This is a genomic window from Ancylobacter polymorphus (assembly GCF_030813495.1).
GTDB classification, from domain to species: Bacteria; Pseudomonadota; Alphaproteobacteria; order Rhizobiales; family Xanthobacteraceae; genus Ancylobacter; species Ancylobacter polymorphus.
This window is the reverse complement of sequence record NZ_JAUSUI010000005.1, coordinates 339,440-396,250: the sequence shown is the minus strand read 5'-3', so window position 1 is coordinate 396,250 and position 56,811 is coordinate 339,440. Positions and strand designations below refer to the sequence as shown.

The 56,811-nt window shown below is 68.4% G+C and carries 51 protein-coding genes (2 of these 51 only partly in view); 15 read left to right on the top strand and 36 right to left on the bottom strand.

Translation table 11 applies throughout. The annotated features are described in order from the left end of the window. The 4 genes from J2S75_RS13745 to J2S75_RS13730 form a co-directional block, all read left to right on the top strand. Positions 1–180, top strand: partial view of a formylmethanofuran dehydrogenase gene (locus J2S75_RS13745; RefSeq protein WP_307020436.1) — the final stretch only. 1,056 nt of this gene lie to the left of the window's left edge; 180 of the gene's 1,236 nt are visible here — the last part of the coding sequence; the start codon falls outside the window, past its left edge; its stop codon occupies positions 178–180. Then, entirely contained in the window at positions 181–1,848 is a 1,668-nt protein-coding gene (locus J2S75_RS13740; protein ID WP_307020435.1) for a formylmethanofuran dehydrogenase subunit A, read from the top strand. A 184-nt stretch (positions 1,849–2,032) separates the two neighbouring features. Beyond that, entirely contained in the window at positions 2,033–2,947 is a 915-nt protein-coding gene (fhcD, locus tag J2S75_RS13735; RefSeq protein ID WP_307020434.1) for a formylmethanofuran--tetrahydromethanopterin N-formyltransferase, read from the top strand. Next, on the top strand, positions 2,944–3,744 hold the full coding sequence (locus tag J2S75_RS13730; protein ID WP_307020433.1) for a formylmethanofuran dehydrogenase subunit C: 801 nt from the start codon (positions 2,944–2,946) through the stop codon (positions 3,742–3,744). The genes fhcD and J2S75_RS13730 overlap by 4 nt, the downstream gene beginning before the upstream one ends. A 112-nt stretch (positions 3,745–3,856) precedes the next feature. Here the strand turns inward: J2S75_RS13730 and mgtE are convergent, their stop codons facing one another. The 10 genes from mgtE to J2S75_RS13680 form a co-directional block, all read right to left on the bottom strand. After that, positions 3,857–5,236 carry a magnesium transporter gene (mgtE, locus tag J2S75_RS13725; protein ID WP_307020432.1) on the bottom strand — a complete coding sequence of 460 codons (1,380 nt, stop codon included), beginning with the start codon at positions 5,234–5,236 and terminating at the stop codon, positions 3,857–3,859. 381 nt (positions 5,237–5,617) lie between these two features. After that, positions 5,618–6,340 (bottom strand): (5-formylfuran-3-yl)methyl phosphate synthase, encoded by a 723-nt coding sequence (locus J2S75_RS13720; protein ID WP_307020431.1) that lies wholly within the window; start codon positions 6,338–6,340, stop codon positions 5,618–5,620. After that, complete coding sequence (locus tag J2S75_RS13715; RefSeq protein ID WP_307020430.1) at positions 6,337–6,903, bottom strand: DUF447 domain-containing protein; 567 nt, start codon at positions 6,901–6,903, stop codon at positions 6,337–6,339. Before J2S75_RS13715 ends, J2S75_RS13720 begins: the two co-directional genes overlap by 4 nt. Beyond that, a complete protein-coding gene (locus tag J2S75_RS13710) occupies positions 6,900–8,363 on the bottom strand; it encodes a DUF6513 domain-containing protein (RefSeq protein ID WP_307020429.1) in 1,464 nt (487 codons plus the stop codon). Before J2S75_RS13710 ends, J2S75_RS13715 begins: the two co-directional genes overlap by 4 nt. Before the next feature lies 1 nt (position 8,364). Continuing rightward, positions 8,365–8,922 (bottom strand): flavoprotein, encoded by a 558-nt coding sequence (locus tag J2S75_RS13705; RefSeq protein WP_307020428.1) that lies wholly within the window; start codon positions 8,920–8,922, stop codon positions 8,365–8,367. Further along, positions 8,919–9,527 (bottom strand): amino acid kinase family protein, encoded by a 609-nt coding sequence (locus J2S75_RS13700; protein ID WP_307020427.1) that lies wholly within the window; start codon positions 9,525–9,527, stop codon positions 8,919–8,921. Before J2S75_RS13700 ends, J2S75_RS13705 begins: the two co-directional genes overlap by 4 nt. 278 nt (positions 9,528–9,805) lie before the next feature. Then, on the bottom strand, positions 9,806–10,609 hold the full coding sequence (locus J2S75_RS13695; RefSeq protein ID WP_307020426.1) for a TrmH family RNA methyltransferase: 804 nt from the start codon (positions 10,607–10,609) through the stop codon (positions 9,806–9,808). A 167-nt stretch (positions 10,610–10,776) separates the two neighbouring features. Next, positions 10,777–12,591, bottom strand: coding sequence for an ABC-F family ATP-binding cassette domain-containing protein (locus J2S75_RS13690; protein ID WP_307020425.1), 1,815 nt, complete (start codon positions 12,589–12,591; stop codon positions 10,777–10,779). Positions 12,592–12,636: 45 nt separating this feature from the next. Next, positions 12,637–12,942 carry a type II toxin-antitoxin system RelE/ParE family toxin gene (locus tag J2S75_RS13685; RefSeq protein ID WP_307020424.1) on the bottom strand — a complete coding sequence of 102 codons (306 nt, stop codon included), beginning with the start codon at positions 12,940–12,942 and terminating at the stop codon, positions 12,637–12,639. Next, a complete protein-coding gene (locus J2S75_RS13680; RefSeq protein WP_307020423.1) occupies positions 12,932–13,216 on the bottom strand; it encodes a type II toxin-antitoxin system ParD family antitoxin in 285 nt (94 codons plus the stop codon). Before J2S75_RS13680 ends, J2S75_RS13685 begins: the two co-directional genes overlap by 11 nt. Positions 13,217–13,270: 54 nt before the next feature. On the opposite strand from J2S75_RS13680, the gene J2S75_RS13675 reads away from it, so the two are divergent. The 4 genes from J2S75_RS13675 to J2S75_RS13660 all read left to right on the top strand — a co-directional run bounded on the left by J2S75_RS13675 (position 13,271) and on the right by J2S75_RS13660 (position 17,443). Then, the gene (locus tag J2S75_RS13675; protein ID WP_307020422.1) at positions 13,271–14,707 is read left to right on the top strand and encodes an FAD-binding oxidoreductase; all 1,437 of its coding nucleotides are present in this window, start codon (positions 13,271–13,273) and stop codon (positions 14,705–14,707) included. Positions 14,708–14,909: 202 nt separating this feature from the next. Continuing rightward, the gene (exbB, locus tag J2S75_RS13670) at positions 14,910–16,013 is read left to right on the top strand and encodes a tonB-system energizer ExbB (RefSeq protein ID WP_307020421.1); all 1,104 of its coding nucleotides are present in this window, start codon (positions 14,910–14,912) and stop codon (positions 16,011–16,013) included. Positions 16,014–16,019: 6 nt separating this feature from the next. Further along, complete coding sequence (exbD, locus tag J2S75_RS13665; protein WP_307020420.1) at positions 16,020–16,574, top strand: TonB system transport protein ExbD; 555 nt, start codon at positions 16,020–16,022, stop codon at positions 16,572–16,574. Further along, on the top strand, positions 16,571–17,443 hold the full coding sequence (locus J2S75_RS13660; protein ID WP_307020419.1) for an energy transducer TonB family protein: 873 nt from the start codon (positions 16,571–16,573) through the stop codon (positions 17,441–17,443). The genes exbD and J2S75_RS13660 overlap by 4 nt, the downstream gene beginning before the upstream one ends. On the opposite strand, the gene J2S75_RS13655 is transcribed toward J2S75_RS13660, so the two are convergent. The 6 genes from J2S75_RS13655 to J2S75_RS13630 all read right to left on the bottom strand — a co-directional run bounded on the left by J2S75_RS13655 (position 17,436) and on the right by J2S75_RS13630 (position 23,881). Further along, a complete protein-coding gene (locus J2S75_RS13655; protein ID WP_307020418.1) occupies positions 17,436–18,461 on the bottom strand; it encodes a dipeptide ABC transporter ATP-binding protein in 1,026 nt (341 codons plus the stop codon). The genes J2S75_RS13660 and J2S75_RS13655 overlap by 8 nt on opposite strands. After that, positions 18,458–19,450: an ABC transporter ATP-binding protein gene (locus tag J2S75_RS13650; RefSeq protein WP_307020417.1), complete on the bottom strand. Its 993-nt coding sequence runs from the start codon at positions 19,448–19,450 to the stop codon at positions 18,458–18,460. Before J2S75_RS13650 ends, J2S75_RS13655 begins: the two co-directional genes overlap by 4 nt. A 49-nt stretch (positions 19,451–19,499) precedes the next feature. Continuing rightward, positions 19,500–19,982 (bottom strand): hypothetical protein, encoded by a 483-nt coding sequence (locus J2S75_RS13645; protein WP_307020416.1) that lies wholly within the window; start codon positions 19,980–19,982, stop codon positions 19,500–19,502. 134 nt (positions 19,983–20,116) lie between these two features. Further along, positions 20,117–21,097, bottom strand: a complete 981-nt coding sequence (locus J2S75_RS13640) for an ABC transporter permease subunit (RefSeq protein ID WP_307020415.1) — start codon at positions 21,095–21,097, stop codon at positions 20,117–20,119. Further along, the gene (locus tag J2S75_RS13635) at positions 21,090–22,100 is read right to left on the bottom strand and encodes an ABC transporter permease subunit (RefSeq protein ID WP_307020414.1); all 1,011 of its coding nucleotides are present in this window, start codon (positions 22,098–22,100) and stop codon (positions 21,090–21,092) included. The genes J2S75_RS13640 and J2S75_RS13635 overlap by 8 nt, the downstream gene beginning before the upstream one ends. A 182-nt stretch (positions 22,101–22,282) precedes the next feature. Continuing rightward, positions 22,283–23,881 (bottom strand): ABC transporter substrate-binding protein, encoded by a 1,599-nt coding sequence (locus J2S75_RS13630; protein ID WP_307020413.1) that lies wholly within the window; start codon positions 23,879–23,881, stop codon positions 22,283–22,285. A 260-nt stretch (positions 23,882–24,141) separates the two neighbouring features. Here J2S75_RS13630 and J2S75_RS13625 point away from each other — a divergent pair, with 260 nt between their 5' ends. Continuing rightward, complete coding sequence (locus J2S75_RS13625) at positions 24,142–25,341, top strand: acyl-CoA dehydrogenase (protein ID WP_307020412.1); 1,200 nt, start codon at positions 24,142–24,144, stop codon at positions 25,339–25,341. Positions 25,342–25,505: 164 nt separating this feature from the next. On the opposite strand, the gene J2S75_RS13620 is transcribed toward J2S75_RS13625, so the two are convergent. The 8 genes from J2S75_RS13620 to J2S75_RS13585 form a co-directional block, all read right to left on the bottom strand. After that, positions 25,506–25,955 carry an RrF2 family transcriptional regulator gene (locus tag J2S75_RS13620; protein WP_307020411.1) on the bottom strand — a complete coding sequence of 150 codons (450 nt, stop codon included), beginning with the start codon at positions 25,953–25,955 and terminating at the stop codon, positions 25,506–25,508. Positions 25,956–26,075: 120 nt separating this feature from the next. Further along, positions 26,076–26,234, bottom strand: coding sequence for a hypothetical protein (locus J2S75_RS13615; protein WP_244377736.1), 159 nt, complete (start codon positions 26,232–26,234; stop codon positions 26,076–26,078). A 54-nt stretch (positions 26,235–26,288) separates the two neighbouring features. Further along, positions 26,289–27,635: an ATP-dependent DNA helicase gene (locus tag J2S75_RS13610; protein WP_307020410.1), complete on the bottom strand. Its 1,347-nt coding sequence runs from the start codon at positions 27,633–27,635 to the stop codon at positions 26,289–26,291. A gap of 65 nt (positions 27,636–27,700) precedes the next feature. Continuing rightward, on the bottom strand, positions 27,701–28,543 hold the full coding sequence (locus J2S75_RS13605; RefSeq protein WP_307020409.1) for an EamA family transporter: 843 nt from the start codon (positions 28,541–28,543) through the stop codon (positions 27,701–27,703). 449 nt (positions 28,544–28,992) lie between these two features. Beyond that, positions 28,993–29,829: an EamA family transporter gene (locus tag J2S75_RS13600; protein WP_307020408.1), complete on the bottom strand. Its 837-nt coding sequence runs from the start codon at positions 29,827–29,829 to the stop codon at positions 28,993–28,995. Positions 29,830–29,892: 63 nt separating this feature from the next. Further along, positions 29,893–31,353, bottom strand: coding sequence for an NAD-dependent succinate-semialdehyde dehydrogenase (locus tag J2S75_RS13595; protein WP_307020407.1), 1,461 nt, complete (start codon positions 31,351–31,353; stop codon positions 29,893–29,895). Positions 31,354–31,619: 266 nt separating this feature from the next. Beyond that, complete coding sequence (locus tag J2S75_RS13590; RefSeq protein WP_307020406.1) at positions 31,620–34,577, bottom strand: DNA translocase FtsK; 2,958 nt, start codon at positions 34,575–34,577, stop codon at positions 31,620–31,622. 179 nt (positions 34,578–34,756) lie between these two features. Further along, entirely contained in the window at positions 34,757–35,077 is a 321-nt protein-coding gene (locus J2S75_RS13585; RefSeq protein ID WP_244377726.1) for a GNAT family N-acetyltransferase, read from the bottom strand. A gap of 177 nt (positions 35,078–35,254) precedes the next feature. Here J2S75_RS13585 and J2S75_RS13580 point away from each other — a divergent pair, with 177 nt between their 5' ends. Then, positions 35,255–35,869: a nitroreductase family protein gene (locus tag J2S75_RS13580; protein WP_307020405.1), complete on the top strand. Its 615-nt coding sequence runs from the start codon at positions 35,255–35,257 to the stop codon at positions 35,867–35,869. 77 nt (positions 35,870–35,946) lie between these two features. Here J2S75_RS13580 and J2S75_RS13575 read toward each other — a convergent pair whose 3' ends face one another. The 3 genes from J2S75_RS13575 to J2S75_RS13565 all read right to left on the bottom strand — a co-directional run bounded on the left by J2S75_RS13575 (position 35,947) and on the right by J2S75_RS13565 (position 40,282). Beyond that, the gene (locus tag J2S75_RS13575) at positions 35,947–38,133 is read right to left on the bottom strand and encodes a malate synthase G (RefSeq protein WP_307020404.1); all 2,187 of its coding nucleotides are present in this window, start codon (positions 38,131–38,133) and stop codon (positions 35,947–35,949) included. A 420-nt stretch (positions 38,134–38,553) separates the two neighbouring features. After that, the gene (aceA, locus tag J2S75_RS13570; protein WP_307020403.1) at positions 38,554–39,852 is read right to left on the bottom strand and encodes an isocitrate lyase; all 1,299 of its coding nucleotides are present in this window, start codon (positions 39,850–39,852) and stop codon (positions 38,554–38,556) included. 178 nt (positions 39,853–40,030) lie between these two features. Next, on the bottom strand, positions 40,031–40,282 hold the full coding sequence (locus tag J2S75_RS13565) for a hypothetical protein (RefSeq protein ID WP_244377719.1): 252 nt from the start codon (positions 40,280–40,282) through the stop codon (positions 40,031–40,033). A gap of 142 nt (positions 40,283–40,424) precedes the next feature. Between J2S75_RS13565 and J2S75_RS13560 the strand changes: the two genes are divergently transcribed. Further along, a complete protein-coding gene (locus J2S75_RS13560; protein ID WP_307020402.1) occupies positions 40,425–41,846 on the top strand; it encodes a helix-turn-helix domain-containing protein in 1,422 nt (473 codons plus the stop codon). 2 nt (positions 41,847–41,848) lie between these two features. Here J2S75_RS13560 and J2S75_RS13555 read toward each other — a convergent pair whose 3' ends face one another. Next, positions 41,849–43,612 (bottom strand): chloride channel protein, encoded by a 1,764-nt coding sequence (locus J2S75_RS13555; protein ID WP_307020401.1) that lies wholly within the window; start codon positions 43,610–43,612, stop codon positions 41,849–41,851. Between the two features lie 194 nt (positions 43,613–43,806). Between J2S75_RS13555 and yghU the strand changes: the two genes are divergently transcribed. Further along, on the top strand, positions 43,807–44,673 hold the full coding sequence (gene yghU, locus J2S75_RS13550; RefSeq protein WP_307020400.1) for a glutathione-dependent disulfide-bond oxidoreductase: 867 nt from the start codon (positions 43,807–43,809) through the stop codon (positions 44,671–44,673). Between the two features lie 63 nt (positions 44,674–44,736). On the opposite strand, the gene J2S75_RS13545 is transcribed toward yghU, so the two are convergent. Continuing rightward, entirely contained in the window at positions 44,737–46,164 is a 1,428-nt protein-coding gene (locus J2S75_RS13545; RefSeq protein WP_307020399.1) for an MmgE/PrpD family protein, read from the bottom strand. Between the two features lie 26 nt (positions 46,165–46,190). After that, a complete protein-coding gene (locus J2S75_RS13540) occupies positions 46,191–47,276 on the bottom strand; it encodes a tartrate dehydrogenase (RefSeq protein ID WP_244377709.1) in 1,086 nt (361 codons plus the stop codon). Positions 47,277–47,585: 309 nt separating this feature from the next. Here J2S75_RS13540 and J2S75_RS13535 point away from each other — a divergent pair, with 309 nt between their 5' ends. Next, positions 47,586–48,323, top strand: coding sequence for an FCD domain-containing protein (locus J2S75_RS13535; RefSeq protein WP_307020398.1), 738 nt, complete (start codon positions 47,586–47,588; stop codon positions 48,321–48,323). Positions 48,324–48,327: 4 nt separating this feature from the next. Continuing rightward, positions 48,328–49,356, top strand: a complete 1,029-nt coding sequence (locus tag J2S75_RS13530; RefSeq protein WP_307020397.1) for a PdxA family dehydrogenase — start codon at positions 48,328–48,330, stop codon at positions 49,354–49,356. Positions 49,357–49,554: 198 nt separating this feature from the next. Here J2S75_RS13530 and J2S75_RS13525 read toward each other — a convergent pair whose 3' ends face one another. The 6 genes from J2S75_RS13525 to J2S75_RS13500 are packed head-to-tail and all read right to left on the bottom strand — an operon-like array spanning position 49,555 to position 55,752. Next, positions 49,555–50,256 carry an FCD domain-containing protein gene (locus tag J2S75_RS13525; protein ID WP_244377703.1) on the bottom strand — a complete coding sequence of 234 codons (702 nt, stop codon included), beginning with the start codon at positions 50,254–50,256 and terminating at the stop codon, positions 49,555–49,557. Between the two features lie 42 nt (positions 50,257–50,298). Beyond that, positions 50,299–51,405, bottom strand: a complete 1,107-nt coding sequence (locus J2S75_RS13520; RefSeq protein ID WP_307020396.1) for a tartrate dehydrogenase — start codon at positions 51,403–51,405, stop codon at positions 50,299–50,301. Beyond that, positions 51,392–52,489, bottom strand: a complete 1,098-nt coding sequence (locus J2S75_RS13515) for an isocitrate/isopropylmalate dehydrogenase family protein (protein ID WP_307020395.1) — start codon at positions 52,487–52,489, stop codon at positions 51,392–51,394. The genes J2S75_RS13520 and J2S75_RS13515 overlap by 14 nt, the downstream gene beginning before the upstream one ends. Positions 52,490–52,494: 5 nt before the next feature. Further along, a complete protein-coding gene (locus J2S75_RS13510) occupies positions 52,495–53,862 on the bottom strand; it encodes an MmgE/PrpD family protein (protein ID WP_307020394.1) in 1,368 nt (455 codons plus the stop codon). Positions 53,863–53,873: 11 nt separating this feature from the next. Then, complete coding sequence (locus J2S75_RS13505; protein WP_307020393.1) at positions 53,874–54,668, bottom strand: SDR family oxidoreductase; 795 nt, start codon at positions 54,666–54,668, stop codon at positions 53,874–53,876. After that, on the bottom strand, positions 54,652–55,752 hold the full coding sequence (locus J2S75_RS13500; protein ID WP_307020392.1) for an AbrB family transcriptional regulator: 1,101 nt from the start codon (positions 55,750–55,752) through the stop codon (positions 54,652–54,654). The genes J2S75_RS13505 and J2S75_RS13500 overlap by 17 nt, the downstream gene beginning before the upstream one ends. A 482-nt stretch (positions 55,753–56,234) precedes the next feature. On the opposite strand from J2S75_RS13500, the gene J2S75_RS13495 reads away from it, so the two are divergent. Next, positions 56,235–56,811, top strand: the 5' portion of a protein-coding gene (locus J2S75_RS13495) for a tripartite tricarboxylate transporter substrate binding protein (protein WP_307020391.1). Its footprint extends 416 nt past the window's final position; the window shows 577 of its 993 coding nt (coding positions 1–577); its start codon is at positions 56,235–56,237; the stop codon falls past the right edge of the window.

Here is a 56,811-nt window from a genome sequence, read left to right as displayed (position 1 = left end):
CATCCCGAGACAGTATTCGACAAAGAACCGGATGTTCTGATCCCCGTGGGCACTCCCGGCGTCGACCACGCCGGCACGGTGTTCCGCATGGATTCCATCGTAAGCCTGCCGCTCGGCGCCTTGCGCGTCGCGACGCTTCCCAGCGTCGCCGAGGCTGTGCGTCGCATAGCGGAGGGGTAAATGAGACTGCGGCTGAAGGGCGGGCGTGTGCTCGACCCGGCCAATGGCGAAAACGGCGTCGCCAGCGGCGCCGTGCGCGATATTGAGATCGAAGACGGGCGCATCGTCGCCGCCACCGATCTCAAGGCCGATGCGGAATACGACCTTGGCGGCGCCGTCGTCATGGCCGGCGGCATCGATCTGCACAGCCATATCGCCGGCGGCAAGATGAACCTCGCCCGCCTGCTGATGCAGGAAGACCGGCGGGCCTTCCCGGAAATGCCCGGCAATTTCTGCGGCTGCGGCGGTGGCCGCGCGGTGCCCACCGCCCACGCCACCGGCTGCCGCTACGCCGAGCTCGGCTACACCACCGTGTTCGAGCCGGCCATGGTCGGCGCCAATGCGCGCGGTGCGCATCTGGAAATGGCCGACATCCCCAATCTCGACACCGGCGCCTATCTGGTGCTGGGCAATGACGATTATTTCCAGCGCCTGCTGGCCGCCGGGGCCGGGCAAGAGCAGGTGAACGCCTATGTCGGCTGGATGATCGAGGCGACGCAGGCCTTCGCCATCAAGATCGTCAATCCCGGCGGCATCAACGCTTTCAAGTTCAACGCCCGCAAGATGGACCTCGACGAGGCCAACCCGCATTACGGGGTGACGCCGCGCAAGGTGCTGACCACGCTGATCCAAGCGGTGACGGAACTCGGCATTCCGCACCCGATCCATCTGCATGGCTGCAATCTCGGCGTGCCCGGCAATGACGATACGACACTCGCCACCATGCTGGCCACCGAGGGGCGGCGGCTGCATCTGACGCATCTGCAGTTCCATTCCTACGGCACGGAAGGCGACCGGCGCTTCTCCTCCTCGGCGGCGCGCATCGCGGAAATGGTCAACGCCAACTCGAACATCTCCGTCGATGTCGGGCAGGTGATGTTCGGCCAGACCATCACCGCCTCCGCCGACTACATGTCGCAATACCGCAATCGCGGTCTCGCCAGCCCGAAGAAATCCATCGGCATGGATATCGAGCTGGACGCCGCCTGCGGCGTGGTGCCGTTCGAATACAAGGACAAGTCCTTCGTCAACGCGCTGCAATGGGCGATCGGGCTGGAACTGTTCCTGCTGGTGGAAGACCCCTGGCGGATCTTCCTCACCACCGACCATCCCAATGGCGGGCCGTTCACCACCTATCCCCACCTCATCCGCCTGCTGATGGACCGCGATTTCCGCAACGCCCAGCTGGCGACGCTGAACAAGGCGGCGCAGGCGCACACGCTGCTGGGGCAGATCACCCGCGAATATACGCTGGAGGAGATCGCCATCCTCACCCGCGCCGCGCCGGCCCGCATTCTCGGGCTGACCGACAAGGGCCATCTCGGCCCCGGCGCGGTGGCGGACATTGCCGTGCACACCGAGGACGCCGACCGCGAGGCGATGTTCTCGACCACGCGCATGGTGTTCAAGAATGGCCGGCTGATCGTGAAGGACGGCGTGGTGGTGGAACTGGCGCAGGGCACCACCCATGTCGCCCGCCCGGAATTCGACCGTTCGGTCGAGAAGGACATGCAACGCTGGTTCGACGAGGCGGTGGGGCTGAAGGCCCGGCATTTCCGCATCAGCGACGGCGAATTGCGGGGCGGCGCCGGCCCGACCATCCTGAAATGCGAAGGGGGTGCGTCGTGAGAGCGATCGACGGACTTCTCACCTCTCCCCGTGGGGGAGCGGTCGGCGCGGAGCGCCGGGTGAGGGGGCTGTCGCGCTCCCGCCCTGCCTGCCCCAGCCCCTCACCCCACCCCTCTCCCCGACGGGGAGAGGGAGCAGGGCAGAAGCATCGTCGCGTGCTGTCGACGTTACGGGAGGGCGCCCGATGATCCTCAATGGCGTCGAGATCCGCGACACCTTCGCGGAAGCCTTTCCGATGGTGGGCACGCGGCTCATCGTCACCGCCGACACGCCGGAATGGGCGCTGATCGCCGGGCGCACCACCACGGGCTTCGCCACCTCCGTCATTGGCTGCGGCTGCGAGGCGGGGATCGAGCGCACGCTTTTGCCCGAGGAGACGCCGGACGGGCGGCCGGGCGTTTCCCTGCTGATCTTCGCGATGGATTTCGGCTCACTGAAAAAGGTGGTGCCGCTGCGGCTCGGCCAATGCGTGCTGACCTGCCCGACGACGGCCTGCTATGCCGGCATCGAGGGCGGCAAGCGCGTGCCGCTGGCGAAAACCATCCGCTATTTCGGCGACGGGCACCAGATTTCCAAGAAGATCGGCGATAAGCGCTTCTGGCGCGTGCCGGTGATGGAAGGCGAGTTCGTTTGCGACGAAGACACCGGCTCGGTGGAAGGCGTCGGCGGCGGCAATTTCCTCATCCTCGCCCGCTCGCGCGGCGAGGCGCTCAAGGCCGCCGAGGCGGCGGTGGCGGCCATGGTGCAGGTGCCGGGCATCATCCTGCCCTTCCCCGGCGGGGTGGTGCGCTCCGGCTCCAAGGTCGGCTCGAAATATAAGGGCCTGTTCGCCTCCTCCAACGACGCCTATTGCCCGACCCTGCGCGGCACGGTGCCGAGCCAGCTTCCCGCTGAGGTCGGCTCGGTGCTGGAGATCGTCATTGACGGGGTGAGCTTCGAAGCGGTGGCGGAAGCGACAAGGGTGGGCATCACCGCCGTCTGCGCGCTCGGCGCGGAAGCGGGGGTGGTGGCGATCGACGCCGGCAATTATGGCGGCAATCTCGGGCCGTTCCATTTCAAGCTGCGCGAGATCATGCAGGGCGCGGGAGAGACGGCATGAGCGGGGTTTCTCTCAAGCCGCGCGCGCCCTTCGAGGCCCGCGTCGACCTCTCGGGCCTCACGCCGGAAGTCACCTGCCCGCTGCCGCTGCGCGAACTGGAGCACCTTGAGGTGCCCTGTGGCGGGCGCAGCGTGAAGCTGGCGGAGCTGTTCTTCATCGAAGGCGCGCCCGACGGCGTGCTGCTGATCGAGATCGGCGATGTCAGGCTCGACGGCGTCGGCGCCGGCATGACCAAGGGCGAGCTGATCGTCGACGGGCTGGTCGGCGCCTTTGCCGGGCGGGGCATGAGCGGCGGCATGCTACGGATTGGCGGCGATGCCGGGGATTTCCTCGGCAGCGAGATGTCCGGCGGGCGGATCGAACTGGCGGGGAATGCGGGTTCGCATGCCGGCGCGGCGGGATCGGGTTCGCGGCGCGGGCTTTCCGGCGGGGTGCTGGCAATCGGCGGCGATGCCGGCCCGCGCGCGGCCGAGCGCCAGCGCGGCGGGCTCATCACCATCGCCGGCGCGGCCGGGGAGGGGCTGGCGACCGACATGATCGCCGGCACGGTGAGTGTCGGCGGCGCCATCGGCCCGTTGATGGGGCGCGGCATGAAGCGCGGCACCGTCTTCGTCGACGCCGTGCCGGAACTGCCGGCCGGCTTCGTCGATACCGGCACGCATGAACTCGTGGCGCTGCGCCTCATCGCCCGGCGCGTGCCGGAGCTTTCCGCCCGGCTGGAGGGCTGGACCCATGCCCGCCGCATCGTCGGCGACACGCTGATCGGCGGGCAGGGCGAGGTGCTGGCGCGGGGGTGACGGGGCCGTTGGTTGTCATCCCGGACGGCCGAGAGGCCGGTCCGGGATCGTGTTCTGCAAGGTAGGACGATCCCGGCTCTCGCTGCGCTCGGCCGGGATGACGTTGCGTGCCTTACAGCAGCGTGCCCTTGAGGATGACCAGGGCGACGGTGAAATAGATCACCAGCCCCGTCACATCGACGAAGGTGGCGACAAAGGGCGCCGAGGCGCTGGCGGGGTCGAAGCCGGCGCGGCGCAGCACGAAGGGCAGCATCGAGCCGATCAGCGAGCCGAAGGTGACGATGGCGATCAGCGCCGCGCCCACCGTCGCCGCCACCAATATCCAGTGCTCGCCATAATCGTGGAAGCCGGCGAGCTGCCAGACGGTGATGCGGGTGACGCCGAGAGCCGCGAGCATCGAGCCGAGCACGAGGCCGGAGGGCAGCTCGCGCAGGGCAACGCGCCACCAGTCCTTGAGCTTGATCTCGCCCAGCGCCAGAGCGCGGATGATGAGCGAGGTCGCCTGCGAGCCGGAATTGCCGCCGGAGCTCATGATCAGCGGGATGAACAGGGTGAGCACGATGGCGCGCTCCAATTCGTCCTCGAAATGCTGCATGGCGTTGGCGGTGAGCATTTCGCCGAGGAACAGGATGGACAGCCAGCCGCCGCGCTTCTTCAGCATGTCGAAGAAGCCGATCTCCATATAGGGCTCGTCCAGCGCTTCCATGCCGCCGAATTTCTGCGCGTCCTCGGTGCCTTCCTCGATGATGGCGTCGATCATGTCGTCGACGGTGACGATGCCGAGCACATGCTCGTTGGCGTCCACCACCGGCGCGGCGAGCAGGTCGTATTTCGAGATCAGCCGCGCCACGTCCTCGCGGTCCATCAGCGGGTCGACGGTGATCGGGTCGTGCTTGGGGGCGACGGAGAGAATGGGGTCGTCGGGCTCGCCGGTGATGAGGCGGCGCAGCGTCACCGCCTTGAGCAGCTTCTGCGTCTCCGGGTCGAGCACATAGATCGCGTAGATGGTCTCGCGCGTGCGCTCGATCTCGCGCAGATGGTGCAGCGTCTCGCCCACCGTCCAGTTCGCGGGGACGGTGACGAATTCCGTGGTCATCAGCCCGCCGGCGCTGTGCTCGGGCCAGGCCAGCAGCTTGCTCAGCTCGGCCTGCGTCTCATGCGGCAGGCGGGCGAACAGATGCGAGCGGGCGGGCTCGTCCATCCAGCGGAACAGGTCCGCCGCGCGGTCGGCCGACATGTCGGAGACGAGGCGCACCGCCTCCTCGACCGGCAGCGCCTCGATCAGCTCGCTGGTGAGATCGACATCGGGGCCGTCCAGCACCTCCACCTGCTGCTCGCGCGGCAGGCTGGCGAGCAGGGCGGAGGCGGTCCTCGGCTCGTGCTCGTCCAGCGCTTCGGCAATATCGGCGGGGTGCTCCTCGGCGAGCTCCGCCGCGAGGGCTGCGGTATCCACGAGCGTGTCGTCGCGGCGGTCTTCCGTCCGTTCGTCCATTTCGGCTCTCTTTCCGCTGTCGGGCCCTTGGCGGGCGGCGCGGGGAGCCGAAACCGGGTCAGGCCCGATGCCGGATCACAGCGCCGACCGCGGCCGGCCGGACAATCGACTGGTACTGTCGCTGGGCATGGTTAGGGTATTCCGGTGGCGGCGCGGTGACACGCGGCGGGCGGGGGAATGAACCTCGCCGGTGGTAAAGTCAAGGCGGTCGCGTCGCCGTCCCGCGCCCTCACTGAACCGTCATCCCGGACGGTCGGCGAGGACTGATTCGGGATCGCGTGCAGAAAAGGGATCGGCGAGCGATCCCGGCTCTACGCTGCGCTACGGCCGGGATGACGGCCGAGGGACGCGCGCGGCGTGTCCGCGGAAAGAAGGGCCTCGCTAATGGTCGCTCGGTTCGCGCAGGCGGGCATGGACCTGGCCGAGGCGGACGGGGTCGAGCGTGCCGGTGCGCCCGCCCTCGCACAGTGCACCGCGAAAGCCGAGATAATCGGCGCCGACACCCACCAGCGCCGGGATGTCCTCCAGCCGCAGCGAGCCGGCGAGGCCGGTCATCAGCCCGTGCCGGCGCGCCTCGGCGACGAACTGGCCCAGAGTGAGCGGGTCGAGATGCGCGGTCAGCGAACCCGCCTTCTTGTCGGCGGTGTCGATCATCACCCCGGCGAAGCCGGCGCGGCCGAGCGCGGCGAGCACGGCGAAATCCGGCGCTTCGTCGGCGAAAAGCACGCCGATCAGCCGCACCCGGCTGGCGAGCGGGGCCAGCGCCTCGATGCACTCATTGGCATGGGGGGAGACGAACAGGCCGACCTTGACCAGCGGCACGCCGGTGCCGGCCACACGCTCGGCGGCGGCGCGGATGAGGCCGGGCACCATGGGCTGGTCGCCCACCGTGGCGCTGAGCGCCGGGCGCCCGGCCGCGCCGAGCTGCTCGCCCCAGGCGCTCCACAGCATCACGGCGGCGGTGAGCGCCTGCGTGCTCCAGGCCCCCAGCGCGCCAAAGGCCGGCTGCTTGAGATCGACGATATCGGCGCCGCCGGCCCGCGCCAGCTCCATTTCGTGCAGATCGGTGACGCTGGCCAGCAGGCCGGGCGCGGCCGGGCTCACGAGGCGCGCCGGCGGCGATGTTCCGCCACGGCCTCCAGCATCCAGCCCCAGGCTTCCAGCTCGTCCGGCCCGGCGGTTTTCTCCACCGCGATGGCGAGATAGGCCATTTCCTGATCGACCTTCTCGTCCGGCAGCATGTTCAGCCGGCTGACCAGCACGGCGGCTTCCAGCACCGCCGCCTTGGCGCGGTTCATGCCGTCGAAGCGGGTATGGCCTTCGGAATGATAGGTCTTGCAGAAGAATTTCGGCCGCTGCGGATCGTCCTCGGCGCGCTCCACCGTCACCTCGTCATGCGAGAGCGCATCGGCAAGGCGGGGGCAATCGATATAGGTCGCCTTCTTCACATCCACATTCAGCCGGCGGCCGACGACGCAGCTGGCGAAAATGCGCACGTCGTCGGTGAAATTGACCACGGCGATTCGGGTGCTGGCGAGGTTCTCCAGCGTGCGCGAGGGGCGGAAGGGCATGAGCAGATAGCCGCCCTCGATCACCGTCGCGCCCATCGGGGCGATGTGCGGCTCGCCATTGAGCGAGCGGGTGGTGACGATGGCTTCACGGATCACGGCGTCTCTCCGGCTTTCGGCGCGGCCTTGGTGCTGGCTTTGGCCTGCAAGGTCGTGCCGGCCTCCTTGAATGTCAAACGGTGGGCCTCCTCCGGGCTGCCGGCGATCTCGCCCGCCGCGCCCCATTTCAGCCCCTCATCCTGTGCGTAGCGCTTGCCGAGCTTATAGGCGATTTCCGCCCGCGCGGTCTCGACCCCGAGATAGAAGGCATGCGCGCCATCCGCCTCCACGCCGAGATGGGGAAACAGCGCGAAGGGCTCGCTGGCCACATGGTGGCCGTCGCGATTGTAGATATGGATGCCGGCCTCGGTGACATCGATGCGGAAATTGCGGTCGCGCACCTCGCCCGCCAGCCGGGTGATTTCCTCGGGCGAGGCGGCATAGGGCTTGCGGTCCCGCAGCGCCATCAGTCCACCGCCGAAGCCTTGCGGCAGCGCGCCGGCCTGGCGGGCGGCGAAATATTCCCGCCGCGCCCGGTCGAATTCGCGCACCGCCGTGCGGCAATGCGGGCTCACCTGCACCGCCAGCACGGCCTGGATGCGCAGCTCCGAGATCATGCCCATGAGAATGGCGTTGATGCCCGTGGTGTCGGCATCCGTCAGCTCGGTGACATTGCCGATGCCCATGAGGATGGGAATGTCGGGGTAGCGCCGGCGCAGCTCGGCATAGCGCACCACGGAGGCGGTGTAGCCGTAATGGATCGGGTCGAGGATCGGGTCGGCATAGAAGCGCTGGCCCGAGGCGAGGCAGGCGTCCACCGCGCGGCAGAGTGAAGCGAGATCGCCCTGCGTCGCCGGCACGAGAATGGGGACGGCGGGGCCTTCCTTCGCCACGTCGAGCGAGTTCTCGTTCAGGCTGAGCAGATAATCCGCGCCGGCGCGGGTGGCGCGGGTGAGCTCCGCGAGATCGAAGGAATCGACGCTGACCTTCAGCCCCTGTTCGTGCAGGGCGGCGATGGCCTCTTCCAGATGCGGGAAGGGCGTGTCCGGCAGGCAGCCGAGATCGATCACATCGGCGCCCTCGCCCTTGAGGAACAGGGCGCGCTCCACGAGGGCTTCGACCCCGAGCACGGTGGCGTCGACGATCTCGGCGAAGATGGTGACATCGTGCTGCGAGAGGTCCGCCGCCCGGCGCTTCTGGCCGAAATAATCCGGCAAATCGGCCATCTCGTCCGGGCCGCGGGTGAAGGGCACGCCGAAGAAGCGCTCCAGCCGGTCGAGATCGCCACGGAAGCGGCCGGGCATCAGCACGCGGTCCGTGCCCTCGGGCAGTTTCAGCCGGCGCTCGACGATCTCGGCCGTCATCAGCGCCGCCACCTTCACCCCGACATTGACCACCACCGGGGTGAGGCTGGCATCGGCGATCTCGCCGGCGATTTTGGTCAGGCGCGGCTCGGCCAGCGAGCCGGTGACGAGGGCGATCCTTTCCGGCCGGCCGGGCGGGGCGGGGTTCTCCGCCATGTCAGGTGGCGGCCTTTTCCGCGAGGTGGAGGCGCCGCGCGGCGATGGCGGCTTCGAGATCACCGATGGACTCGACCACCACCGTGTCGTCGAATTCCTTCAGCTTGGCGGTGTTCTCCAGATCGATGCGGCGCGGATAGACCGAGACCGGGCCCTTCGGCGCCATGGTGATCATCTCGGGCGCGGTGTCGCAGGCGAAGACGATGGCGTGGACGCGGCACTTGCCGGCCTGGGCGAAGCAATTGGTCACCAGCGTGTCGGAAATGCCGAACACCGCCTTCGCCACCGTGTTGGAGGAGGCGGGGGAGACGATGAGCGTGTGGTACAGGCCCTCATAGAACCGCCCGACCGGGGCGGAACTGGCCGTCGTCTCCTTGAAGATGCGGGTGTCCTTGGGCAGGTCCTGCTTGTACATGCGCAGCACCTCGTCCGCCGCCTTCGAGACGAACAGGTCCACCGCGTCGAGCGCTTTGATCAGGGCGATGGATTCGGTGAAGTAATGGCCGGAGCCGGTGAGCGCCCAGGCCCAGCGCGGATAAAGTCCCTTCGTTGCGCTCATGCGGCAATGTCCTTCCGGGCGGAGGCGGCGGCGAGCGCCGCCGGCAGGGCCACCTCGACCGGGCCGGCGAGGCGGGCGGCAAAGGCGGGAAACAGCGGATCGACCAGCCCCGCCGCGACCCAGTCCGCCGGGCCGCTGCCGATGGGGGCGGGGGCCGACTTCACCAGCGTCAGGCGCGTGGCATTGAGGGCGTGGGCGAGCCAGGCGGCGAGGCTGTCGGAGGTCAGCTCCCAGCTTTCCGGCAGGTCGCGGGCGGCGAGCGCCATCGCGGCGGGCCGCCACAGCGCGGCCCGGCCTTGCGCGTGCGCCTGCGCGATCTCTGCCGGCGTGGCGGCAAGGGCGAGGCCGGGCGCGAGATCGGCGAAAGCGTGGGCGGTCTGCTCCATGGCGAGGATCGCCATGCGGTGGCAGGCGGCATCGGACAGGCCGAGGCGCGGCTGCAGCGCCCGCACGCCATCCGCCAGCGGGCCGCCGCCGGCGACGAGAACGAGCGGCGCGCCCCGGCCGGCCAGCGCCGCCAGCAGCGGCGTCAAGGCGGGGGTGCCGACAAGGCTGCCGCCGAGCTTGACGACGGCAGGGCGGGGAGGGGGGAGAGGGTCCGGCATCGTTCAGCTTCCGTTCGGGCCGTCGGGCCGGCCGCGTCGCTCAGGGGCCAGCCTAAGCGGTTCCGCCGTCCGGCCAAAGGGCACGCCGCGCACCTGCCGCCATACCAGCAAAAGTGCCGCGGCCAAAGCGGGCGGGGCCAAGAAAAAAGGCCCGAGGACATGCCTCGGGCCTTTGGAAGTTGACGATCAATCAGACGGCGTGCCGCCTGTAGAAGTGCAGCTGAGGATGCGCCTCGGCCCCCGAATTGTCGAGCCTTGATTCGTATCTCACGCGTGGTTTACCGGCCACGGGCAAGCGCGTGTAGTGCGATACCGCTCGTTGTCGCGACATTGAGGGAATCGAAGCCGCCGCGCATGGGAATGCGGATCGTGCGGGTGCGGGCGAGGATGGACTCGGGCAATCCCGGCCCTTCCGCGCCGAGCAGCAGCGCGGTGCGGCGGGCGGGCCGCACCTCGTCCAGCGTCGCTGTCCCGGCGGGGCTGAGCGCCAGCAGCTCGAAACCGGCGGCGGCGAGGAGGTCGAGCAGCGCTTCAGCCGAACCCTCGCGGGCGAAGGGCACGATCAGGCTGCCGCCGACCGAGACGCGGATCGCCTTGCGGTACAAGGGATCGCAGGAGGCGAAGTCGAACAGCGCCGCATCCGCCCCGAAAGCGGCGGCGTTGCGCATGATGCCGCCGACATTGTCGTGATTGGTGATGCCGAGCGGCACCACGACCAGCGCCTCGTCCGGCAGGGCGGCGATGGTGGCCGCCATGGACGGCATCTCGCCGCGCAACCCTATGCCGAGCAGCCCGCGATGGATGTGGAAGCCGGTGATGCCGTCAAGGATCGCCTGGCTGGCGGTGTAGACCGGCAGATCCTGCGGCGCCTGCGCCAGCAGCGGGCCGAGCGCCTCGATCCTGCTTCCCGCCAGCAGCAGCGATTCCAGCGCGAATCGGTTGCGGGGCGAGAGCGCGACATCCAGCACCGTGCGCCCCTCGACGATGAAACGCCCGCCGCGCCCGACCAGATCGCGCTCCTTGATGACGCGGTAGGCGTCGATGCGCGGATCGTCCGGGGAGGTGAGGGGGATGAGGATCATGACGGCACTCTCATCTCTCCCTCATCCCCGGGCTTGACCCGTGGACCCAGGTTCCATTGGCTCACGGCAGCAAGGCCGGGTCCCCGGGTCAAGCCCGGGGATGAGGACGGTTCAAGATCGGATGATGGAGCCGCGCCGCGTCTCGACGCACGCAGGCCGCCCCCAGCTCACCCCTCCAGCTCTTCGCGCCGCATTTCCAGCTCCAGCCATTCCTCCTCGGCCTTGGCGAGTTCGGCCTGGGCCTTGGTCAGTTCAGCGGTGGCCTTCTGGAAGCCGGCGGGGTCGCGGGTGTAGAAATTCGGCGTGTGCAGCGTGTTGTTGAGCCGGGCAATGTCCGATTCCAGCTGCGCCATGCGCTTGGGCAGCTGGTCCAGCGCGTGCTTTTCCTTGAAGGAGAGCTTCCGCTTGGCGCCGGAGGCCAGCGGGGCGGCTCCCGCCTTGGCGGGCGCGGCTTTCGCGCTCGCCGCCGCGGCCGCCGCCTTCGCCTTCACCCCATGGCCGCGCTGGGCCACCATGTCGGAATAGCCGCCGGCATAGACTTCCCAATGGCCGTCGCCCTCATAGGCGATGGTGGCGGTGACGGTGCGGTCGAGGAAGTCGCGGTCATGGCTCACCAGCAGCACCGTGCCGGCATAGTCGTCGATCATCTCTTCCAGCAGGTCGAGCGTCTCCAGATCGAGATCGTTGGTCGGTTCGTCCAGCACCATGAGGTTCGACGCCTGCGCCAGCGCGCAGGCGAGCAGCAGCCGCCCGCGCTCGCCGCCCGAGAGCTTGGAAACGGCGGTGCCGGCCTGTTCCGGCGTGAACAGGAAGTCCTTCATATAGCCGATGACATGGCGCGGATTGCCGCCGACGAACACCTGGTCGCCGCGCCCGTCGGTGAGCGTGTCGCGCACCGAGCGGTTGGGGTCGAGCGCCGCGCGGCGCTGGTCCAGCGTCGCCATCTCGATATTGGTGCCCATCTTGGCCTTGCCGCTGTCCGGGGCGAGTTCCCCGGTCAGCATCTTCAAGAGCGTCGTCTTGCCGGCGCCATTGGGCCCGACAATGCCGATGCGATCACCGCGCTGGATGCGGATGGAGAGATCGCGCACGATGACGCGGTCGCCATAAGCCTTGGAGATGTGCTCGGCCTCCATCACCAGCTTGCCGGAGACTTCCGCCTCGGTGGCGGTGACGGAAATGGTGCCGACGGCGCCGCGATGCTCGCGATACTGGGCGCGCAGGGCGGCGAGCTCGCCGACGCGGCGCACGTTGCGCTTGCGCCGCGCGGTGACGCCATAGCGCATCCAGTGCTCTTCCGCGACGATCTTGCGGGCGAGCTTCTGCTGGTCGCGCTCTTCCTCTTCCAGCACCTGGTCGCGCCATTCCTCGAAGAAGCCGAAGCCGCGCTCCATGCGCCTTGTGCGACCCCGATCGAGCCAGACGGTGGCGCGGGTAAGGTCCTGCAGGAAGCGGCGGTCATGGCTGATGAGCACGAGCGCCGAGCGCAGCGAGGCGATTTCCGCTTCGAGCCATTCGATGGCCGGCAAATCGAGATGGTTGGTCGGCTCGTCGAGCAGCAGAATGTCCGGCTCCGGCGCCAGCACGCGGGCGAGCGCGGCGCGGCGGGCCTCGCCGCCGGAGAGATTGGCCGGGTGCTCCGTGCCGGTGAGGCCGAGCTCGCCGAGCAGATATTGCGCGCGGTACTCCGCATCGCCCGGCCCCATGCCGGCCTCGACATAGGCGAGCGTGGTTTCGAAGCCGGAGAGGTCCGGCTCCTGCGGCAGATAGCGCACCGTCGCGCCGGGCTGCACGAAGCGGGCGCCGCTATCGGCCGCGACGAGGCCGGCGGCGATTTTCAAAAGGGTGGATTTGCCCGAGCCGTTGCGGCCGACAAGGCCGACGCGCTCGCCGGCGGAAACGGAAAGCTCCGCCCCCTCCAGCAGCGGCGTGCCGCCGAAGGTGAGCTTGGTGTCTTGAAGCAGAAGGAGAGGAGGCGCCATGGCGCGGGGATAGGGGGAAAGACGCGCCGGGGCAAGGGGGCGTGGTCAGTCGTCGTCGCCGAGCCGTTCGAGTGAGCGCCCTCCATACAGGATGCGGTCGAACACCACGCGCTCGCGTTCGATATGGAAGGCAATCGTCACGCGCCGCTCGAAGCCGACGATGCGCAGGCCGGGGACTATATCGTCACGGCAGGTGCCGCGTACGGGGAAATCAGTGAAGGAACAGCAGTATGCTTCGATCCGCTCGACATAGCTGAGCGCGATGTCTTTTCCCGAGCGCTCCGCGACAAACCTGAAAAGGCTGATCAGGTCGCTCCGAGCCTCGGGCGAGATGATGATCTTATACGCCACGACGCTGGATGCGCTGTCTGTGAAGGGCGCGGATTTCGTTGAAGACATCTTCCGCTGGGATGCCCCTTTCGGGGTGCGCCTGCATTTCGGCTATCACCGGCGCCACGTCCTCGCGCAGCCAGCGTTCGACGGCGGCGTCGCGTTCCTGAAGCGCGCGCAGGCCGGCGCGGATAACTTCGCTGGCGCTGCCATAGGTGCCCGAGTCCACCAGCCGGTCTATGAATTCGGCTTGCTCGCGTGGCAAACTGAAGGTGCGCTTCTCGGCATTCGCCATCCGGTCCTCCCTCGTTAGTATGAATTCATCATACCGCTTGCCCCTGAGAGTTCAATGACGCTCGCAGCCTCGTCCCCCCTCTCCCCCCTGCTCGCCACCCTCGCCCAGCGCATCGGCGCCGCGCATGTGCTCACCCAGCCGGCCGACATGGCGCCCTATCTGCACGAGGAGCGCGGGCTCTATAAGGGCGAGGCGCCGGCGGTGCTGCGGCCGGGCTCCACCGAGGAGGTGGCGTTCGTGGTCGAGACCTGCGCGCGGGCGGGTGTGCCGCTGGTGCCGCAGGGCGGCAATACCGGGCTGGTGGGCGGGCAGATGCCGTTTGGCCAGATGCTGCTCTCCCTCTCCCGGCTGGATCGTATCCGCGCCGTCGATCCCGTCGACATGACGATGACGGTGGAAGCCGGCTGCATTCTCGACAAGGTGCATGCGGCAGCGGAGGAGGCGGGCTGCCTGTTCCCCCTGCATATCGCCTCGCAGGGCTCCTGCCGCATCGGCGGCAACCTGTCCTCCAACGCCGGCGGCACCGCCGTGCTGCGCTATGGCAATGCGCGCGAGCTGGCGCTGGGGCTGGAGGTGGTGCTGGCCGACGGGCGGGTGTGGAACGGGCTGAAGCGGCTGCGCAAGAACAATGCGGGTTACGACCTCAAGCAGCTTTTCCTCGGCAGTGAGGGCACGCTCGGCATCATCACCGCCGCCGTGCTGAAGCTGTTCCCGCAGCCGGCACAGCGCGCCACTGCCTTCCTCGCCGTGCCGGATCCTTCCGCTGCGCTCGCTCTCCTCAAGCGGCTGCGCGGGGAGGCGGGCGACGCGCTCACCACCTTCGAGCTGATGGCCGCCTTCGGCGTGGAGACGGTGCTCAAGCACATGCCCGGCACGGTGCGCCCGCTGCGCGAGACCTATGACTGGTACGTGCTGGCCGAGCTTTCCTCGCCCACCCGCGCCTTCGACCTCGCCGCGCTGATGGAGGAGGGCCTCGGCGCCGCCATGGAGGCGGGCGAGGTGCTGGACGCCGCCATCGCCACCAGCGAGGCGCAGGCGGCCAATATGTGGCGGCTGCGCGAGGATATGTCGGAAGCGCAGAAGCATGAGGGCGGCTCGATCAAGCACGATGTCTCGGTGCCGGTCTCGCGCGTGCCGGAATTTCTGGAGCGCGCGCTGCCGGCCTGCCTCGCGGCGCTGCCGGGGCTGCGCCCGTGCCCCTTCGGCCATGTCGGCGACGGCAATATCCATTTCAACCTCAGCCAGCCCGTGGGCATGGAAAAGGCCGCCTTCCTCGCGCTGTGGGAGAGGTTCAACCGCATCGTCCACGACATCGTCGACGACATGGACGGCTCCATCGCCGCCGAGCACGGCATCGGCCTTTTGAAGCGCGAGGAACTGGCCCATTACGCCGACCCCGTGGCGCTCGACCTGATGCACCGGGTCAAGGCGGCGCTCGATCCCGCCGGCACGCTCAACCCCGGCAAGGTGATCGGTGTTATGGTGGGCTGAAGTCTTAGTCTAGAATAATGTAAAATTGTACAATCCTGCTTATTGCCAGTTTCGAAGGGTTCTACATTTGTATTTGTGAAGGATTTTGTGTTGTCGACCTAGTCGTCGCAGGTTTATGGAAGCCGGGACTGAGGACGTCCCCGTGGACATCTCCGCCTGTGGGCTGGAGCGCCGGGGAAGACCGGAGCTTCGGGAAGCTGCCATGCCGACGACACCCAAGACCACCGCACTGCGCCGCGCGCTGAACCTTGTTCTGGCGCTGGCAATGCTGGCGGCCGGCCCGGTAGGGGCGTGGGCGCAGGAATCGGCACCGGCGTCGCCCGCCCTCTCGGCGCCGCCGGCTGCGACCACACCCTCGGCCCCCACGTTTGATCCGCTGGTGCCGCCGGCTTCCGGCAGCACGGCTGCGACCACGGGCGGCGCCGCTGTGCCGCCGCCGGCCGGCGAGGCCGCTGCGCCGTCCCCGGCCGGCGAGGCCGCGCCGGTTGCCGCCGCTCCCTCGGCGGCCGCTCCCTCAGTCGCTGCTCCTGCCACCGGGGATACGGCCGCCGACCCGGCGGCCGGCCTTCCGCTTGAGGCGGGCGAGGATGCCAGCGTCGCCGCCCAACTCCCGCATGACCTGTCCCCCTGGGGGATGTTCATGGCGGCGGACTGGGTGGTGAAGGCGGTCATGATCGGCCTTGCCTTCGCCTCGGTCGTGACCTGGACGGTGTGGCTGGCCAAGACGATGGAACTGATGGTCGCCAAGGGTCGGCTGCGTCGGGCGCTCAAGGGCTATCTCGCCAGCGCGACGCTGGAGGAGGCGCGCCGCGCCGATCCGCGCGGCCCGGCCGGCGCGATGCTGCGCGCGACCGATCTGGAACTGAAGCGCTCCGGCCCCTTGCCGGCCGACGGCATCAAGGAGCGCGTGTCGATCTCGCTCACCCGCATCGAGGTGGCGGCCGGGCGGGCGATCACCCGCGGCACCGGCCTGCTCGCCACCATCGGCGCCACCGCGCCCTTCGTCGGCCTGTTCGGCACGGTGTGGGGCATCATGAATTCGTTCATCGGCATCTCGAAGGCGCAGACCACCAATCTCGCCGTGGTGGCGCCCGGCATCGCCGAGGCGCTGCTGGCCACCGCCATCGGCCTCGTCGCCGCCATCCCGGCGGTGGTGATCTACAACCATTTCTCGCGCCAGGTGTCGGGCTATCGCGTGCTGATGGGCGATGCCTCGGCAGAGGTGCTGCGGCTGCTCTCGCGCGATCTCGACCGCCGCGACGCCGCCCGCGCCGCCCCGCAGCGCGTGCGCGCGGCGGCGGAGTGACCCGCCATGGGCGCGAAGCTGCAGAGCACCGACACGGACGATCTGGTCGAGAACCACGAGATCAACGTCACCCCGTTCATCGACGTGATCCTGGTGCTGCTGATCATCTTCATGGTGGCGGCGCCGCTTTCCACCGTCGATGTGGCGGTGGACCTGCCGGCCTCGAACGCGCAGGTGCAGCCGCGCCCCGACAAGCCGGTCTATCTCACCGTCAAGAGCGATCTGGTGCTCGCCATCGGCAATGACGACGTGGCGCGCGAGACGCTGGGGGCGACGCTCGACCGCACGACGGAAGGCAAGCGCGACACCCGCATCTTCCTGCGCGCCGACAAGACCGTCGACTATGGCGCGCTGATGGAGGTGATGAACCTCTTGCGCGCCGCCGGCTATCTCAAGATCGCGCTGGTCGGCATCGAGATGACCGGCCAACCGGCCGCCGCCGCGCCCGCCACCGGGAGCGCGCCCGCCTCTGCCGCGCCGGCTTCCGCGCCTCTGCCGGCCCCGGCCGCACCCGCAGCGCCCGCACCTGCAGCGCCCGCACCCGGAGCGCCGGCGCCATGAGCCTGCTGCTGGTCCGCGGCGGTAGCGGGCATCGCCTGCGCGAGGCCGGGCTGTGGCTCGGCTGCGGCGCCGTGGTGCTGGCCCTGCATGGCGGCGCGCTCGGCTATATGCTGACCGACCCCCCGGTCGTCATGACGGAGGAGCCGGCGGCGATCATGATCGAGCTGGCGGAAATGCCGGTGGCGCCGGCCGCCGAGCCGACCGAGCTGCCGCCTGGCCCGCAAATGGTCGAGGCGCAGGAGAAGGTGGAAGAAGAGACCCCGCCGGACCCGCTGGCCGAGGAGGTGGAGGACACCCCGCCACCCGAGCCGCTGCCGCCGGAAGAGCCGATACCGGAGGTCGCGGAAAGCCCGGCCAAGGATATCGAGGTGCCGCTGCCGCCGCCCCCGCCGCTGGTGCAGGAAATTCCCCCGCCGGAGGAGAAGCCCGAACCGCCCAAGGAGCAGCCGAAGCCCAAGCCGAAGCCGAAGAAGGAAAAGAAGAGCGACCTTCCCCCCGCGCCGCGCACCTCGGCCGCCCCGGCGATCGACGCGCAGAATTCCGAGCGCATCGCCGCCCCGACCGCGGGCGCGGCGACCTCCAACAGCCGGGTGCCGGCCAATTGGCGTTCGCGGCTGATGGCGCATCTCAACCGCCACAAGCGCTATCCCGGCGGGGAGAGCGCCAGCGGCAAGGCGCGCGTGGCGTTCTCGATCAACCGGGCGGGGCAGGTGCTCTCGGCGCGGCTGGCGGGCTCGTCCGGCAATCCGCGCTTCGACGAGGAGGCGGTGGCCATGGTGCGCCGCGCCTCCCCCGTGCCGCCCCCGCCGCCGGAAGTGGCGGGAGGCACCATCTCCTTCACCGTGCCTGTGCTGTTCAGCCTCAGGTGAGCGCGGGGCCGGCCGCCGGGGCATCGGCGCCGGTGACCCAGCAGGCGACGCGCTGCGCGCCCCTCGCGGCCAGCGGCGGCATTTCCACCCGGCAGCGCTCCACCACCAGCGGGCAGCGCGGGTTGAACGGGCAGCCGCGCGGCGGGTTGAAGGGCGAGGGCAGTTCGCCCTCCAGCACGATGCGCTCCTTCTTCGCTTCCGGATCGGCGACCGGCGTGGCCGAGAGCAGAGCGCGCGTATAGGGGTGCAGCGGCGCGTCGAAAATGGCGTCGCGCGGGCCGTGCTCGACGGCGCGGCCGAGATACATCACCAGCACCTCGTCCGCCATGTGCCGCACCACGCCGAGATCATGGCTGACGAAGACATAGGCGACGCCGAGCTGCTCCTGCAGTTCCACCAAGAGGTTCAGCACCTGGGCCCGCACCGACACGTCGAGCGCGGAGACCGGCTCGTCCAGCACCAGGATTTTCGGCCGCAGCACCAGTGCGCGGGCGATGGCGATGCGCTGGCGCTGGCCGCCGGAGAACATATGGGGGTAGCGGCCGTGATGTTCGGGCCGCAGGCCGACGCGGCTCATCATGTCGAGCGCCCGCGCGCGGCGCTCGGCGGCGGAAAGCGACGTGTTGACCAGCAGCGGCTCCTCGATCGCCTTGCCGATGGTCTGGCGCGGATTGAGCGAGCCGAACGGATTCTGGAACACCATCTGCACCTCGCCGCGGTAGCGGCGCAGCGTGCGCGCATCCGCCTCCGCGACATCGACATCGTCGAGCCGCAGCGAGCCGGCACCCGGCCGTTCGATCAGCGTGAGCATGCGGGCGAGAGTCGATTTGCCGGAACCGGATTCGCCCACCACCGCCAGGGTCGAGCGCGGGGCGAGGCGGAAGCTGATGCCGGCCACCGCCTTCACCGTGGCGGATGTGGCGAACACGCCGCGCGAGACCTCGTAGCTCTGGGCGAGGTCGATGGCTTCCATCACCGCCTCGGCCGGCGGGGTGGCGTGGGGCAGGGAAGCGTTCATGCCGCGAACTCCCGGCGCTGGGGCACACCCGCAATGAGCGGCGTGTGGCAGAGGGCGAGGCCGAGCTCCGCCCCCGCGCGCGGCGGCGGCACGGTGCGGCAGGTCTCGGTGGCGAAGCGGCAGCGCGGCGAGAACAGGCAGCCCGCCGGCCGGTCCGCCAGCCCCGGCACGATGCCGGGAATGGAGGGCAGCAGCCGGCCCTGCGCCCGCTCCGGCAGCGCCGCCAGCAGCGCGGCGGTGTAGGGGTGGTGCGGGTCGCGGAACAGGCCGCGCGTGTCCTGCATCTCCACCTGCTGGCCGGCATAATGCACACAGACGCGCTGCGCCGTTTCCGCCACCACGCCCATGTCATGGGTGATGAGCACGAGGCCGACGCCGCTCTCCTTCTGCAGCTTCAGCAGCAGATCGAGAATCTGCGCCTGGATGGTGACATCGAGCGCGGTGGTCGGCTCGTCGGCGATGATGAGCTTGGGGTTGCAGGCGAGCGCCATGGCGATCATCACCCGCTGGCTCATGCCGCCGGACAGCTGGTGGGGAAACGCCTTCAGCCGCCGCTCCGGCTCGGGAATGCCGACCAGTTCGAGCAGCTCCACCGCGCGCGCCTGACGCTGGGCGCGGGAGAGATCGAGATGCGCGGCCATGGCTTCGCGGATCTGGAAGCCCACGGTGAAGCACGGGTTGAGGCTCGACATCGGCTCCTGGAAGATCATGGCGAGGTCGCGCCCGACGATCTTGCGCCGCTCGCGGGCGGAGAGGGCGAGCAGGTCGCGCCCGTCGAACATCATCCGGTCGGCGGTGACGGTGGCGATCCAGGGCAGAAGACCCATCACCGCCAGCATCGCCACCGATTTGCCAGAACCGGATTCGCCGACAATGGCGACGAGTTCGCCCGGGGCGACGTCGAGGTCCACCTTGTCCACGGCGCGGAACGGCCCGCGCCCGGTGGCGAAGGTGACGGAGAGATTGCGGATGGAGAGCAGGGCTGTCATTGGACTTGGGCCCCTCCGTGCTTATATTGTTGGCGCATGAGGAACCCGATCATGGCTTCAAATCCCCGCCCGATCCCGGTGCCGCCGCCGACCCCGATTTCGGGACCGACCGGCCCTCGGCCGAGCTACTGAAGACGCCGCGCGCAAGCGTGGCATCGATGGCGTCCATCGCCGCGTCGGCCAGCGCGCCGGCATATTTGCCCATAGCGATATAGTCGGCGTGCATCGCCGCCTTGCGCGACCATTCCAACGTCGCGAAGCGATCGCCACGCAGATCTTCCGCGAACTGGGCGAGCGCCTGAACCTGCCGATAATACACGATGACGGGATCGATGACCTCGGTCGGCAGGATTGGAATATCCTTCACGATGGCCTCGAATACGAAGCTGTTCACCTCGCGCGGGACGAACGGGGTGAACTCGGCGCGCCGGTTGTCGGGGCCGTGCTCTACCTCATCGAAGCGTGTCGCCTCGTCGAACAGCCGAAGCCGGTGACGATGGCTACGGATTTCGGCGCGGAGTGCCGTCTGCACGTCCCTTATCCTTTCCTGGCGGCGCGCCGCTTCCCGGTTCTGCTCATGGCGGTGGTTCAGCCACCAGCCGATAATTGTCACCAGCGAGGATATGACGGCGGCGACGATGGCCGGGCCAATCCACGCATTCATCCTCAGCTCCGCCTCAGCTTCGGGTCGAGCGCGTCGCGCAGGCCGTCGCCCATCAGGTTGATGGCGACCACGGTGACGAGAATGGCGAGGCCGGGCAGGGTGACGATCCACGGGGCGGAGCGGATGAATTCGCGCGCATCGGCCAGCATGGCGCCCCATTCCGGCGTCGGCGGCTGGGCGCCGAGGCCGAGAAAGCCGAGCGCCGCCGCTTCCAGAATGGCGTCGGATATGCCGAGCGCGGCCTGCACGATGAGCGGGGCGAGGCAGTTCGGCAGCACGGTGACGAACATCAGCCGCAGCCGGCCGACACCCGCGACCTGCGCGGCGACGACATATTCCTTCGACAGTTCCGCCAGCGCCGCGGCGCGCACCAGGCGCACATAACGCGGCAGATACACCACCGTCACCGCCACGATGGTGTTGGTGAGGCTGGGGCCGAGCACGGCGACGATGAGAATAGCGAGCACCAGGCTGGGGATCGCCACCACCATGTCCATCACGCGCATGATCACCACCTCGACGAGGCCGCGCAGGAAGGCGCTCGCGAGGCCGAGCACGATGCCGAGCGCCACGGAGACGACCATCACCGACAGGCCGATGCCGAGCGAGATGCGCGCGCCATAGATCAGGCGCGAGAGCACGTCGCGCCCCACCGCATCCGTGCCGAACGGGAAGGTCCAGTTGCCGCCGGCCCAGACCGGGGGCAGCAGCACGCTCTGGCGGAACTGTTCGATCGGCGAATGCGGCGCCACGAAGGGGGCGAACAGCGCCAGCAGGGAGATGAACACGACAACGGCGAGGCCGAGCACGGCGCCGCGATTCTCGCTGAAGGCGGACCAGAAGGCCCGGAGCGGCGAGGGCTCCGCCCCCACCGGCTCCGCCTCGGCCACGGCGGCAGCGCTGAGGCTGAGGCCGGATTCGCTGACCAGCAGCCGTTCGGGCGCGGTCGGCATCGGATCGTCGATGGCGTTTTCCTCAGCCATGCCGGATCCTCGGGTTGATCGCGACATAGAGCATGTCGACGATGAGATTGACGAGAATGACGATGGCGGAGATCAGCATGATGCCGCCCTGCAGCGCGGGATAATCGCGGCGGGAGATCGATTCGATCAGCCATTTGCCCACGCCCGGCCAGGCGAAGATGGTTTCGGTGAGCACCGCGCCGGCGAGCAGCGTGCCGGTCTGCAGGCCGACCACGGTGACGACGGGGATCAGCGCGTTGCGCAGCGCGTGCAGCCCGACCACACGCAGCGGCGAGAGGCCCTTGGCGCGGGCGGTGCGCACATAGTCCTCGCCGAGCACCTCCAGCATGGACGAGCGCGTCATCCGCGCGATCACCGCCAGCGGAATGGTGCCGAGCACGATGGTCGGCAGGATGAGATGCGCCACCGCCGCGCTGAAGGCACCGTCCTCGCCCGACAACAGGCTGTCGATCAGCATGAAGCCGGTCACCGGCTCGAAATAATAGTTGATGAGGTCCATGCGGCCGGAAACCGGGGTCAGGCCCAGATATTCCGACATGAACATGATGAGCAGCAGGCCCCACCAGAAGATGGGCATGGAATAGCCCGCCAGCGCCACGGCCATGACGGAATGGTCCAGCACCGAGCCGCGCTTGACCGCCGCCAGCACGCCGGCGGGGACGCCGAGCACCACGGCGAAGACGAGGGCGCAGAGCGCGAGTTCCAGCGTCGCCGGGAACAGGATGAGGAATTCGTGCAGCACCGGCGTCTTGGTGACGATGGAGACGCCGAAATCGCCGTGCAGCAGAGCGTAGACGTAGTCGAGGAACTGCTTCCACACCGGCTGGTCGAGGCCGAGTTCGTGGCGCAGCGCCGCCAGCCGCTCGGGGTCGATGCCGCGCTCGCCGGTGCGCGCCTCGATCGGGTCGCCGGGCACGAGGCGCACGGCGACGAAGGTGACGAACATCAGCGCGACGAAGGTGGGCAGCGTCAGCGCGACGCGTCTGAGGATAAGTTTCAGCATGTGCGGGTGCTACCCATGGGTCGTGCCTGAGCCCTGCGAAGCAGCCGTCATCCCGGACACCGCGCAGCGGTGATCCGGGATCGCGCGACGGATATGCGCCTTGGCGGGTGGCGGTCCCGGAACGCGGCAGGTCGCGTCCGGGAGGCGGGGCGTGCCGGGGCTTGCGGCCCCGGCCGGGCCGGTCACTTCAGGTCGACGCCGTAGAATTCGTGGCGGCCGAGCGGGCTGACCTTGTAGTCCACCACTTCCTTGCGGGTCGGCTCGTACACCACCGAATGGGCGATGGTGAACCAGGGCGCCTCTTCCTTCACGATCACCTGCGCCTGCTCATAGAGCTTGGTGCGCTCGGCGGTGTCCGAAATGGTCTTCGCCTTGTTGATCAGCGCGTCGAAGTCCTTGTTGCACCATTTGGACAGGTTCTGGCCGCCGGGGCGGGCCGCGGCGCAGCCGAGCAGGAAGAAGAAGTTGTCCGGGTCGCCATTGTCGCCGGTCCAGCCGAGCTGGCCGGTCATGTGCTCGCCCTGCTGCAGCCGCTTGCGGTATTCGCCCCACTCATAGGAGACGAGCTTGGCGTTGACGCCGATCTTGGCGAGGTCCGCCTGCATGATCTCGGCGATGCGCTTGGCGTTCGGGTTGTAGGGGCGCTGCACCGGCATCCACCACAGGTCGATGTCGAGCGGGGTTTTGACGCCGGCTTCCGCGAGCATGGCCTTCGCCTTCTCGGGATCGTAGGGATAGTCCTTGATCGCGGTGTTGTAGGACCAGATGGTCGGCGGGATCGGGTTGATCGCCGCCTGCCCGGCGCCCTGATACACGTCCTTGATGATGGCGGCCTTGTCGATCGCCATGTTGAACGCCTGCCGGACCTCCTTCTTGTCGAAGGGCGGCTTCTGGGTGTTGAACGAGAGATAGCCGATGTTCAGACCCGGCTGGGAGATCAGGTTGACCACCGGATCGGTCTTCATGCCGGCGATGTCGGCCGGGTTCGGCGCGATCATCACATGGCACTCGCCCTTCTTCAGCTTGGCGTAGCGCGCGGTCGGGTCCGGGGTGATGGCGTAGACGAGATTGTCCAGCGCCGGCTTGCCGGCGAAATAGGCCGGGTTGGCCTTGTAGCGGATTACCGCGTCCTTCTGGTAGTTGACGAAGGAGAACGGGCCGGTGCCGACCGGGATCTGGTCATACTGCTCGGGCGTGCCCTTCTTCAGCAGGAAGTCAGCATATTCCTTCGAAGTGATGGTGCCGAAATCCATGGCGAGGTTCGCCAGCATCGGCGCATTCGGCTCGGTGAGCACGAATTTGACGGTGTAGTCGTCCACCTTGTCGATCGACTTGAGCAGATCGGGCATGCTCATGTCGTTGAAGTAGTCATACGCGCCGCCGGTGACCTTGTGGTACGGGTTTTCCGGCTTCCACTGGCGCTCGAACGAGAACAGCACGTCGTCCGCGTTGAAATCGCGGGTCGGGGTGAAGCCGTTCACGCCGGAATGAAACTTCACGCCCTTGCGCAGCTTGAAGGTGATTTCCTTGCCGTCCTCGCTTACCGTCCAGCTCTCGGCGAGGGAGGGTACCACCTTGGTCGTGCCGCGCTCGAACTCGACGAGCTGATTGTATACCGGGCGGGCGGCGTCGAAGCTGGTGCCGGTCGTATTCAGGGCGGGGGTGAAGTTCTCCGGGCTCCCTTCGGAGCAGTAGACCAGCGTCTTGGCGGCGTAGGACGGCGCGCACAGCGCCACGAGCATTGCAGCCGCAAGGGCTGCCTTGGCAGGAAAAGCCGGCATCTCTGAATTCCCCTCTCATGGACCGCGCGAGCCGTGCCCATTGTTTGGGCCAGCCTATTGCGTCATCGCGACGGTCCGATTTCACAACTGAAACACGTGTCTCAGTATTGCGCAATCATACCCCACCCCCCGACCTAAGTCGTATTCCGCAGCGTCAATAGCGGGGGTGCGGCTTCCGTCGAAGGGCGGATGCACAGCGCCGCGCGACGTTGTAAGAGAGGCGGCCGGCCTCGGGTGCCGGTACGTCCGGGAGAAGTCGCATGAGTGCCGCGCCGTCCGCCAAGGTTTCCTTCGACTGGGCCGATCCGGTCGATTTCGATGCGCAGCTGACCGAGGAAGAGCGTCTGGTGCGCGACACGGCGCGTGACTATGCGCAGGAAAAGCTGCTGCCGCGCGTGACCGCCGCCTATATGGACGAGCACTTCGATCGCGAGATCATGAACGAAATGGGCGCGCTTGGCCTGCTCGGCCCGACCATCCCCGAGGAATATGGCGGGGCGGGCCTCGGCTATGTCTCCTACGGGCTGGTGGCGCGTGAGGTGGAGCGGGTCGATTCGGGCTATCGCTCGGCGATGAGCGTGCAGTCCTCGCTGGTCATGCACCCGATCAACGCCTATGGCAGCGAGGAGCAGAAGCGCAAATTCCTGCCGAAGCTCGCCACCGGCGAGATCGTCGGCTGCTTCGGCCTGACCGAGCCGGATGCCGGCTCGGACCCGGCCGGCATGCGCACCCGCGCCGAGAAGATCGATGGCGGCTACCGCCTCTCCGGCGCCAAGATGTGGATCACCAATTCGCCGATCGCCGATCTCGCGGTGGTGTGGGCGAAGTCCGCCGCCCATGGCGACGAGATCCGCGGCTTCCTGGTGGAGCGCGGCATGAAGGGGTTCACCACCCCGAAGATCGAGCACAAGCTCTCGCTGCGCGCCTCCATCACCGGCGAGATCGTGCTGGACGGGGTCGAATTGCCGGAAGAGAACCTGCTGCCGAACGTTTCCGGCCTGAAGGGTCCCTTCGGCTGCCTCAACCGCGCCCGCTTCGGCATTGGCTGGGGCACGATGGGGGCGGCGGAAGCCTGCTACGCCGCCGCGCGCCAGTACACGCTCGACCGCAAGCAGTTCGGCAAGCCGCTGGCGGCGACGCAGCTGATCCAGAAGAAGCTCGCCGACATGGCGACCGAGATCACGCTCGGCCTGCAGCTCGCCCTGCGCGCGGGCCGGCTGTTCGACGCCGGCCAGCTGCCGGTGGAGACCATCTCCATGCTCAAGCGCAATAATTGCGGCAAGGCGCTCGACATCGCCCGCGCCGCCCGCGACATGCATGGCGGCAACGGCATTTCCGGCGAGTTCCCTGTCATGCGCCACATGGTGAATCTGGAGACGGTGAACACCTATGAGGGCACGCACGACATCCACGCGCTGATCCTCGGCCGGGCCATCACCGGCCATCAGGCGTTTTTCTAAGGGCAGACCCGGTCGTCAACCGACAGCCGGCATCCCGGAAGGACCGTCAGGTCCTTTCCGGGATCGCGGAACGTAAAGGCTGTTCAGGGCGCGATCCCGGCTCTGTGCGTCGCTTCGGCCGGGATGGCAGGGGTGAGTGCGAAGCGACCGGAGGCCGCATCCGCTCAGATGCTGTACATCAGGTCGGCATTGGGGGCGTGGGAGAAGATGACCATGTCGTGCAGCGACATGCCGTCGAGAATGTCGGACATGGCGTCGCGCACCTTGCTCATGGTGATGCGCACCGAGCAGGTGGCGAGGTCCTCACAGTCGTCGCAGGGCACATAGGCGCTCTTGCTGGCGCAGCTGAGCGGGGCCAGCGGGCCGTCGAGCACGCGAATGATATGGCCGATGCGGATCTCGCGCGGTGTCTTGGCCAGCGCATAGCCGCCGCCCGGACCCTTCTTGGAGCGCAGCATGCCGGCGTTCCGCAGTTCCAGCAGGATGGCGTCGAGGAATTTCTTCGGGATGTGGTTGGCGGTGGCGATTTCCTGCCCCATCGCGCTCGCGCCCGGTTCGAGCCGGGCGAGATAGAGCATCGCCTTCAGGCCGTATTTGCCCTTGTTGGTCAGCATGTCCGCTTCGTCATGTCGCCGCACCCCGGGCCGGAGGGAAAGGCGGGCGGAGCCGGGCACGGCCGCCCTTCCCGGCAAAATGAGCGACCGGCGCCGATTCGGCCAGTGCCGGGCCGGCGATCAGCGCGCAGCGGCGCCCGCCTCGACATTGGCGGCGAGCTTACCGGCGTCGCGCGCGTCCGGCACGGGATGCAGGAACAGCACGGCGGCGATGACGGCGCCGTAGGCCAAGGCGAAAAGCAGCTTGTCGCGGGTGCGGCGCAGGCCGGTCTGGCTCATGGTCATTCTCCAATTGGAGAGTAATCTATCGACCATGTAGGAATATGTAAAGGGTCAGTCCTCGTCCAGCCCGCGCGCGGCGGTCATGAGGTTGCCATTGCCCTCGAAGGCGGCGGTGAAGGCGGCAACGCGGCGGTCGATGCGAATGTCGGAGGCGCGCAGCGGTCGGGCCAGCGACAGCCCTTCCAGCGAGCGGGCGCGCGAGAGCGCGACATAGGCCTGGCCGGCGGCGAAGGCGCCGGCGTCGAAGTCGATCCGCACATCCTCCAGCGTCAGCCCCTGCGCCTTGTGCACCGTCACCGCCCAGGCGGGGACGAGGGGAAGCTGGGTATAGGTGCCGACCACCTTGGCCGCGACCTTGCCGGTGGCCTCGTCCCAGTCATAGCGGATGCGCTCCCAGCTGGTGCGCTCGATCTCGACGATGCCGCCGCCATCGAGCCGGACATAGGCGCGGTCCGGGGCGAGGCCGGTAACGGTGCCGACCGAGCCGTTGACCCATTGCCGTTCGGGATGGTTGCGCACCGTCATCACCCGGGCGCCGACCTTCAGCGCCAGTGTCTCCGGCACCGGCAGCCGGTCATTGGCGAGGTCGAACTCGCCCTCGCTCTTGCCCTCGAACAGCCGGCCGTCATCATAGAGCGCTTCCATGCCGCGCCGGTTATAGGCGTCCACCCGCGCATTGGTCGGGGCGAGCACGACCGGGATGCGTCCGGGGCGGTGGTCGCGGTGCGAGGCGGCGTTGATGGCGGCGATGGCGTCGCCGACAAAGCGGCCGGTGCGCAGTTCCGCCAGATGCTGGACGAAGGCGTCGTCGGTCTGGCGGTAGACCTGGAGGAAGGGCAGCCGCGCCGGCTCCACCTCGCGCAGCACGCGGGCATCGAAGGCGAAGGGGCCTTCATAGCCGAGATGGCCGAGGATTTCCCGTTCGGCCTGCGGCACGACCGGCGGCAATTGCAGGAAATCGCCGACCAGCACCACCTGCACTCCGCCGAACGGCTCGGGATTGCCGCGCGCGATCCGCAGGCTGCGGTCGACCGCATCCAGCACATCGGCACGGACCATGGAAATCTCGTCGATGACGAGGCGTTCCAGCTTCTTCATCAAGGTGCGCTTCGGCGAGCGCGGGCGCACCTGGTCGGGGTCCATCAGCCGGGGCGGCAGGCCGAAGAAGGAATGGATGGTCTGCCCGCCCAGTTGCAGCGCCGCGACGCCGGTGGGGGCGAGGAACGCCTGCTTGCCCCCGCCATGCTTGCGCAGCGCGTGGAGAAAGGTCGTCTTCCCCGTGCCGGCGCCGCCCAGCACCATGATGAGCGGCGCGCCGGAACCGACCAGCGCGAGCGGCCCGGCAAAGGCATCGGCCGGGAGGGAAGGGCGAATCGGCAGGGCGGCTTTCTCGTTCATCGGCGCAATGGAGCACAGGAGGCCCTGCGGGGCGACTGGGCGCGCGCCGCGTCCTCCCTTGGCCGTCAATGCAGCTTGATCAGCACCAGCCCGGCGACGATGAGCGCGGCGGCGATCAGGCGTTCGCGGCGCAGGGGCTCGTGCAGCACCATGACCGCGATCACCGCTCCGAACAGCACGCTCGATTCCCGCACCGCCGCGACGAGGCCGATCGGCGCCTTGGTCATCGCCCAGATCGAGATCCAGTAGGCGGCGAGCGACATCGCTCCGCCGGCAAGGCCCGGGCCGAGGAAGGAGAGAGTGGGCGCCAGCGCGCGCGGCCCCTTCCAGGCGAGACCGAACAGGGTGATGACCAGGCTGTCCACCACGAACAGCCAGGAGGTGTAGACATGCGCCGAGCTGGCGCTGCGGGCGCCGAGCCCGTCCACCAGCGTATAGGCGCTGATCGATACCCCGCACATCAGCGCGAGGCGAAGCGCGGTGCGGTCGATGGCGGCGATGCCGGCGCGCGGCCAGGCAAGCGACAGGATGCCGAGCGCCAGCAGCCCGACCCCGAGGAAGCCCTGCGCATCCACCGCCTCGCCCACCAGCGTCACCGAGAGCAGCGTGGTGAGCAGCGGCGCGCTGCCGCGCGCCAGCGGATAGACCTGCCCCATATCGGCGCGGCGATAGGCGCCGGCGAGCGTGAGGTAATAGACGAGGTGGATGGCCACCGAGGCGGCGATCCACGGCCAGACATGCGCCGCCGGCGGACCGAGATGCAGCGCCACCGGCAAGGCGAGTACGCCGCAGGCGGCATTGACCAGCACGACGGCGAGAAACGGGTCGAGCCGGATCTTCAGCACCGCATTCCAGCCGGCATGCATCGCGGCGGCGGCGATGACGGCGAGGAAGACGGAAAGGTCCATGGTGCGAGCGGCCAGCGGAGGGAGGCCGGGCTGTATCCGATTCCGCAGGCGCTGCCGAGGATTATCGCGCCCATGCCGCTTGATCAGCATTCCGCCGGCGGCGACGGGGGGCGCTGTCCGATCCCGTCAGGGGCTCGGCTCCGGCAGGCGGAACAGAGCCTTGAGGGGCTCGAACGCCGCATCCAATGACGTCGGGCGTAGTCCCGGTGGCGCGGCGAGATACGTAGATTCACTACTTATCGATGATTGGTTCGACAGTTACCTCCGATAGTGTGACGTAGCGTAAAAAACCGCTCGCGTGACTTGAAGGAGCGTGTCGTGCCGGACATTATGTGGAGTGGAAAGTTTTATTACTCAGTTTTGGCGATCATTGTCGTTGTTATCTATTTCGCATTCATCGCATGAGATTTATATTTCTCGATAATGTTTCTGTCATCTCGATCGCCGCCTCAATGCAGCTTGATGAGCGTCACCCCGGCGACGACCAGCACGGCGGCGAGGAGGCGTTCGGGGCGCAGCTTCTCGTGTAGCACCCACACGGCGAAGCCGGCGCTGAACAGCACGCTCGACTCGCGCACCGCCGCAACCAGGCTGATCGGCGCCCGCGTCATCGCCCACACGCACAGATAATAGCTGACGAACAGCATGGCGCCGCCGATCAGCGCCAGAGCCCAATGCCGCCGCACCGGCCCGAAAAAGCCGGTGCCCTTCCACAGCATCAGGCCCAGAGCCACCAGCACGGCGTCGGCGACGAACAGCCAGGCGGTGTAGACCGAGGGTGAGCCGAGCCGCCCCGCCGTGCCGTCAATGAGCGAAAAGGCGGTGACCGCCGCCCCCGAGCCGAGCGCCAGCGCCAGTGCGGCGGCCTGCGTGGCCTCCCCCCGGCTGTGCCAGGCGGTGACCAGCACACTGGCGGAAAGAAGCGCGATGCCGGCGACGCCGATCGGGCGCACCGGCTCGTGCAGCACCAGAATGGCGATGGCGGCGGTCATCAGCAGCGCGCCGCCGCGTGCGACGGGATAGACGAGGCCGAGATCGGCCCGCGCATAGGCGCCGACGAGGCAGCCATAAAAGGCGAGATGCGCGCTCATCGAGCCCGCCATCCACGGCCACAGCACCGGTTCCGGCGGGCCGAGGGCCAGCGCTACCGGCAGCGCCACCGCGCCGCCGCCGAGCACGACCAGCGTCAGCGCCGAGAGCGGATCGAGCCGCAGTTTCAGCAGCACGTTCCAGCCGGTCTGAAGCAGGGCCGACAGCAGCACGACGAGAAGAACGACAAGGTCCATGACAGGGCCGCGATGGGAGGCAGTACTTAGTTACCCCACATCGCGGCCGCTGGCGAGGGCGCGTCAGACCCCGAGCTGGGTGACGAACTTGGTGTTCACATAGGCTTCCATCGCCTCGGTGCCGCCTTCCGAGCCATAGCCGGAATCCTTGATGCCGCCGAACGGCACTTCAGGCAGAGCGAGGCCGTGATGGTTGATCGACACCATGCCGCTCTCCACCCGGCGGGCGAACTCGTCGGCGCGGGCGGAGGAGGTGGTGTAGGCATAGGCCGCCAAGCCATAGGGCAAGCGGTTGGCTTCGGCGATCACCGCCTCGGTGGAGGTGAAGGGCATGATCGGCACGACCGGGCCGAAGGGCTCCTCATTGAGGATGCGCGCATCCGGGGAAAGGCCGGTGAGCACGGTCGGCGCGAAGAAATAGCCCTTATTGCCGATGCGCGACCCGCCGGTGTGCAGGGTGGCGCCCTTGGCGAGGGCGTCGGCGGTCAGCGCCTCCATCGCCTCGACCCGGCGCGGATTGGCCAGCGGGCCCATGCGCACGCCGTCCTCAAGCCCGTTGCCCACCTTCATGCCCTGCACCGCCTCGGTGAAGCCGTCGACGAAGCGGGCATAGAGGTCCTCATGCACGAGGAAGCGCGTCGGCGAGACGCAGACCTGCCCGGCATTGCGGAACTTGGCGCCGGAGAGCAGCTTGATCGCCACTTCCACATCCGCATCCTCGAACACCACGGCCGGGGCGTGGCCGCCCAGTTCCATGGTGACGCGCTTCATATGCGCGCCGGCCAGAGCGGCCAGTTGCTTGCCCACCACCGTGGAGCCGGTGAAGGAGATCTTCTTCACGACGGGGTGCGGGATCAGATATTGCGAAATCTCCGCCGGCACGCCGAAGACGAGATTGACCACGCCCGCCGGCACGCCGGCATCGGCATAGGCGCGCACCAGTTCGGCGCAGCTGGCGGGGGTCTCTTCCGGCCCCTTGAGGATGACCGCGCAGCCGGCGGCCAGAGCGGCGGACACCTTGCGCACCGCCTGGTTGATCGGGAAGTTCCACGGGGTGAAGGCGGCGACCACGCCCACCGGCTCGCGATGCACCACCTGCTGCACGCCGGCGGCGCGGGCGGGAATGAGCCGGCCATACTGCCGGCGCCCTTCCTCGGCGAACCAGTCGATGATGTCGGCGGCGGCCAGCGTTTCCACCCGCGCCTCGGGCAGCGGCTTGCCCTGTTCCAGCGTCATCAGGGTGGAGATGGCCTCATGGCGTTCGCGGAGCAGCTCGGCCGCCTTGCGCATGATCTTGTAGCGCTCATGCGCCGGCGTGTGCCGCCACACCGCGAAGCCCTTCTCGGCGGCGGCGAGCGCGGCGTCGAGATCGGTGCGGCTGGCATGGGCGAGCGTGCCGAGCACCTCTTCGGTCGCCGGATTGATGACGTTCTCGCTGGCGGGCGCGCCGCCATGGTCGCTGCCCCCGCGCCACTGGCCGTCAATAAAGAGCTGAACCTCGGGGTAGGACACGGAATGGGGCATGGCCGAACCTTTCGCGACAGGATGCTGGCCGCATACCTAATGCTCGCGACGCCGAACGGGAAGGGGGCGCGAGGGGCTGCCGCAGGGGCATCCGGCCCGGCAACGGGGCTCAGCGCAGCCCGGGCGCTGAGCCGCGCGGCGCGGCGGGGGCGCGGTCGAGTTCCCTGACGGCGCCGAAGGCCGATAGGCGCAGGACAGGGGAAGCCGGCATGCGCCCGTTCCGTCGCGGGGGTGCCCGGCCGATGGGGAGGCCGGGCGAGGAAGGTTCAGCGCGTGTCGCGCAGGATGTCGCGCTTGCCGGCATGGTTGGCCGGGCCGACAATGCCTTCGTTTTCCATCCGCTCCATCAGCGAGGCGGCGCGGTTATAGCCGATCTGCAGCCGGCGCTGGATGTAGGAGGTGGACGCCTTCTTGTCGCGCAGCACGGTGGCGACCGCCTGATCGTAGAGATCGCCGGTGTCCTCCCCCATGGCCGATTTGTCGAACACGGCGGCGTCCTCGACCACCGGCTCCTCGTCCTCGTCGGCGGTGACTTCCTCAAGATATTCCGGCCGGGCCTGGCTCTTGAGGTGCTCGACCACGCGCTCCACCTCCTGGTCGGAGACGAAGGGGCCGTGGACGCGGGAGATGCGCCCGCCGCCGGCCATGTAGAGCATGTCGCCCTGGCCGAGCAGCTGTTCGGCGCCCATCTCGCCGAGAATGGTGCGTGAGTCGATCTTCGAGGTGACCTGGAAGGAGATGCGGGTCGGGAAATTGGCCTTGATGGTGCCGGTGATGACGTCGACGCTCGGGCGCTGGGTGGCCATGATGAGGTGGATGCCGGCGGCGCGCGCCATCTGGGCAAGGCGCTGGATGGCGCCCTCGATCTCCTTGCCCGCCACCATCATCAGGTCGGCCATTTCGTCGACCACGATGACGATGAAGGGCAGGGGAGCGAGATCCATGATCTCCTCTTCCTCGATCAGCTCGCCGGTTTCCTTGTCAAAGCCCTTCTGCACCGTACGGGTGATGATCTCGCCCTTGGCGTTCGCCTCGGCGACGCGGGCGTTGAAGCCGTCAATATTGCGCACGCCGAGGCGGCTCATCTTCTTGTAGCGGTCTTCCATCTCCCGCACCGCCCATTTCAGGGCGACGATGGCCTTCTTCGGGTCGGTCACGACCGGGGTCAGCAGATGCGGGATGCCCTCATAGACCGAGAGTTCCAGCATCTTCGGGTCGATCATGATCAGCCGGCACTGGTCCGGGCGGTGCCGGTAGAGCAGCGAGAGGATCATGGTGTTGATGGCGACCGACTTGCCCGAGCCGGTGGTGCCGGCCACCAAGAGATGCGGCATGCGGGCGAGGTCGACGATGACCGGCTCGCCGCCAATGGTCTTGCCGAGGCCGATGCCGAGCTTGGCGCGGGCGGCCTCGAATTCATGGCTCGCCAGCATTTCGCGCAGCCACACCGTCTCGCGGCGCTGGTTGGGCAGTTCGATGCCGATGACGTTGCGCCCTTCCACCACGGCGACGCGGGCGGAAATGGCGCTCATCGAGCGGGCGATGTCGGCGGACAGGCCGATGACGCGGCTGGACTTGATGCCGGGCGCCGGTTCCAGCTCATAGAGCGTGACCACCGGGCCGGGATTGGCGTCGATGATCTCGCCGCGCACGCCGAAATCATGCAGCACCTGCTGCAGCTTCACCGAATTGCGGTCGAGGAACTCCTCCGACAGCTCATAGTCCGGCTCGCTGTGCGGCGGCTCGGTGAGCAGTTCCAGCGGCGGCAGCTCGTAGCCGTCGCCCGCCTCGGTCTCCGGGCGGGGGGCGGGGCGGGCCGCGCGCGGCGCCGGCGCCGCGGGGGCCGCCACCGGCGCGACAGCGGGAGCCGCGGCGACAGGCGCGGGGGACGGCGTCTGCGCAGGCGGGGCGGCGAGCGCCTGGGCCTGCGGGGCGGTGGAGACCGCCACCATGCCGAACATCGGCCAGGAGAAGGAGAGGTCGGCCGGCGTGGCGCTGTAGCCGGAGAAGCCGCCCAGCGTGACGGCAGGAGCGAGGCTTGCCTCGCTCACCGCCTCGTCCGCGTGATTGTCCTCGGCGGGGGCTTCTTCGTCGGCGGCCCAGAGGGCCGCAACGGGCGCGTCGTCCTCAGCCGCGTCGTCCTCGAAGGCGTCTTCGTCGGCGATATCATCCTCGGCTTCCTCGGCGAAATCCTCGTCCTCGAAGCCGTCATCCTCGGACGCGACATCGTCCGTCTCATCCTGCGCGACGAAAGCCGGCGCGCCGAAGACGGGGGCGTCTTCGGCGAGGGTGTCCTCAACGGTCGGAGCTTCAGCCGGGAGCGGCGCATGCTCGGCCGTGGGCGCGGCCGGACCGCGCAGGGCGCCGTAGCGCGCGGCGAGCAGGCGCTCCTCCTCGGGGAATTCGTCCTCATAGGCGCCGTCTTCCAGCGGGATGAGGTCGTACACATCCGCCACATCATTGGCGGCGGTAAACGGGGCTTCCGGCACCCAGGCGGCGGCGGGCGTGACGGCGGCCGGGATCACCGGCGGGGTGTCGTAGCCGAACTGGATCATGGAGGCGACCGGGGCGGCCACCGGCTTCGGCGCGGGGGCGGCGGAAGGCGGTGCAACAGGCGGCGGGGCCGCGCTCGTCGTCACGCTGCTGGTCACGTTCGTCGTCGCACCCTGCGCGGCGATCTTCGCGGCCGGGCCGGCCGAAGGCGGGACGGGCCCAGCCGGCGGCGTGGCGGGCGTCGCCTTGGCGGCCGGCGCGGCCGGCACCACCTCGGGCTGGGCCGAGAGCGCGCGGCGGGCATGGGCGACGATGAGCGGCTTCGGCGCGGCGCCGAGCGGCGGCTTGCGCGGCGGCACGCGCAGCACCGGCGTCTGCGAGGGGCGCGGCGGAGCGACGATGGCGGTCGCCGTCGCCGGCGCTTCCGGCTGCGGCGCCGTCGCCGGCTGGCGCATCAGATAATCCGGCGTGCGGGTGAAGCGGGTGTTGGGCGGCATGGTGAAGGGTTGCAGCCAGCTCGGCACCATTTCGTGCTGCGGCGCGACGACGGGCGCCTTGGCCACGGGGGGCGCCTTGGCCACGGTGGGCGCCGACGGCTTCGGCGCCTTGGGCGGCGGCGGGGCGTAGGTCACCTGCGGGTTGGCGCGGGAGAACACGTGAGTCTGGGCGCTCGCCTTCGACTCGGAAGCCTTGTCCGCATTCGGATCGGAGGGACGCGCCGGATTACGCATGGGACGCTGAAACCTTTGCCGCTACTGCCGTTGAGCCTGCCGCGACCGGCGCGCGAGGCGCCGTCGAGGCCGTGCCATATGGTTAGGCGAACAGCGTTAACGAACGGTATGAGGCGGCGGATTTCCCGGCGGCAATGTGGCGGCTCCCCCGGCGCTGTGCCCGCCGGGGGAGCGGGGCGTCAGGACGGCAGGCCGAGCGTGGCGCGGATTTCCGCCGGCATCAGGTCGTGCGTCTCGGGGTGCTTCATCATGTAGCGGCCGAACACCGAGCAGCGCGGCACCACGGCGAGACCGCGCTGGCGGGCGCTGGCGAGACCGGCCTCGACCAGCCGGGTGGCGAGCCCGCGCCCGCCGAGTTCCGGCGGCACTTCGGTGTGGGTGAAAATGATGTGGTCATGCGCGAGAATGTACTGCGCAATGGCGGTCTGGCCGTCCTGCTCGATCTCGAACCGGTCGGCGGCGCGATTGTCGCGCACCGGGATTTCGCCGTTGATGCTCATGCTGGTCTCCTTGGGGGCGCCCGGTTCGGGTTCGTGAGCGGATGCCGTGATTGGGCGGGCGCCGTGGGATATTGTCGACCAAAACGAACGCAGCGTCGCCCCCGTTTCGGCCTTCGGGGTGAAATTATCGGCTGGGTCCGATATAGCGCAGGCTCCTCCGCAGGGAAGAGAGTGCCCATGATCGCGCCGACCCGCCGCCCGCCCTCACCGGAGGCGCTCACGCTGCTGGAAACCCGCCGCTCCGTCGCCGCCGCCGGCCTGCAGGCGCCGGGGCCGGATGCCGACCAGACGCAGCGGCTGCTGGCCATCGCCGCCCGGGTGCCCGATCACGGCATGCTGGCGCCGTGGCGCTTCATCCTCGTCGAGGGCGCGGCGCGGGCCGAGATCGGCGCGCGGCTGTCACAGGCCTATCGCGAGAACAACACCCATATGCCGGAGGAGAAGCGGGAAAAGTTCGCCGCCATCATGGGCCGGCTGTTTCCCGCCCCGCTGGCGGTGGTGGTGGTGAGCCGCCCGGTGGAGGGCAGCGCCATCCCCGCCTTCGAGCAGGAGCTTTCCGCCGGTGCCGTGTGCATGAACCTGCTGACCGGCGTGGCGGCAATGGGGTTCGACGGCATCTGGGTGACGGGCTGGGCGGCGACGCACAAGGCGGCGCTGGCGATCCTCGGCGTGAGGGAGGGCGAGCGGGTGGCCGGCATTCTTCATATCGGCACCGCCAAGGAGGCCCCCGCCGACCGCCCGCGCCCGGATGTGGTGGCGCTCACCACACACTGGTCGCCGCCCGAGCCATGAAAAAGGCCGCCCCGGCGCACCGGGACGGCCTCTTCTTCAGGCGCTTGGCGTTTTTTGGCGCTTCCTCGAACGGTGGATCAGGCGGCGGCCTGCGCCTCGGCCTGCGCGCGCTTGGCCTCGCGGCGGCGGCGGGTGAGCACGAACTCGGTGTAGCCGTTTGGCTGGGCGCGGCCTTCGAAGACGAGATCGCGGGCAGCGCGGAAGGCGAAGCCGTCATAGGACGGGGCCATCGGCACATAGGCGGGGTCGCCCGCGTTCTGGCCGTCGACCACCTTGGCCATGCGGCGCAGCGTCTCCTCGACCTGATCGGCCGTGACCACGCCGTGCATCAGCCAGTTGGCGACGTGCTGGGAGGAGATGCGCAGCGTCGCGCGGTCTTCCATCAGCCCGACATCGTGAATGTCCGGCACCTTGGAACAGCCGACGCCCTGGTCCACCCAGCGCACGACATAGCCGAGAATGCCCTGAATGTTGTTGTCCAGTTCCTCCTGCACCGCTGCCGGCTCCCAATTGCCGCGGTCGACCACGGGAATGGTGAGCAGGTCGCGGCGGGAGGCGCGCTTGCGGTGGCGCAGTTCCGCCTGCCGCTGGAACACGTCTACCTTGTGGTAGTGCAGCGCGTGCAGCGTGGCGGCGGTGGGCGAGGGCACCCAGGCGGTGTTGGCGCCGGCGAGCGGATGGGCGACCTTCTGCGCGATCATGTCGGCCATACGGTCGGGCATCGCCCACATGCCCTTGCCGATCTGGCCATGGCCGTCGAGATGGGCCTCCAAGCCGGCATCGACATTGTTGTCCTCATAGGCCTTGATCCAGGCCTGCGCCTTCATCTCGTTCTTGCGCACCATCGGGCCCGCTTCCATCGAGGTGTGGATCTCGTCGCCGGTGCGGTCGAGGAAGCCGGTATTGATGAACACCACGCGCTCGCGGGCGGCGCGGATGGAGGCGGAGAGGTTGGCGCTGGTGCGGCGCTCCTCGTCCATGATGCCGATCTTCAGCGTGTTGAGGTCGAGCCCCAGCGCCTGCTCGACGCGGGCGAACAGGTCCACCGCGAAGGCGACCTCCTCCGGGCCGTGCATCTTCGGCTTGACGATATAGACCGAGCCGGCGCGGCTGTTGCGCAATTCGCTCTGGCCCTTGAGGTCGTGCAGCGCGATCAGCGAGGTGACGGCGGCATCGAGAATGGCCTCGGGAATCTCCCGGCCCTGCGCGTCCAGCACCGCGTCCGTCATCATGTGCTGGCCGACATTGCGCACCAGCATCAGGCTGCGCCCGTGCAGGGTGAGTTCCTCGCCTGTGGGCGCGGTGTAGCGGCGATCGGCGGCGAGGCTGCGCTCCACCGTCTCGCGGCCCTTGGCGAAGCTGGCGCTGAGCGTGCCCTTCATCAGGCCGAGCCAGTTGCGATAGACCAGCACCTTGTCCTGCGCGTCCACCGCCGCGACGCTGTCCTCGCAGTCGACGATGGTGGTCACCGCCGCCTCGATGACGATGTCGGCGATGCCGGCGGCGTCGGTGGCGCCGATGCGGTGGGTACGGTCGATGACGATGTCGATGTGCAGGCCGTGATTGACCAGCAGCACGGAAGACGGCGCCTCGGCCGCGCCATCGAAGCCGGCGAATTGCGCGGCGTCCTTCAGCCCGGTGCGGGTGCCGGAGGCGAGCTCGACCTCCAGCGCGCCCTCGGTGACGCGATAAGCCACGGCATCGGCATGGCTGCCGCCGGCCAGCGGCACGCTCTCGTCGAGGAAGGCGCGGGCGCTCTCGATGACGCGCCGGGCACGGACCGCGTTGAAACCGTTGGAGCGCGTGGCGCCGCCGTCCTCGGGAAGCGCGTCAGTGCCGTATAGCGCGTCATAGAGGCTGCCCCAGCGGGCATTGGCGGCGTTCAGCGCGTAGCGGGCATTGGTGACCGGCACCACCAGCTGCGGGCCGGGAATGCGGGCGAGTTCCTCGTCCACCTTGTCGGTGACGACCTCGAAGGCGTCCGGCTCCGGCAGCAGATAGCCGATTTCCGCCAGGAACACCTCATAGGCGACGGGGTCGATCGGCTTGTTGCGGTGGGCGCGGTGCCAGGCGTCGATCTGCGCCTGCAACTCGTCGCGGCGGGCGAGCAGCTCCGCGTTGCGCGGGGCGAAGTCGCGCACGATGTCGGCGAAGCTCTGCCAGAAGGCGTCTACCTCGACCCCGGTGCCGGGAATGGCTTCCTTGTTGATGAAGTCGACAAGGGCGGAATCGACCTTCAGGCCGGCGACGTCGGTATGAGTCATAACGGGTCCCTTCACGCGAGCGGATGGCCGGGTGCCGCAAGCCGCCGGCACAGCTGTGCATTCACATAAACAAAAGTGCGGGTGCGGCGCAACATCGCACATAGTCTGATTTGGCCGTCCTGCAAGGGGCAATCCTTGAAGGCCAACGCCTCTCGCCGCGTTTGCGTTGCAGCGAAGGGTGAAAGTCACCCAGGGTTGACGAGGCGCATTTGGCCGAGAGACGGCCCCTAATGAGGAAAGCGCCGCCGCTGGGGATGACAAAGATGTCACCCCGGGGGATGACGAAAACGTCACCCCTGGGGATGACGAAAACGTCACCCCGGGGTGTCCGGCTCGCGCCGGACCCGGTGGAGGTTTTCCCCGAACCTCCCACCGGGCGCGCGGCATGCGCCGCCCCGGGGTGACAAGGTGGTGCGCCGCTCAGAACTGGGCGGTCTCGGTCGAGTCCTGCATCGCCGTGGTGGCGCTCAGGCCTTCGCTCAGCACGGTGGCGATGGCGTCGAAATAGCTGGTGCCCACTTCGCGCTGGTGGCGCGTGGCGGTGAAGCCCTGCGCTTCCGCCGCGAATTCGCGCTGCTGCAGCTCGGAATAGGCGGCCATGCCGTCCTCCCGGTAGCGCCGCGCCAGCTCGAAAGTGGTGAAGCACTGGTTGTGGAAGCCGGCCAGCGTGATGAACTGGTACTTGTAGCCCATGGCCCCGAGCTCGGCCTGGAAGGTCTTCATCTGCGCCTTGTCCATATGCTTGGCCCAGTTGAAGGACGGCGAGCAGTTATAGGCGAGCATCTTGCCCGGATGCACCCGGTGCACGCCCTCGGCGAAGCGGCGGGCGTCGTCGAGGCTCGGGGTCGAGGTTTCGCACCACAGAAGGTCGGCATAGGGCGCATAGGCGATGGCGCGGGCAATGCCGGCCTCGAAGCCGCCATTGTAGCGGTAGAAGCCTTCCTGCGTGCGCTCGCCGGTGATGAAGGGCCGGTCCAGCTCGTCCACATCGGAGGTGATGAGCCGGGCCGATTCCGCATCGGTGCGCGCCATGATGACGGTGGGCACGCCGAGCACGTCGGCGGCGAGGCGGGCGGCGTTCAGCGTCCGCACGAATTGGCGGGTGGGCACCAGCACCTTGCCGCCGAGATGGCCGCACTTCTTCTCCGAAGCCAGCTGGTCCTCGAAATGCACCGCCGCCGCGCCGGCCTCGATCAGCGCCTTGGTCAGTTCATAGGCGTTGAGCTGGCCGCCGAAGCCGGCCTCGGCATCGGCGATGATCGGCACGAAGAAATCGTGCTGCGGGCCCTTGGCGCCGTCGGCACGCTCCATGGTCTGGATCTGGTCGGCGCGCATCAGCGCCTTGTTGATGCGCCGGACCACGGCGGGAACGCTGTCGACGGGATAGAGGCTCTGGTCGGGGTACATATCGCCGGCGGAATTGCCGTCGGCGGCCACCTGCCAGCCGGAGAGATAGATCGCCTCCAGCCCGGCCTTCACCTGCTGCACCGCCTGGATGCCGGTATAGGTGCCCATGGTGGGCACGAAAGCCTGGGTCTGCAGCAGGTCCCAGAGACGGCGGGCACCGTTGGCGGCGAGCGTGTGCTCGATGCGCAGCGAGCCGGCGAGGCGGGACACGTCAGCGGGGGTGTAGCTGCGATGAATGCCGCGCCAGCGGTCGGGCGCCCAGGTCGGGGCGGGGAAGCTGTCGGGCGAGTGGGGGCGAGTCTGGTCCAGCATGGTCGTTTCCTGAAGCAAGATCGGAACAAGAGAGAGACGCGGGGGCCGAGGAGGGGGCGGCTCCCGCGCCGGCCACGCCGCGTCGCGCGTCCTCGACGCGGGCGGGCCTGAAGTCGCGCGGCGCGAGGTCGAGCGGGGCGAAGCGGGGCGGGCGGAAGCGGGGGCGTGCGGCCATCGCCTAGCGCGCGCGCCTTGTGTAGGTCGCCGCCACCAGCCGGCCGCCGAGCAGGGCGCCGACGAGGGCGTTCATGTCGTCCTGCCCGGGGGCCATGGCGATGCGGTGCCGGCCGATGCGGTGGACGATGGTGAAATCCTTCGCCGCCAGCCCCTGATCGCGAAAGACCTGGCCGATCTCCTCGGCGTCGCCGCCGATGATGGTGATGAATTCCTCTTCACCCATATTGGTGCGGGTGTCGGTGCTCGCGCTCATGTCAATTCCTCCCTGCGGGTGTGATGTAAATATTTAACACTCGACTTCGAAAGGCAAGAAAGATAATGATTTGAGCGTGTTAAGCTGATAAGGCTTGTAAAGTTTACAGGTCGGTTTTGTAAAGCCAGCAAAGGGCCGGGCCATGCTCGCCACCAGTGAACCGCGTATCGGCAGCCGGGTGCAGAGGCTGCGCCGCGCCAGGCGCATCTCGCAGGCGGACCTTGCCGGCGCGCTCGGCATTTCCGCGAGCTATCTCAACCTCATCGAGCATAATCGCCGCCGCATCACCGTGCCGCTCCTGATGAAGCTGGCCGGCTATTTCGGCATCGAGCCGGGCGAGCTGGTGGAGAATGACGAGACCCGCCTTGTCGGCGATCTGATGGAGCTGTTCAGCGACGAACTCTTCGCCGAGAACGCGCTGACCAATCAGGACATACGCGACCTCGCCTCCTCAAATCCCGCCATTGGCCGGGCGGTGGTGCGGCTCTACGACCAGTTCAAGACGCTGCGCGAGGCGCACCGCACCGGGGCTACCGGCGCCATTGAGGGGGAGGGGGGCTATCATTCCTCCACCGACGCCGTCTCCGATTTCATCCAGGAGAACGCCAACTACTTCCCGACGCTGGAAGCGGAAGCCGAGCGCATCCGCCACGACATCGACTTCGCCTCGGATTCCTTCGAGCACGGGCTGAAGACCTATCTCGCCAATGTCTTCGGCCTCAACTGGCGCTCCGCCTCGCTGCCGGCCGGCATCGCCCGGCGCTATGATGCGGGCGCGCATGAACTCATCACCGCCGAGGTTCTGCCGCCGGAATCGGCGCTGTTCGTCGTCGCCCACCAGCTCGGCCTGCTCGCGGCCTCGCGACAGATCGACGAACTGATCGCCGCCGCCAACCTGCCGGACGACGCGCCCATCGTCACCCGCAACGCGCTGGCGAGCTATTTCGCCTCGGCGCTGGTCATGCCCTATGAGCCGTTCCTCGCCGCCTGTCAGGAGACGCGCTACGACATCGAGCGCATCCAGCGCCGTTTCCGCGCCAGCTTCGAGCAGGTGTGCCACCGCATGACCACGCTGCAGCGGCCGGGGCGCAGCGGCATCCCGCTGCATCTCGTGCGCACCGACATTGCCGGCAACATCTCCAAGCGCTTCTCGCTGTCGGGCATCCATATTTCCCGCCATTCCGGCGCCTGCCCGCGCTGGAATGTCTATGCCGCCTTCTTCCACCCCGAGCGGATCAATGTGCAGCTGAGCCAGATGCCGGAGGGCCAGCGCTATTTCTGCATCGCCAAGTCGATCACCAAGGGTGGGCACCGGCACAATGCGCCGCGCCGGCATCTTTCCATCGGTCTGGGCTGCCATATCAGCCACGCGCACCAGATGGTCTATTCCGACGGCATGAACCTTTCCGACCCCTCGCAGACCGTGCCGATCGGGGTGGGCTGCCGCATCTGCCCGCGGCTCGATTGCGAGCAGCGCGCCCAGCCGCCGACCGACCACCGCTTCACCCTGAACGAGATCGACATGTCCGAGAGCTTCTACGCCCCGGCGCGGCGGGGACTGTAAGTTCAGTCGAACTTTTCGCCCGTGACCTCGCTGAGCCGCCGGCGCATCTCGTCGCTATAGCGCTTCACCGCCTGCGCCTCGCTGAGCATGCCGGCCACCGTGCCATCGGGCAGGGTCACGGCGAGCGCGTCGGCCTCGCTGCGCTCGAACAGGTCCAGCGCCTCGCGCAGTGTGGCGGTCGGGCGCAGCGTGGTGTCGGGGTGGCGCAGCAGCGGGCGCAGGCTCGCGGGCGCGTCGTTCTCCACCGGCTCGAACAGCGCGGCGGGCGCAATCATGCCGGCATAGCGGCCGCTCGCGGTGGCGACGAGAGCGGCGGCGCCGCCGGGCGGGTAGCGAAGGCGGGCCTCCGGCAGTGAGGTGTCGACATCGATGAGCGGCACGTCGCGGCGCATCAGCGTGGCGACGGTGAGCTCGCGCAGCCAGCCGACATCGTGCGCGCCGCGAATATTCTCGCCGCGCAGATGGAAGCGCCAGGTGGCGAAGGAGAAGCCGAACAGCAGCCGCGTCGCCAGCGAGGCTGTGCCGGCCGCCGCCAGCACCGACAGGGTCAGTTGCAGATTGCCGGTCATTTCCAGCGCCAGCAGCGTCATGGTCATCGGCCCGCCGACCACGGCGACGGCGAGCGCGCTCATGCCGATCAGCGCGTAGAAGGCGTGGGCGGTGACGACATCGGGCAGGATCAGGCTCATGCCGCCGGCGAACACGCGTCCCGCCATCACCCCCATCAGCAGCGAGGCGAAGAACAGGCCGCCGCGAAAGCCGGCACCGATGGAGACGGAAGAGGCTGTGACCTTCGCCACCAGCAGCAGCGTCGCCAAGGTGAGGCCGGTATCGGCGGCGAGGAAGTGATAGACCGCGCCATGCCCGGCCGAGAGCACCGCCGGGTTCCACAAAGCAAGAGCGCCGACAAGGAGCCCGCCCACAGCCGGGCGCAGCCAGGCGGGCAAAGCGGAGCGGCGAAAGCCCGCTTCCACCAGCGTCACCCCGCGCATGACCGCGATGCCGATCAGCGCGCAGAACAAGCCGAGCAGCAGCACCGACGGCAGATCGGACAGCTGCGGGGCCTGCAGTTCCGGCAGCGCCATGTGGTGCGGCGGCGCCAGCAGCTGCTGGGTGAGGGAGGCGGCGAAGGTCGCGGTCATCATCGGCACGAAGGCGGGGATGGCATAGGTGCCGAGCACCAGCTCGAAGCCATAGAACGCGCCCATCAGCGGCGCATCGAAGGCGGCACCGATGGCCGCGCCGGCGCCGCAGCCGACCAGCAGGCGCAAATCCCCGCGCCGGACATGAAAAACCCGGCCGAACCAGGAGGCGAGGCCGGCCGCCGCCTGGGTATAGCCGGCTTCCAGCCCCACGGAAGCGCCGACCCCGCTGGAGAACAGCGTCTGCAGCGCGACAATGAGGCTGTCGCCCGGCGACATGCGCCCACCATGCAGCGCGTTGGCCTCGATCGGATCGACCGGCGGGCTGGCGCGTGTACGCAGGAAGGTCCGCACGCTCAGGCCGAAGGCGAGACCGCCGAGCGTGGGTAAGAGCAGCAGCAGGACGGCGGGGACGCCGGCCGTGGTCGACAGATGGGTGGCGGTGGGGATGCGGAACAGCAGTTCGTGCAATCCCTGCAAGGCCATGTTCATGGCGATGACGACCAGCCCGGCGGCGACGCCGACCAGCCCGGCGAGCGCAACGATGCCGAGTTCGCTCGCCCGCACCAGCCGGCGCAGGCCACGGGGCATTCCGTCCTCGCTGGAGGTGTTATCGGAGGTCACGTCCCGCTCGCCTAAATCCCTCATGCCTGACTAGGCAAGGACGCGGCCGCGCGCAACCGCCTGACCTTGGGTCGTGTCGCCGCGATGTGATGGGCGCAGGGATGACCGCGCCGCCGGGCGGGCTAAAGTCACGCCCGACGTCCCACGGATTCGGCGCCGCCTGCGGGCCGGCCGCCGCGCATGGAGAACTCCGTATGTCCGATACCTACACGCCTCCCAAGGTCTGGGTCTGGAACAAGGCCAATGGCGGCGCCTTCGCCAATATCAACCGCCCGACCGCCGGGGCCACGCATGAGAAAGCGCTGCCGGTCGGCACGCACCCGTTCCAGCTCTATTCGCTCGCCACGCCGAACGGGCAGAAGGTGACGATCCTGTTCGAGGAGCTGCTCGCCGCCGGCCACACCGGGGCGGAATACGACGCCTGGCTGATCAAGATCGGCGAGGGCGAGCAGTTCGGCTCGGGCTTTGTCGAGGTCAACCCGAACTCGAAGATCCCCGCGCTGATGGACCGATCGGGCGAGACACCGATCCGGGTGTTCGAATCCGGCGCCATCCTGCTGCATCTCGCGGAGAAGTTCGGCGCCTTCGTGCCGACCGATCCGGCCAAGCGCGCCGAATGCCTTTCCTGGCTGTTCTGGCAGATGGGCAGCGCGCCGTTTCTCGGCGGCGGCTTCGGCCATTTCTACGCCTATGCGCCGGTCAAGATCGAATACGCCATCGACCGCTACGCCATGGAGGCGAAGCGCCAGCTCGACGTGCTGGACCGGCGGCTGGCGGAGACCCGCTATCTCGCCGGCGACGACTACACCATCGCCGATATGGCGGTGCTGCCCTGGTATGGCGCGCTGGTGAAGGGCTGGACCTATGGCGATGCCGGCACCTTCCTGTCCGGGCACGAATACACCAACCTCCTGCGCTGGGCGGATGAGCTGTTCGCCCGGCCGGCGGTGAAGCGCGGGCGGATGGTCAACCGCATGACCGGCGAACCGCACGAACAATTGCGCGAGCGCCACGACGCCAGCGATTTCGACACGCGCACCCAGGACAAGCTGGAGGGCTGACGGCGCGGGCATGAAAAAGGGCGCCCCGGGGCAGGGGGCGCCCTTCCTCGCGACGGGGCGGCGTCAGGCGCAGAGGCGCGTGAGCTCGCGGATATCGCGCAGCTGCTCCAGCCGGCGCACCGTCTCGACGATGGATTCGGTCTTGGCCTTGTCCCATTTGGCGAATTCGGCGCAGCCGCGGAACTTGTCGGCGGCTTCGTCATAGGTCATCGGGTTGGCCGGGCTGCCCTTGCCGAAGTCGGATCGGCCGGAAATGGTGCGGCCATCCTTCAGGTGGATGTCGATGATGGTGGTCATCTTGTCGTAGCCGGCGGCTTCCGCCTCCGGGTGGACATGGAAATTCACCCGCTCGATCATCGCCCTCACATCCTCCCGCTCCACCGTCTCGTCGGTGAATTCGGGCAGGCTGCCGCGCCCGTCGAGCAGCAGGATGGCCATGCAGAATTCCATCGAGAACTTGGCCTGAAGCTCGTTCTTCGGGCGGTGATGGATCAGCGCGTTCGGCATGTTCTGGTTGGTGCCGACATCCACCCGCTCGACATCCTCGGCCTTGATGGAATGGGTGCGGATCAGCTCCAGCATCTTGGTCATGCCGGGATGGGTGAGCGAGCCCGACGGATGCGGCTTGATGGAGACGCCCGGCGAGGCGAAGGTCCAGGGCTGGCCGAGCTTGCCGACGATGGCGGCTGGATCGAAGCCGCCGCCCGCCGCCTGGAAGAAGCCGCGCGGCGCTTCCAGGATCTTGTCGGTGGTGGTCCAGCCCAGCGCAGCGAAATCGGCCGCCACCACGCCGCTCTCCGAGGAGCGGCCGGCGTGGAAGGGCTTCATCATGGTGCCGAAATTCTCCCGCAGCCCGGCGGACTGGCTGCCGGCGCAGCCGAAGGCGCGCACCATCTGCTCGACATCCAGCCCCTTGAGCTTGCCGGCGGCGGCGGCGGCGGCATAGGTGCCGCAGGTCGCGGTGGCGTGGAAGCCATGCTGATAGTGGCGCGGGTTGATCGCCTCGGCGATCTTGCACTCCACCTCGACGCCGAGATGATAGGCCAGCATCATCTCCGTGCCGGAGGTGCCGGCGGCTTCCGCCACGGCGAGCGCGGCCGGCAGGGCCGGGGCGGTCGGGTGGGTGAGCAGGCCATAGACCCGGTCCTTGGCGACGGCGAGCTGGGTGTCGTCATAATCGTCGGCGTGGATGCCGACGCCATTGGCGAAGGCGGCAAAGCGCGGCGGCACCTTCAGCGCGGTGCCGATGACGGTGGCCGGCCCTTCCTGGATGCCGAGGCCCTTGAGATAGGCCTGAATGTGCTCGCCGCTTTTCGCCACCGAGCCGGAAAGGGCGAGACCGATGCCGTCGAGGATCGACTTCTTGCCGAGTTCGACCACCTCGGCCGGCAGGTCGGCATAAGTGGTGCCGACGACGAATTCGGCCACGTCCTGGGTCAGGCCCTCGACGACGGGCTGGGCCTGGGCGGGGTTGGTCTGGTGCAGCGTCATGGGGCGTTTCCTCTTTATGTCGGGCGTCAGGCGGCCGGCGCGCGGGCGGCGACGGAAGGCAGGGCGCCGATGATGGCGTCGGTGAGTTCGCGCGTGCCGGCGGTGCCGCCGAGATCGCGGGTGAGGCTGTCGCGGCGGGCTAGCACATCCTCGATCGCCTTTTCGATGGCGGCGGCGGTGGCTTCCTCGCCGAGATGGCGCAGCATCATCGCCCCGGACCAGATCTGGCCGATGGGGTTGGCCACGCCCTTGCCGGCAATGTCGGGCGCCGAGCCGTGCACCGGCTCGAACATGGAGGGGTAGTCCTTCTCGGGGTTGATGTTGCCGCCGGGCGCGATGCCGATGGAGCCGACCACCGCCGGGCCGAGATCGGACAGGATGTCGCCGAACAGGTTGGAGGCGACCACCACGTCGAACCAGTCCGGGTTGCGGACGAAATGCGCGGTGAGAATGTCGATGTGGAACTGGTCGGTGGTGAAGCCGGGATATTCCTTCGAAATCGCGGCGAAGCGCTCGTCCCAGTACGGCATGGTGTGGCTGATGCCGTTCGACTTGGTGGCCGAGGTGACGTGCTGTTTGCGGCCCTTGGCCAGTTCGAAGGCGTAGCGCATCACCCTGTCGCAGCCACGGCGGGTGAAGATGGACTGCTGCATCACCAGCTCGTCCTCCAGCCCCTCATAGAGCCGGCCGCCAATGGAGGAATACTCACCCTCATTGTTCTCGCGCACGACGTAGAAGTCGATCGAGCCGGCCTCGCGGCCCTTGAGCGGGCTTTCGACACCGGCGAGCAGCTTCACCGGGCGCAGATTCACATATTGGTGGAAGCTGCGGCGGATCGGGATCAGCAGGCCCCAGAGCGAGACATGATCCGGCACGCCGGGAAAGCCGACGGCGCCGAGGAAGATCGCGTCCTTGTGGCGGATCTGCTGCAAGCCATCCGCCGGCATCATCGCGCCGGTCTTGGCGAAGCGCTCGCAGCTCCAGTCATAATGGGTCCAGTCGAAGGAGAAGCCGCCGATACGGCTCGCCGCTTCCAGAACGCGCTGCGCCTCCGGCACCACCTCATTGCCGATCCCGTCGCCGGGAATGACCGCTATGGAATAGGTCGTCATGGGAACTCCTTGGAGATCAGGCGGGATTTCGGCGGCGGCACCGCGACGTGTGCGGCAGGACAGTGGTTCAACGGACCGGCAACTGTCAACAATTTTTCCGGCGCGCCCGATTGCCTCCAGGCGGCGATCTGGGAGGCGCGTGGTCGCCAGTTTCAAATAAAATAAAATTATAACAGATACTTAAGTGTAGAATGTCCGACTGATTTACGCTTCCCCTGCGACAAGACACGGGGCGCCATCTGTCGGACTATCCCTGCCATTCCAACCATCATTGTTGACAATAAGCGATTTTGGCGGCGAAATGGCGCCATGCTCCGCCCGGCCGCCCATCCCCCCCGCACGCCCCGCACCGCCTCCTTCGTGCCGCTGATCCAGCGCGAGATCGAGCGGATGATCGGCACCGGCGAACTCACCGGCGGCACGCGCATCAATGAAAGCACGCTGGCGCTGCGGCTTGGCATCAGCCGGGGCCCGGTGCGCGAGGCGTGCCGGGCGCTGGAGCAGATCGGCCTGCTGCGCAGCGAGCTCAATCGCGGCTTCTTCGTGCGCGAGGTTTCCACCAAGGAGGCGCTCGACCTCTACGACATCCGCGCCGGCCTGTTCGGTACGGCCGGGCGGTTGGCGGCCGCCATCATCACCATGGTGCAGCTACGCGCGATGGCGGAACTGATCGAGCGCATGGACGCGGCGATCGAAGCACCCGACATCGCCACCTTTTACACGCTCAACAACGAGTTCCACCGGCAGGTCGTGCTCGCCTCCGACAATGACAAGCTGATCGAGCTCTACCCGCTGCTGGAGGCGGAGCTGCATTTGTTCCGCCGGCGCGGGCTGGTGCTGCCCGGCTCGATGCGCACCTCCAATGACGAGCACAAGGCCATTTTCGAGGCGCTGCGCCAAAGCGACGGCACCGGCGCCGCCCGGCTGCTGGAGCGGCACATCCTCGCCGGCAAGGCGCGCTTCCTGCGCACGCTGGAAGATGACAGCGCCACCGAGGCGCGGCCCGGCCCGCTCGACCCCCGACAGTCACGCCCTAAGGACAGGTAGTTTCATGACCGCGCACCCGCTCCCCATTCTCGCCCTCACCCCCGGCGACTGCACCGGCATCGGCCCGGAACAGACCGCCCGCCTGCTGAGCGAGGGCGGCTTCGACGATGTGGCGCGGATCGTCGTGGTGGGCGATGCGCGTGTGCTGGACATGGGCGCGCGCCATGCCGGGGTGCGCCTGAATCTGGTGCGCTACGCCTCGCCCGGCGCGGTAGACTGGAGCGCGCCCGGCATTCCCATGGTCGATCTGGGCAATACCGACCCCGACCTGTTCCCGCTCGGCGTCGCCAATCCCGAGTCCGGCCGGCTGACCGGCGACACGCTCGCCCGCGCCATTGACTTCGCCAAGGCCGGCGAGGTGGACGGCGTGTGCTTCGCCCCGCTGAACAAGCAGGCGATGTTTAGGGGCGGCTGGCGCTTTCCCGACGAGCACAAGATGTTCGCCCATCTGCTCGACCATAAGGGCCCGTTCAGCGAGATGAACGTGCTGGAGGGCCAGTGGATGACGCGCGTGACCTCGCATGTGTCGCTGCGCACGGCGCTGGACCAGGTAACGTTCGACAGCATCTGCGGCGCGTTGCGGCTGGCGGATGAGACCATGCGCAAGGCCGGCATCGCCCGCCCGCGCATCGCAGTGGCCGCGCTCAACCCGCATGGCGGCGAGGGCGGTCTGTTCGGCAGCGAGGAAATCGACTTCATCCGGCCGGCGGTGGAGGCCATGGCGAAGGAGGGCATCGCCTGCGAAGGGCCGTTCCCCTCGGACACCGTGTATCTGAAGGCCTTTGCCGGCGCCTATGACAGTGTGCTGGCCATGTATCACGACCAGGGCCAGATCGCGACCAAGCTGAAGGGCTTCAACAAGGGTGTGACCATCACTGCCGGGCTGGAGGTGGTGTTCACCACACCGGCGCATGGCACGGCCTTCGACATTGTCGGCAAGGGCGTCGCCGATATCGGCGCGTTCCAGTCCGCCGTCCGCCTGGCCGCCCGCGTCGCCGCGCGCAAGATCGAGGCCCGCGCCGCCGCCGCGTGAGGGGGCGACGGACATAGGGCGACCTCGCCCAGTGCGACGTCATCCTGACGTGCTCGGGCGCAGCCCGAGCCTCGAAGGATGCTCATCGGGCGGGCTGCTTCAGCATCCTTCGAGGCCCGGCGAAACGCCGGGCACCTCAGGATGACGCTGTTCCGGAAGTGACGCCGAGTTGGGGATCGGTTGCTCGAAAGAGCAGACTCAGTCGTGCCGGGCCGGGCCATCGACGGCGGCGATGAGCCGGCGCTTGGCCAGCGCCACATGCCGCCAATGCGTCATCTGCGCCCGGTCGCCATCGCCGGAGGCGAGCGCTTCCAGCATCGCCCGGTGTTCGCGGTTCGACACGGCGAGGCCGCCGCCCTGCACCAGCGCGCGGGCGCGGAACAGGTGCAGCTTGTTGACGAAGCGGTGATACTCCGCCTGCAGCGTGCGGTTGCCGCAGGAGCCGACGATGAGATTGTGGAAGCCGAGATTGAGCGGGTAGTAGTCGTCGAAGCTGCCGCGCTCGGCGACCGCGTCCATCTCGTCCACCATCCGCGTCAGTTCGGCCAGCAGCCCATCGGTCATGCGCTCGGCCAAAAGCCGCCCGGCCTGGCCGAACAGCGCGGCGCGCACATCATAGATTTCCACCGCGTCCTCGACGGAGAGGCGCCGGACGAAGACGCCGCGATTGCGGACGACCTCGACCAGTCCCTTGGCCTCGAGGCTGCGGGTGGCCTCTCGGATCGGGCCGCGGCTGGTGCCGAAACGGTTCGACAGGTGGATCTCGTTGATCCGTACCCCCGGCTCCAGCTCGCCCGTCAGAATGAGGCGCTCGAGTTCTTTCTCGAGCGCGCTCGTGAGCGAGACGCTCTTTACAACCGACAGATCGCTCAGGGGCGCGGAATCGCTGATGATGCTCATCGGTCAATTGTAAACAATCCGGCGCTGGAACGCTTCCAGATTTTACGCCACACTCCGGGTTGTGCCTGCCGCTGCGACACTTTGCCGTTGAAGGGCGGTGATCACCGCCGCCGTCACCTCGGCCGTGCCCGCCGTCCCGCCGAGATCGGGCGTCAGCGTGGTACCTTCCGCCGTCACCTGTTCGATCGCCGCCATCAGCCGCGCGGCGGCGGCGGTCTCGCCGAGATGCTCCAGCATCATCACCGCGCTCCAGAAGGAGCCGATCGGGTTGGCGATGCCCTTGCCGATCAGATCGAAGCCGGAGCCGTGGATCGGCTCGAACATGGAAGGCGTGGAACGGTCCGGCGCGAGATTCGCGGTGGCGCCGATGCCGAGACTGCCGCTCAGCGCCGAGGCGAGGTCGGAAAGCACATCGGCATGCAGATTGGTGGCGAGCACCGTGTCCACCGTGCCCGGCCGCAGCACGAGGCGCATGGTCATGGCGTCGACCAGCATCCAGTCGACATCCAGCTCGGGGAAGTCCTTGATGACGCCCTTGCACACCTCGTCCCACAGCACCATGCCGTGGCGCTGGGCGTTCGACTTGGTGACGATGGTGAGCTTCCGGCGCGGGCGCGACATGGCGAGCTCGCAGGCAAAGCGGCAGACGCGCTCGATGCCGGTGCGGGTGAACACCGACACATCGATGCCGACCTCGATCGGCAGGCCGCGATGCGCCCGCCCGCCGGCGCCGGCATATTCGCCCTCGCTGTTCTCGCGCACGATCACCCAGTCGATCTCGCGGCCCAGTTCCGGCCGCAACGGGCCGGTGATGTTGGGCAGGAGGCGCGAGGGGCGGACATTGGCGTATTGGTCGAGCCCCTGGCAGATGGCGAGGCGCAGTTCCCACAGGGTGATGTGGTCGGGAATCTTCGGGTCGCCGACGGCACCGAAATAGATGGCGTCGAAGCCGCGCAGCGTGTCGACGCCGTCCTCCGGCATCATCTTGCCGGTGCGGCGGTAGCGGTCGGAGCCCCAGTCGAAGCTCTCGAAATCGAAGCCGAAGCCGCCATCGCTGGCGGCCAGCGCGTCGAGCACCTCGCGGCCGGCAGTGATGACGTCGGAGCCGATGCCGTCTCCGGGAATGAGCGCGATTTTATGCCGGCGCATGGGTGCGGGTCTCCAGATGGGAAAGAATGGCGCGGGTCATGTCGGCCTGGGTGCCGGTGCCGCGAATGTCGGGGGTGCGGGTGGCGGGGTCGGCGAGCGCGGCCTCGATCGCCGCCTTCATGCGCGCGCTGGCCTCGGCGGCGGCGGGAATGCCGCGCCGGCGGCCGAGCCACTCGATCAGCATCCGGGTGGATTCGATCATCGCATAGGGGTTGGCGAGGCCCTTGCCGGCGATGTCGGGCGCCGAGCCGTGGGTGGCCTGCGCCATGGCAATCTCGCCGCGGCCGATGCACAGGCCCGGCGCCATGCCGAGCCCGCCGACGAGACCGGCCGCCTCGTCGGTGAGGATGTCACCGAACATATTTGTCGTGACGACCACGTCGAAGCGCTGCGGCTCGCGCACCAGCTTCATCGCGAAGGTGTCGACGATGACTTCCTCGATGGCGACATCGGGGAATTCCTTGCCGGCCTCGTAGCACTCTTCCACGAACATGCCGCAGCCGAGCTTGAACACCGTGTTCTTGTGCACCACGGTGAGCCGCTTCTTGCGGGAGCGGGCGATCTCGAAGGCGGCGCGGGCAACCTTCCGGCTGCCCTCGCGCGTGATGACGCGCACCGAGATGGTGGTGTCGTGCGTCGGGCGGAACTCGCCCGATCCGGCCACCACGTTGCGGTCCGGCTGGAAGCCCTCATTGTTCTCGCGCACGATGACGAGGTCGATGTCGTCATAGAGGCAGCCGAGCCCGGGATAGGAGCGGGTGGGGCGCACATTGGCGAACAGATCGAAGCTCTTGCGCAGGATCGGGTGCGGATTGATCGCTTCCGGCACCTTCGGATAGGCCTGATGGCCGATGGGCCCGAGGATGAAGCCGTCGAGCGTGCCGAGCGCTTCCAGCGTGCCCGGCGGCATGGTGTGGCCGAGCTCGTCCAGCGCCTTGCGGCCGAGCGGCATGGGGCGCCAGTCGATGGCAAGACCGCTCGCCCGCGCCGCCGCATCGGCGATGGCGTGGGCGGCGGGGACGATCTCATGGCCGATATCGTCGCCATTGAGAACGCCGATGCGCAGAGGTGCGTGCGTGGTCACGGCTCTCACTCCGCCGCGTCGCGCAGGCCGGCCGGCACCGAGGCGCGGGCGATCTCGCCGGCGTCGGTCAGCTCCGGCAGGCGCCAGCACAGGGCCATGAGCCGTTCCGTCACCTCGTCGCCGACGACCAGCGCCGACTGGTGGGCGAATTTGCGCGCGAGGTGCTCATTGCTCAGCGGCTTGTCGTGGCTGCCGATGGCGCGGTCGATGATCTTCTCGATCGTGCGGCCGTCGGCGAACTCGACCTCGATCACCACCGAGGCCTCGTGGATGGCAGTGTCGGAGGTGGCGTCCACCTTGTCGCGCAGGGCGATGATCTCGGGCGCGTTGGCCGCCTCGTCGGTGAAGGCGGTGGGCGAACCATCGCCGCGCAGCAGGGCGCAGGCGGCGGCGTGGAAGACGCTGAACTTGGTCTCCAGCCCGGTCTTCGGCGTGCGCTTGCCGGTGAGTTCCAGCACCAGCGGATGGGTGCGCAGGCGCACGGCGGCAATGCTGTTCACTGCGTCGCCCAGCTCCTCGCGCAGCTGCTGGCAGCCGTCGATGGTGGGGTGGATGACGATGCCGCAGGCGAAGGGCTTGTAGGAATTGAGCCCGGCTTCCCAGGTCTCGCCCAGCCCGCCGAGGATCTCGTTATAATCCTGCTTGGTGGAGAGCACATTGGCGAAGCCGCGCGGCGCCTCGATCGCCTGCAGCGAACTGTCGAAGCCGGCCTTGGCGAGGAAGGCGGCGAGCGCGCCATTGCGGGCGGCGGCGCCGGGGTGCAGGCTCTTGCACATGGTGCCGAACATTTCGCGCAGGCCCGAGGCCTGGGTCGCGGCGATGCCGAGCGCCCAGGTCATCTGGGTCTCATCCAGCTTCAGCATGTGGCCGACGGCGGCGGCGGCGCCGAACACGCCTGTGGTGCCGGTGATGTGCCAGCCGCGATCATAATGGGCGGGATAGACGCTGTTGCCGATCCGGCATTCCACCTCGACGCCGACGATCAGCGCATTGAGGAAGTCCGCGCCGGTCATCGGCTGATATTCCGCCGCTGCCAGCAGGGCGGAAGCGACCGGCCCGGCGGGGTGGATGATGGTCTTCAGATGGGTGTCGTCATAATCGAGCACATGCGAGGAGATGCCGTTGAGCAGCGCCGCGTTCGGCACGTCCAGCCGCTCGCCGCGGCCGAGGACGGTCGCCTGCGGCTTGCCGGCGAAGGGGGAGATGCCGGCGAGCGCGCGGTCCACCGTCTCGTGGCGGGCGCCGCCGACGGCGCAGCCCATCCAGTTGAAGAAGGTGCGCACGCCCTCGGCCTGAACCGAGGCGGGAATGTCGGCGAGCTTGCAGCCGACGATCCAGGCGGCGAGCTGGCGGGTGACGTCTTTGTGGGACATTCTGTTCTCCTTTAAACGAGGCCGCGCGCGATGCCGCCGTCGACATTGATGGATTGGCCGGTGATGTAGCTGGCGAGCGGGCTGGCGAGCCACGCGACCATGACCGCGATCTCCTCCGGCTCGGCGAAGCGCTTCAGCGGGATTTCTTCCGCGAATTCCGCGTAGATCGCGTCCACCGGCACGCCGCGCTCGGCGGCCATTTTGGTGGCGCGGTTGATCCACAGCGCGGTCTTGGTGCGGCCCGGCCCGACCGCGTTGATGCGGATGCCCTTCTCGCCGAGTTCGAGCGCCAGCGTCTTCACGAGGCCGAGCAGGCCGGCCTTGTGCACATTGGTCATGATCTGATGGGCATAGGGCATCTTCGCCGCTGCCGCGCCCAGCGTCACCACGGCGGGGGCGTCGCCCGCGATGAGCAGGGGCAGGGCGGCGCGCACGGAGCGGACGGTGGAGAGCACGTTGAATTCGTAGCTGGCGAGCCAGTCCTCATCGCTCAGCGTGTCGAAATCGGCGCGCACGCTGCCGCCGACGGCGCTGACGAGGATGTCGAGCGCGCCCCAGCGGGAGCGAACCTCGCCCATCAGCGTCTCGGCGGCGGCAGCGTCCTTCACCACATCGGCGACGAACACGTCAGGCGCGCGGCCGGTGGCCGCTTCGAGACGGGTCCGGGCGGCGTCCAGATTGTCGCGGCTGCGCGAGGCGATGATCACCTGCGCGCCCTCGCGCAGCAGGATCGCGGCGGTGGCCTCGCCAATGCCGTAGCTGCCGCCGACGATGACGGCGCGGCGGCCGTCAAACCCCAGATTCATAATGGCTCCTCAGCACGAACCGGTAGACGCGGAAGACGATCAGGATGGTCGACGAGATCACCGCGATGCGGACGATGTGAAAGGCGGTCACCAGCTCGGCATCGGCGTGCATCGCCTTGGCGGTGAGCACCATTTCGGTGATCGCCGCCGGGGCGAGGGCGAGGAAGCTGGTGGTGAGCGGCAGGCCGGTGGCGAGTGAGAGCCCCTCCGCCCCGACGGCGGCGGCGGCGATCAGCAAGACGCCGATCAGCAGGCCGGAGGCGGCGACGCGCGGCAGGCGCACGAACAGGTCGCGCCGGAAGCGCATGCTCAGCCACACCCCGATCATGATCTGCGCGGCGATGATGAGGATGCCGGGCACCGCGACATTGAGCAGACCGGAGGCACCGAGCGCCGCGCTCGGCAGAAGCGAGCCGAGCAGCCACGGATTCGGGATGATCGTCGGGCGCAGCGCCTGCGCGCCGAGATAGGCGATGACAAGCCCGAGGCCGAGCAGCAGCAGATCGTGCGAGGCGGCGGGATCGACCGTGTTGACGTTGCCGGCCTCGCCGAAGGCGAACACCATGAACGGCACAATGCTGACCACGGTCGTCACCCGCAGCGCGTGGACGATGGAGACGGCATTGGTGTCGCCGCCCCGCGCCGCCGCCACCACCGCCATGTCGGCCATCCCGCCGGCGGCAGTGGCGAAGAAGGCGGTGGTGGGGTCGATGCGCGCCAGCGGCCGCATGATGAGCGCGCCGATGAAGGTGGCGAGGATGATGTAGAGCGTCGCCACCAGCATCGCCGGCAGCAGTTCCAGCGACACCAGCAGCAAATGCGGGGTGAAGCGCATGCCGATGGCGAGGCCGACAATGACCTGTCCGATCTCGCGCAGATGCCAGCCGGCCTGCAAAGGCACGCCGGAGACGTTCAACAGGCCGCAGACGAAGAGCGGGCCGAGCATCCAGGGCAGGGGGATGTGAAGGAGCGTGGCGGCATAGCCCGCAGTGGCGGCGACGGCATAGGTCCCGATCAGCCGCAGCCAGGCGACGCGCCACGGGGCGCGCGGGCTCGGCGCAGGTGCTTTGGAATCTGCCGCCATCAGCAGCGCCCGGCGGGCCGCGCGCAGCCGGTCGGGATGATTCGGGCAAGGTGGGAGGCCGGTTTCCGGCTCTGGCGCGGGCGTTCGGACATGGCGGCCTCCCAGTTTGGCGCGGCGGTTATTGACGCCTGTCTCGCAGCGGCGCGGGCCGTCGGCAGGGCATGGGGCGATAGAGACACCGAGAATGAAAACTGTCAACAGATGCGCGTCGCGCTTGCCCGTTGCTATGGGGCGCGGATGGCAGCGCCCGGGCTGCGCTCCCCAGCGTTTTCAAGGGTGGAGGGACGCCATGCTACCGCAGGACGCCGACCCGTGCCGGAGTGCCTCGCCCCTTGCGCCCGGGCGGGGAAGGGAAAGTTCGCCGCAAATCTGTTGACAGTTGACGGGAGGCGGGACAGTCTTCCCCCCGCCTAATCCACACGGGTCGGCCCGCTCATGGCTCGCCGGCCGAACGCATCCAGATGGAACGGCGGGAGGAAAACATGACCCATTTCACACGCAGAGACCTGTTCAAGATTTCGGCCGGCGGCGTTGCCGTCGCCTCCGGTATGGTCGCCATGCCGTCCATCCTGCGCGCCGCGACCTATCCCTCGCGTCCGATCAACGTGATCGTGCCCTTCGCCACCGGCGGCTACAATGACCGCCTGTCCCGCGCCTTCATGCCCTATCTGGAGCAGGAGCTCGGCCAGCCGCTCGTCATCGTCAACAAGCCCGGCGCCGGCACGCAGCTCGGCAATTCCTACGCGCTGAACCAGCCGGCCGACGGCTACTCGATCCTGTGCACCTCGGCCGCGCCCTATATTCCGCTGACCGTGCTGCTGCAGAACGCGCCGTACAAGGTGGAAGATTTCACCATGATCAACCTGCCGTCGCGTGACTACACGCTGGCGGCGACCTCCTCCGGCGGGCCGGTGAAGACCTTCGCCGAGGTGATCGAGAAACTGAAGAAGGACCCGTCCAGCCTCAGCATCGGCGTGCAGCCCGCCTCGGCGGACTATGCCAACATGGTGCTGGCCTTCCAGGCGGCAGGCATCGACCCCTCCAAGCTGCGCATCGTCA

Coding starts and splice junctions, on each gene's coding strand:
- J2S75_RS13740 (WP_307020435.1), top strand. CDS start 181: ATGAGACTGCGGCTGAAGGGCGGGCGTGTGCTCGACCCGGCCAATGGC.
- fhcD (WP_307020434.1), top strand. CDS start 2,033: ATGATCCTCAATGGCGTCGAGATCCGCGACACCTTCGCGGAAGCCTTT.
- J2S75_RS13730 (WP_307020433.1), top strand. CDS start 2,944: ATGAGCGGGGTTTCTCTCAAGCCGCGCGCGCCCTTCGAGGCCCGCGTC.
- mgtE (WP_307020432.1), bottom strand. CDS start 5,236: ATGGACGAACGGACGGAAGACCGCCGCGACGACACGCTCGTGGATACC.
- J2S75_RS13710 (WP_307020429.1), bottom strand. CDS start 8,363: ATGGCGGAGAACCCCGCCCCGCCCGGCCGGCCGGAAAGGATCGCCCTC.
- J2S75_RS13705 (WP_307020428.1), bottom strand. CDS start 8,922: ATGAGCGCAACGAAGGGACTTTATCCGCGCTGGGCCTGGGCGCTCACC.
- J2S75_RS13700 (WP_307020427.1), bottom strand. CDS start 9,527: ATGCCGGACCCTCTCCCCCCTCCCCGCCCTGCCGTCGTCAAGCTCGGC.
- J2S75_RS13695 (WP_307020426.1), bottom strand. CDS start 10,609: ATGATCCTCATCCCCCTCACCTCCCCGGACGATCCGCGCATCGACGCC.
- J2S75_RS13690 (WP_307020425.1), bottom strand. CDS start 12,591: ATGGCGCCTCCTCTCCTTCTGCTTCAAGACACCAAGCTCACCTTCGGC.
- J2S75_RS13680 (WP_307020423.1), bottom strand. CDS start 13,216: ATGGCGAATGCCGAGAAGCGCACCTTCAGTTTGCCACGCGAGCAAGCC.
- J2S75_RS13675 (WP_307020422.1), top strand. CDS start 13,271: ATGACGCTCGCAGCCTCGTCCCCCCTCTCCCCCCTGCTCGCCACCCTC.
- exbB (WP_307020421.1), top strand. CDS start 14,910: ATGCCGACGACACCCAAGACCACCGCACTGCGCCGCGCGCTGAACCTT.
- exbD (WP_307020420.1), top strand. CDS start 16,020: ATGGGCGCGAAGCTGCAGAGCACCGACACGGACGATCTGGTCGAGAAC.
- J2S75_RS13660 (WP_307020419.1), top strand. CDS start 16,571: ATGAGCCTGCTGCTGGTCCGCGGCGGTAGCGGGCATCGCCTGCGCGAG.
- J2S75_RS13655 (WP_307020418.1), bottom strand. CDS start 18,461: ATGAACGCTTCCCTGCCCCACGCCACCCCGCCGGCCGAGGCGGTGATG.
- J2S75_RS13650 (WP_307020417.1), bottom strand. CDS start 19,450: ATGACAGCCCTGCTCTCCATCCGCAATCTCTCCGTCACCTTCGCCACC.
- J2S75_RS13640 (WP_307020415.1), bottom strand. CDS start 21,097: ATGGCTGAGGAAAACGCCATCGACGATCCGATGCCGACCGCGCCCGAA.
- J2S75_RS13635 (WP_307020414.1), bottom strand. CDS start 22,100: ATGCTGAAACTTATCCTCAGACGCGTCGCGCTGACGCTGCCCACCTTC.
- J2S75_RS13630 (WP_307020413.1), bottom strand. CDS start 23,881: ATGCCGGCTTTTCCTGCCAAGGCAGCCCTTGCGGCTGCAATGCTCGTG.
- J2S75_RS13625 (WP_307020412.1), top strand. CDS start 24,142: ATGAGTGCCGCGCCGTCCGCCAAGGTTTCCTTCGACTGGGCCGATCCG.
- J2S75_RS13620 (WP_307020411.1), bottom strand. CDS start 25,955: ATGCTGACCAACAAGGGCAAATACGGCCTGAAGGCGATGCTCTATCTC.
- J2S75_RS13615 (WP_244377736.1), bottom strand. CDS start 26,234: ATGAGCCAGACCGGCCTGCGCCGCACCCGCGACAAGCTGCTTTTCGCC.
- J2S75_RS13610 (WP_307020410.1), bottom strand. CDS start 27,635: ATGAACGAGAAAGCCGCCCTGCCGATTCGCCCTTCCCTCCCGGCCGAT.
- J2S75_RS13605 (WP_307020409.1), bottom strand. CDS start 28,543: ATGGACCTTTCCGTCTTCCTCGCCGTCATCGCCGCCGCCGCGATGCAT.
- J2S75_RS13600 (WP_307020408.1), bottom strand. CDS start 29,829: ATGGACCTTGTCGTTCTTCTCGTCGTGCTGCTGTCGGCCCTGCTTCAG.
- J2S75_RS13595 (WP_307020407.1), bottom strand. CDS start 31,353: ATGCCCCATTCCGTGTCCTACCCCGAGGTTCAGCTCTTTATTGACGGC.
- J2S75_RS13590 (WP_307020406.1), bottom strand. CDS start 34,577: ATGCGTAATCCGGCGCGTCCCTCCGATCCGAATGCGGACAAGGCTTCC.
- J2S75_RS13585 (WP_244377726.1), bottom strand. CDS start 35,077: ATGAGCATCAACGGCGAAATCCCGGTGCGCGACAATCGCGCCGCCGAC.
- J2S75_RS13580 (WP_307020405.1), top strand. CDS start 35,255: ATGATCGCGCCGACCCGCCGCCCGCCCTCACCGGAGGCGCTCACGCTG.
- J2S75_RS13575 (WP_307020404.1), bottom strand. CDS start 38,133: ATGACTCATACCGACGTCGCCGGCCTGAAGGTCGATTCCGCCCTTGTC.
- aceA (WP_307020403.1), bottom strand. CDS start 39,852: ATGCTGGACCAGACTCGCCCCCACTCGCCCGACAGCTTCCCCGCCCCG.
- J2S75_RS13565 (WP_244377719.1), bottom strand. CDS start 40,282: ATGAGCGCGAGCACCGACACCCGCACCAATATGGGTGAAGAGGAATTC.
- J2S75_RS13560 (WP_307020402.1), top strand. CDS start 40,425: ATGCTCGCCACCAGTGAACCGCGTATCGGCAGCCGGGTGCAGAGGCTG.
- yghU (WP_307020400.1), top strand. CDS start 43,807: ATGTCCGATACCTACACGCCTCCCAAGGTCTGGGTCTGGAACAAGGCC.
- J2S75_RS13545 (WP_307020399.1), bottom strand. CDS start 46,164: ATGACGCTGCACCAGACCAACCCCGCCCAGGCCCAGCCCGTCGTCGAG.
- J2S75_RS13540 (WP_244377709.1), bottom strand. CDS start 47,276: ATGACGACCTATTCCATAGCGGTCATTCCCGGCGACGGGATCGGCAAT.
- J2S75_RS13535 (WP_307020398.1), top strand. CDS start 47,586: ATGCTCCGCCCGGCCGCCCATCCCCCCCGCACGCCCCGCACCGCCTCC.
- J2S75_RS13530 (WP_307020397.1), top strand. CDS start 48,328: ATGACCGCGCACCCGCTCCCCATTCTCGCCCTCACCCCCGGCGACTGC.
- J2S75_RS13525 (WP_244377703.1), bottom strand. CDS start 50,256: ATGAGCATCATCAGCGATTCCGCGCCCCTGAGCGATCTGTCGGTTGTA.
- J2S75_RS13520 (WP_307020396.1), bottom strand. CDS start 51,405: ATGCGCCGGCATAAAATCGCGCTCATTCCCGGAGACGGCATCGGCTCC.
- J2S75_RS13510 (WP_307020394.1), bottom strand. CDS start 53,862: ATGTCCCACAAAGACGTCACCCGCCAGCTCGCCGCCTGGATCGTCGGC.
- J2S75_RS13505 (WP_307020393.1), bottom strand. CDS start 54,668: ATGAATCTGGGGTTTGACGGCCGCCGCGCCGTCATCGTCGGCGGCAGC.
- J2S75_RS13500 (WP_307020392.1), bottom strand. CDS start 55,752: ATGGCGGCAGATTCCAAAGCACCTGCGCCGAGCCCGCGCGCCCCGTGG.